The following is a 56,383-nucleotide window of genomic DNA, read 5'->3' as shown; positions in this document are numbered from 1 at the left end:
GCGTGGGGCCTCGGCGTCAATCGCGTCGAGCCGATCGAAATCCTTCTCGATCTTGACGCCCCCCAGCCCGACGGATCGCTCCTCGCCGGGCGCTACACGCTGCTCGATCACGGGCGCGCGCTACAACGCCTGATGCCCAAAATCATCGAGCGCGACCTCGGTATCGTCATTGGCGGACCATACAGTTCGGGGGTTCTCGTCGGTGGCCCTAATTTCGAATATGCGCCGGCCAGTGCGGAGATTCTTGCCAAGGTCGCGTCGATCAAGGCAATCGCCGATCGCTACGGGATCAGCATGAAGGCCGCAGGATTGCATTTCGCGCTCGCCCATCCGGCGGTAGCGGCGGTGATTCCCGGCGCAAGCAGGCCCGCCCGCATCGCGGAGGATCGTGCGGCGCTGTCGGAGACGATTCCCCCGCAATTCTGGGGCGCGCTGCGGGATGCGGGCTTGATCGATCCCGCCGCGCCTTTTGGTTCGGGCGACTGAGGCTGCGAACTCAAAGGATTGGAGAACGCCGTAGCGGATCAGGTTTCGGCCAGGAACGTGCGGAGCAACGCGTTATACTCGTCTGGCTTTTCCACCATGGTCATGTGCGAACAGCCGCGCATCACCGCGAGCCGGGTCTTGCCGGCCAGGCCGTCGCGGAGCGTAGTGTGGCACTCCATCGTCACTTCGTCATACGCGCCGGTGGTGAGCAGCGTCTTCTGGGTGATCTGCTTCAAGTCCTTACGGCGATCCCAGTTCTTGATCTTGCCGACGATGGTGAACTCGTTCGGCCCGTTGAGCACCTGATAGGCGATCGACTTGCCCAGTGCGTCGAAGCTCGCCGCGGCGTCCGGCGTCGGGGGAACCCGCATCAGGAACCGATCATAGAATTGTTGGACGAGCGCCGCATATTCGGGCGTGCCGGTTTTGCCGGCTTCCTCGAGCGCGTGGATCCGCGCGGCGAAGCCATTAGGCATGCCGGCGATCAGCCGTTGCATCCCGGCCACCACCTGCGGCACGCTCGCGAAGGCGCCGCCCAAGATCAATCGTTCGACGCCCGCGCCGCGGCCCTGGCACAGATATTCGATCGCCAGCAGCGTGCCCCAGCTATGGCCGTAGAGCACGACATCGCGCAGACCCAGCGCGGCGCGCACGGCATCGACTTCATCGACCGCGCGCTGGATGGTGTAGATATCCTCGTCCTGGGGTGCGTCCGCTTTGCCGCACCCCAACTGGTCGAAGAAGATCACCGGACGTTCGTCAGCCAGCGCTTGCATCGACAGCAGGTAATTGTGCGCGGCGCCCGGCCCGCCGTGCAACGTCAGCAGCGGGGTCTTGCCGCCGGTGCCGAACCGCCGCCAATAGACCTTGCCGCCAGGCACCGAAGCATAGCCGTCGGTGCTGGGGATGTCGGCGCGACGTGCCCATGCGTTCGCGCCCAACAGGCTCGTCCCCGCCATCGTACCAGCGGCCCGCAACGCCGATCGTCTCGTCCAACCCGCCGGCCCCTGCATCAGATACTCCATTTCGACAGTGCCGCTCGGGCAAGTAGTGACCGGCGGCTGCGCTATATCGCCGGATCATCTTTTGCGACCGATGCGACGCTGTTTTACCGGAATTTACCAAAGTGCGGGCGACAAACGCCAGAGCATTCGCGCCCGAATGCCCGGCCTCGATCAGCGCCATCGAATCGCCGCCTGACGTTGCCCGCGAGCCACCGGGGCATCGCGGGCACGGCAATGCCCGTCATGTCGTGATACTGCGATCGAGGAAATCGCGGATCAGCGGCGCCATCACGTCGAGGCGGTCCTCCAAGGCGAAATGCCCGGAATCAAGGATGTGAATCTCGGCTTTCGGCAGATCCCGGAGATAGGGATGCGCGCCCTCCTCCGGGAAGATCTTGTCGTTCTTTCCCCACACGATCAGCGTCGGCGGTCGGCGCGTGCGGAAGAAATTTTGGAATTGCGGGTATAGCGGCACGTTCGAGCCGTAATCGCCGAGCATGTCGAGCTGCACGTCGCGGTTGCCGGGGCGATCGAGCAACGCCTGATCGTGCACCCAGTTGTCGGGGCTGATGCGGGCGACGTCGCCCATCCCGTCGGTGTACTGGAACTTGGTGATGTCGAGCGTGACCAGGCCGTTCAGCGCGTCGCGGTTCTTCTGCGAGCGATCCCGCCAATAGACTTTGATCGGATCCCAGAACGGTGACTGCAGTCCCTCGTCATACGCGTTGCCGTTCTGCACGATGAGTCCGCTCACCCGCTCCGGGTGCTTGAGCGCGAGCCGGTAGCCAATCGGCGCACCATAATCCATGACATACATCGCGTAGCGCTTGGCGCCGAGCTGCGTGACCAGCTTGTCCATGACGTCCGCTTGGTTGGCGAACGTGTATGAGAATTGCAAGTGGTCCGGCGCGTCGCTCTGGCCGTAGCCGGGATAGTCTGGCGCGATGACGCGGTATTTGTCGGCGAGCAGCGGGATCAGGTTGCGGAACATGTGCGACGAGGTGGGGAAGCCGTGCAGCAGCAGGACAACCGGCCCGTCGGCAGGGCCGGCCTCGCGGTAGAAGATCTTCACCCCATCGATCGCGGCAGTGCGATAGTGGATCACCGGCACGCTGATGGGTGCGGGCGGCTGCGGCGCACTCTTGGCGTACGCGAGCGAAGCAGGAGTGGCGGCGATCATCACCGCAGCGAGCGCTGCGACCCTGAGCATTCGTTTCATATATACTCTCCTTGCGACGTGATTACGTAATGAGACTCCTCTAGAGGTACGCGAGTCTGGCGAAGGCTGGTGTCATTTGGTGTAAAACGCCGTAAAGCTGGATCGCGTGAGATATCTGCGCGACTAGCCGCATCTCGCCTGGAGACTTCAATTTACATCGATTTACTTGTCCCGCACTAATCGCCGGCGGAGAGAAGGGGTGCCCGGCACCGCCATGCCGTTCTGACATGAGGTGCCGATGCAGCGTCTGTCTGAGCCGTTCGAGACATCCGTCCACCGGATCGAGGCGGCGGGCGCATCGATCTTCTACCGCGCGGCGGGCGATCCCGGACTGCCGGTGATTTTGCTGCTGCACGGCTTTCCGAGCTCGTCGCATCAGTTTCGTTCGTTGATGCCGCGTCTGGCCGATCGGTACCACGTGATCGCTCCCGACCTCCCCGGCTTCGGCTTCACCGAAGTCTTCGGTGCCTTCGTGTACAGCTTTGGTCGCCTCGCCGAGACAGTCGGCGCCTTTTGCGACGCGCTCGGCCTAACGCGATACGCGCTGTATCTGTTCGATTACGGCGCGCCGGTCGGCTTCCGCCTCGCGCTGGAGCGTCCGGACGCGATCAGCGCGATCGTCTCGCAGAACGGCAACGCCTATGAAGAGGGCATGAGCGACGGCTGGGCGCCGACCCGCGCGTATTGGGCGGATCCATCATCCGCCAACCGAGAGGCGATGCGCAGCATGCTCACGCTCGAGACAACGCGCTGGCAATATACCCACGGCGCGCCGGACCCGGCCATGATCGCCCCCGAAGGCTATTGGCTTGATGCCGCGCTACTCGCCCGCCTGGGGCAAGATACGATTCAACTCGACCTCATCGCCGATTATGCGAGCAACGTCGCGCTGTACCCGCGCATTCATGCCTATCTGCGTGACCGGCAGCCTCCGCTGTTGGCGGTGTGGGGCGCGAACGACCCGTTCTTCCTTCCGGCGGGCGCGAAAGCCTTTCGGCGCGATGTGCGCGATGCCGAGGTGCACCTCCTCAATGCAGGCCACTTCGCGTTGGAGACGCATGCGGGCGAGATCGCCGACCTCACGCGCGACTTCCTCCAGCGCCATGTGCGCTAGGCGGAGGCGGGCCACGCGCGGGAAATTCCCGCGGAGTTCCTGTCGGCTAATCGATGGGCGTGCGCCCGGACGCGGCAGGCCGTCGTCGCAGACGGGCGCCGAGCAGACGCGCCGCCCGGTTGCGCCACGCCGCCCAGCGCGATGCACCGCGACACGTATAGGCGACGTGTGCGGGGATGGTGAGCAACAACTCGGTGCCGCCTTCCGAGGGAGATCGGATGGTCAGAGTGCCGCGCATTTTCCTCGCCCTTTCCCGCATCCCTTGCAGTCCGTAGTGATGCGCCTTGCGTCCCTCTTCGAGAACGGGTGCCGGAATCCCTAAGCCATCGTCCGAGAACCGGATCGTGAACGGGCGGGCGAAGCGGATTTCAATGCGCAACTGGGTCGCTCTGGCGTGCTGGCGGACGTTGGCGACGGCTTCACCGGCAATGCGAACGATTTCGTCGAGCGCGACCGGTGCAAGCGGGCGAGGGTTGCCATCCGCCTGGATGCGAACGCTCGTTGCGGAACCGAAGCCCTTGTCGGCGACGATGTCGGTTAGGATCTCGACGATCCCCTCGGGGTCTCGGTGCTTCCGCAGGTCGCGTACGCGGTCACGCCCCTCCGATATCGCCCGGTCGGCGCGGGTCAAGGCATTCTCGAGCTGCGCGCGTTCCGGCGTACCCTGCGGCAGATCTTCCACGGCCGCCTGTACGTGCAGGGTGAGGGTCTGGATGGATTGCAGCAACGTGTCGTGCAGTTCGCGGGCGATGCGTTCGCGCTCGGCCGTCCGCTCGGCCGCCCGCGCGCGGATGCGATTGGACATGGCCCGCAGCCTGAGTGTGTAGAGAAACCAGAGCAGCACCAGCACTCCAAAACCGCAGAGGAGGCGGAACGGCCAGCTTTGGACGAAGGTCGGCGGGATCTCGAAGGAGAGCGTCGCGCCTTGGCGGTTCCATACGCCGTCCTCGTTCGCCGCCATCAGCCGGAACCGGTAGTTGCCCGGCGCTAGCCCAGTGTAGAAGGCCTCACGGCGCGTGCCCGCGTCTATCCAATCTTCGTCGATCCCTTCGAGCTGGTACCGGAATTGCACGCGCGAAGGCACCGACAGGCTCGTGGCGGTATAGGCGATCTTGAGGTTGGAGGTGCCCTTGGGCAGGCGGAGCGGCACTTCGTTGGCAAAGGTGCGTCTGCCGGCGATCAGCGATTTGACGATCACCGGCGGGGGCAGCCGATTGGAGAACACCTGCTTGGGATCGATCCAGGCGACGCCGACTCTGGTCAGAAACCAGACTCGGCCGTCCGTCGCTTCGACCGCGGTTTGCGACCACGAATCCTGCTGCGCCACGCCGGGCATGCCGTCGTCCCGGTCGAACACGCGTGCTTTGATCGGCCGTGCGGGGTGTTCGAACGCGTCGTCCAAGGCGGCGCGCGCGATCTTGACCACGCCGCCGGCGGTATTGAGCCAAAGGTCACCCGCAGAGGTTTCGACGATCCCGGCCGTTCGGCTCAGGAAAGGATGGACGTCGGACTTCAGGGTGACGAAACGCCGGCCATCGAAACGCGCCAGGCCGAAGTCGCCGCCAGCATAAACATGCTGCCCCCGAACGGCGATGACCACGATGGTGCCCAGTGCAAGATCGTTGCGTGCGAAGAACACCCGCCGTTTGCGGCCATCGACCATCTCGATGCGATCGCCTTCCGCGATCCACAGGCGCCCGGCCTCGTCGCGCAGTATCTGCGTCGGTACATTGCCCAAGGTCGCGAGCCGCTGTTCCGGGGCCCAGCCTCTGCCTTTCCGGCAAAAGGCGCCTTCCGCCGACCAGACGCAGATCCGACCCAACGCTTCCTCAAGAAGCGCGAACGGCTTTGGTCGCGCCCACGGCAAGGGCACGTCGCGCATGGCCGCGCCCGACCAGATGCCCAACGTCCGATCCGTGCCGATCCAAATGCGTCCCAGCGCATCGGTGTGCAGGATCAGCGGACGTCGGGGAAGCTCAGCCAACTTTCGAGCGGTGTGGGCCGGCCCCGCGAGGAACAGCGCGTCGTTCGTTGTCACATACATCGCGCCTGCGGGGCCCCGCGCGATCCGGAAGCCGTTCCGCGAGTCCGTCGGCAGCCCGGCGGCGACCACCGCGCTGGTTTCTCGGAACTGGTCGAGGCCGAGATTGGTCCCTACCCAGATATTGCCTTCCCGGTCTTCCAGGATGGGGTTGGCGAGGTTGGACGTCAGGCCGCGCTCCACGCCGAACTTCTCTCGCGGACCATTGGCGACGAGGGCACCATCGACCCAGCCGGCGCCGAGACGAAAAACGCCGCCACTTCCATAGGTCCCCCAAAGATTGCCGTGTCGGTCGAACAGCAAGCTCTCTGCGCGCGGATTGGCCGATAGGGGCGGCAGCACCCATGTCGGGGGTGCGCCAGCCGCCCAAGGCGCGATGCGCTGGAGACCGGGACGGGCTCCGGTGCTCAGCCAGATCGCGCCATCGGGCGCCTGTTTCAACTGCGGTCTTTCCGAAGCCGAGGCGGGGACGCGCGCGAAGCGGGTGGCGCCGGGACGCAGCACCTCCAGTTCGCCGCCGACCGCGACCCACACCGATCCATCCACCCCCGCGACGACGCTGGTTGCGGCACCTGCGGGGATACCGTGCGAGCGGCCGAGCATTTCCCATCTGCCCTGACGAAAACGGGCGACTTCGCCTCTGTTATCCTCGCCCAAGACAGCCCAGATCATACCCGCTCGGTCCTCGGCGAGCGCCAGCACGGGCACCGACGGCATGCCAAGGTCGAACGTGGTGAGGTGCCCTGCGCGCAGCCGCGCCACGGCACCCGATGCGAAGCCGATCCATAGGTCGCCGGTGCGACTCGCAAGCAGGGCGTTGACGTTGAGCGACGGTAGATGTTCGCCCTTGGAGGGTCGGAACTTCTCGAAGCGCGCGCCGTCGAACTGGTACAGTCCGCTCCCCGTGCCCAGCCATAGATAGCCGTCGCGCGACTGGGCGAGTGCCCAGATTTCCGGTGGTGCGCCCTCCCGTGCCGTCCAGGCGGTATGCCGCAGTTGTTGGAGGGTGCGCTGCACGGTCGCTCCGAGCGCGTCACACGGGCTTGGCAGCGACGCCAACATCCCGACCACGCAATATTTCGCAGCAGACGACATGCCGCGTATTTCGGCTAAACCGGACCAGGTGTCACGCGGAAGCAAGGATGCTGCGCCTGTCGATCCCCCAAACGGGTGAGACCAGCTAACCCGCCCGTATGATGCGGCAGCGTCAGCAGCGGCATAGTCTTCGCGGCACAACAACATTGCTCTGGCTATGGCGTGGCGGCCGGAACTACACCCGCCGAAGACCGGCCGGAGCAATGCGACGGGGAGATCGTCGGCATGTCGTCTATTACTGTATTGATGCCCGCGCCGCCGCCCTTCTATCAAGGCCCCTTCGTGCGAGCGGTCGAGCAATGCTTCCGCTTCGGTCCGTTTATCCTCAGGCCTGGCCGGCAGTCGCTGCTCAAGCACGACGTTCCCGTCAAGATCGGCGCCCGCGCACTCGACATCCTTACCATATTGGTCGAGCGGCCAGGGGAGGTCGTCAGCAAGCGCGAACTGCGCGCGCGCACCTGGCCCGACACGTTCGTCGGCGATGGTAATCTCAAGGTGCATGTCGCCAGCCTGCGCAGGGTGTTGGGCGAAGTGGTCGAGGCTCCGCGCTACATCGCCACCGTCACCGGGCGCGGCTATCGATTCATCGCGGACGTGCAGAACTGAGCGCCGACGCCGCAGGCCGCGTCAGCGTTGGAAGAAGCCGCGCCGGATCGCAACGGTCACGGCATGGGTGCGATCGTCCACCCCCAGCTTTGCGAAGATGTTCTTGAGGTGCGACTTGATCGTATCCGGAGAGAGGTCGAGATCCCGCGCGATCTGCTTGTTGGGATGCCCTTCGGCGACCATGCCGAGAATCGCCATTTCGCGATCCGTAAGCGGTTCGTCCAGCGCATGTTCGGCCACGGCGTGGCTGATTTCAGCGCTCATCGCGCGGCGGCCGGCATGGACGGTGCGGATCGCGTCCAGCAACTCGGTGCGCAGGCAGCTCTTGAGCAGATAGCCAGCAGCTCCGGCGCGGATCGCCCGCACCGCCTGCGCGTCTCCGGAATAGGTGGTGAGTACAAGGATTCTCGCCCGAGGGCATAGATCCAGAATCGCGCCGATCGCGTCGATGCCGTTCAGGTCCGGCATCTGCAGGTCCATCAGCGTCACGTCGGGCGTGAGCGCGCGGAACATCGCTACCCCTTCGATGCCGTTCGCCGCTTCGCCTGCGATTTCCATGTCCGGTTGCCGCGCGATCAGCGCGGCCACGCCATCGCGGACCGTTGCGTGATCGTCGACCGTCAACACCCGTATCGTCACGCTATCCCGATCCCCGATGGCGCCCTTCCGATGCCCGAAGTCGCCGCCGTCCTTCATATCCGTTATGGCTATCCTAGCGATCCACGAGGAATTTTCCACGGCTCGCCGTGACCCTGCCCTTCAATAAAGGAAGGCGACGTCTGCGCATGGTCATCGGATGCGTGACGCGCGCGTAACGCCCGCACTTAACCGCGCCTTACCATAGCTCACCAGAGCGCGGCACGGATATGGCGTATGACGGTGAGCAGGCACGAGGGGAAGGCCGCAGCATGACTGTCATGCCGTCGTGCTCGCTATCAAATCCCGCATTCGCGCTGCGGGCGTGTTTTTCAACGATCCCGTTCGTGAGGAGGAGTTGAACGATGGCCGAGGGCGCCTTTCGCGTGGTTCCTGAAGAGATTACCCTGTCGGTCGATCGTGCGGCTATTTTCGTCCGCCGTTGGCGCCCCGTATCGTTGCCGCGCGCGGTCGTTGCCATCTGCCACGGGTTCAACGCGCATGGCGGCCTGTATGCGTGGGTGGCCGAGCGACTGGTTGCGGCGGGCTGCGCCGTATACGCCGTCGATCTGCGCGGGCGCGGCCGCTCGACCGGACCGCGCTTCACCGTTGAACGATTCGACGACTATGTGGCGGACATCGCTGCCATGATCGCGCTGGCCAGGCGACGCGACCAAGACCTGCCGCTATACCTGCTGGGACACGGTGCCGGTGGCGTGGCCGCTTGCCTGTACGCAATCGAGCACCCGTTCGGCTTGCAAGGCCTGATTTGCGAAAGCGTCGCCCTCCGGCTGCCTGCGCCCGCCGTTGCGCTGGCGTTGCTGAAGCTGTTCGGTCGCGTCGCACCCCGCGTCCGCGTACTGCGGTTGAAGACCGAAGACTTTTCCCGCGACGGTGCATGGGTCGAGCATCTGAATGCCGATCCCCTTATTGCTGGCGAGGTCCAGCCACTCGTCACCGTAGCGGCGCTGATTCGCGCGGGAGAGCGATTGGATCGCGACTTCTCGCAGTTGACGACCCCGGTCCTCATCCTCCACGGCACGGCCGACCGAGCAACGCGGCCCAGCGGCAGCCAGCACTTTTACGAGGCGACAGGGTCCAAGGATAAGGCGCTGAGACTCTACGAGGGAGCGTATCACGATCTTCTATCGGATATCGGCAGGGAAGCTGTCATCGAAGACATCGTGTCGTGGATTGCCCAACGTTTGCCCGCTGCGCCGCACATTCCGCTGCTATGAAGGGGGTAGCCGAATGCGCCGATGGGAGGGAGAGCCGATAGACTCTCCCGCCGTACGGGCTAGTTGACGCGAGGCTTGAGCAAATCCTGCAGGCCGATGTTCTGAAACATCTCGCGGCGCATGCGATCCCCGACCCGGAACACCTCTTCCGCGCCATCCTGCGAAGGATCGACGTAGACTCGATATGGTCGCTTGCCGAAGGGGGCATCGACGATCGCCGCTATCGCGACCGCCACCTCTCCGGCATCGGCATCGGCTGGCTCAAGGGCAGCTAGCCCATGGAGCGCCTGCTCGGAGACGCCTTTGTAAGGGCCCTCCAGATACTCGGTGGCGCGCTCTTGATCGGCGGGCGCGCCGGAATGGGCGAAGTGGTTCGTGCCCTTCGTGAAAGCGCCCGGCACCACGATCGATGTCTCGATGCCCCAGCGCGCCACTTCGGCCGCGTAGGAGACCGCGAGCGAATCCATGCCCGCTTTCGCTGCGAAGTAGGGGGCGAGGAATGGCGGTGTGCCACCCCGCGCCGAACTCGACGAGACCCAGACAAGCAGCCCGCGACCCTGTTTACGGAGGTGGGGGAGCGCCGCGCGGTTCACGCGTTGCGTGGAGAGCACGTTGATGTCGTAGAGCTCGGCATATTGCTCGGGCGTGAAGGCTTCGGCGGGGCCGAACACCATATGGCCGGCATTGTGCACGACCACGTCGAGGCGACCGTTGTCCGCGATGACTTTATCGATGCCCGCGTTCACCGACGCTTCGGACAGCACGTCGAGTTCCACGGTGCGCAGATCGACGCCGTTGTCTTTCGAGTAGGTTTCGACCTCGGCCACCTTGGTCGCGTTGCGACCCGTGGTTTCACGCATCGACGCATACACGACATGCCCTGCCTTCGCGAGCGCCTGTGCGGAGAGGAGGCCAAACCCGCTCGACGCACCGGTGACCAGAATTACCTGCTTCATGATGATTGTCCTTCGATCGGAGGGAGAGGTCGGCTCAGCACATTCCGCCATTCGCGCGGAGAACCTGGCCGTTGACCCAGGCGCCCTCCGGGCCGGCCACGAACGACACGACACGCGCAATATCCGCCGGCTGACCCAGCCGCTCGAGCGGATTGAGCTTCGCCATATGATCGATCAGCTCGGGGCTTTTGCCATGGAGGAACAACTCGGTGGCGACCGGCCCTGGGGCGACCGCGTTCACGGTGATGTTGCGCCCGCGCATCTCCTGCGTGAGAACCTGTGTCATGGCCTCCACTGCCGCCTTCGTTGCCACGTACAGGCCGTAGGTCGGCAGGCGCATGCCGATGACACTGGTCGAAATGTTGATGATGCGGCCGCCTTCGCGAACGCGGTTCGCGGCCTCGCGGCAGACGTTGAACGTGCCCTTGACGTTGATGGCCATGCTCCGGTCGAACATGTCGTCGGGCAGTTCGGCGATCCTCGCCTGCAGCATCACGCCGGCGGAATTGACGACGACATCGATGCCGCCGAACGTCTTCTCGGTCTGCTCGAATATCGCCGCCACGGCGGCCGGATCGGCAACGTCGGCCTGAACCGCGATCGCGTCGCCGCCTGCCGCCTTGATCTTGTCGACAACCTCCTGTGCCGGACCGACGCCGCCCGCGTAGTTGACGACCACGGCGTAACCGTCGGCCGCGAGGCGAACCGCTATCTCAGCCCCAATCCCGCGCGATGAACCGGTGACCAGGGCAACTTTTCCGTTCTTGCTCATGTCTTTCTCCGTTCTCTCTTGTCGGGCCGAAGAGGTTCGGCTCCGGGGAACAAATCTAGTTTTGCGCCATGAATCAATATAATACATAAATGTTAATGCATGAATGACTGAAAGTATGCCTTATGGTGTTCGATACTAGGTTGCTGAGCGGGATCGGTGCGGTCTCGGCCGTTGTGGAAGCCGGCAGCTTCGCGCGTGCCGGAGAGGCGATGGGGTTGACGCAGCCTGCGGTGAGCCGCGCTGTGGCACGGTTGGAGGAGCGGGTCGGAGTCCGCATATTCAACCGGAGCGCTCGCGCGATATCCCTGACCGACGAGGGGCGAAGCTTCTACGAGGCCGTATCTCCGCTGCTGGCCGGAATCCAGGATGCTGCTGTTCGCGCCGCCGGCAACAGAGCCGTCGTTCGAGGCCGGCTCAGGGTCAACGTCGATGGCACATTCGGGCATCATCTGCTGTCGCCCAGACTCGGAGAGTTTTTGGCGCGGTACCCGGAGCTGGCGGTCGATGTCGGCGTGCGGGATCGGATGGGCGATCTCGTCGGCGACGGCTTCGATGTGGCGGTTCGGTTCGGAGAGCCCGAACCCTCGTCTCTGAAGGCGCGCCTGCTGCTGCGCACTCGCGTCGTAACCTGCGCGGCACCGGCCTATGTCGAGCGCCATGGGCAACCCCGGACGCCCCAGGACCTGTCGCATGGGCAACACCATTGTCTGCTGATCCGCAACGACGCAACCGGTCGCCCCTACGATTGGGAGTTGCATCGGGGAAAGAAGTCGGTGGCCGTGGCCGCAAGCGGGGCACTCCTCGTCACCGATACCGGGATGTTGCTTGGCGCTTGCCTGGGCGGCGCTGGAATCGCGCAACTGCTGGATATCTACGCACGCGATCTCATCACGGCGGGGCGCCTCGTCCATCTGCTACAGGATTGGTCGGATGAGACCTTCCCGCTCTATGCTTTCCATCATGCCTCTCCTATCGTTCCGGCAAAGGTCCAGGCGTTTCTGGACTTCGTGAGCGAGATCGCCGCCTGACCCTTGCCGGACGCGGGCCGGCTCGAAGCCGGTCGAAAATCGGTCAGCGACCGATAGGGTCGCGGATGCCACCCGCGAACTCGCGATACGATGCGGTTTCGACACTAGCGTCGGTCGCGGACACCATTAGCCTGGTAGCTGATCTTCGGGCCATCACGATCCTTGGCCATCAGCGTAATCGCGGCGGTCATGTCGCCGCCGACCGAATTGCCGGCAACCGCTATGCGGGTGCCATCGGTCGCCGATCTCGTCCGAATGGCCGAGACCCTCGGCGTGCGCGAGGCGATAACTCGCCATAATCGGAGCCGATGGCCCTCTGATCGGCATTGATGCGATCGCGTGGACGGCCCCTGCACCGGCGTAGCTGTGCGTTGCGCAAATCCACGTCCAGCGGATCGACATCCAGCGCAGCCTGACGATGGCGCCGGCGGCCGCGAAGTGGATGGCCAAGCGATCATAGCGGGTGGCGAGACGTCAGACATGCTTGAGGCGACCGAAGCATCTACAAAAGCTCTTTCAGACGCCCGGAAGCCGCCGGGGCGTATCGGCCAGTCGTGCGCGTTCGCCGAATGGCGGTGATCACGCCTGCGGGCGGTCGCTTCAATCGAAACCCGACTTCCCAAGTGTGGACGCAAACGACGGCTGCGTCCGAAGACGCGACGGCAGCAGTCGACCACATTGCGTCGTGCCGCGGGCCATTTGAAAACGTCTCGCCTCGCCGAACCCGGCCGTCGGATCTATATGCGTGAGAGGCCTCGATCTCCTGCCGACGCGGATTTCTCCGGAAACGCATCGGCAGGAGAGACGGCGAGATTTGCGCATTAGAACTTGGCGCTGACACGGACATACGCCTGGCGGCCATAGGGGTCCCCCAGCGTCGAGAGATATCCGGTGTACAAGGCCTTGGCAGGTGCGGTGTCGAACGCGTTTATCATGCCGAGCGTGAGTTCGTACTGCTTGTCCGCACCGAATTGCAGGCCGTATTGCACGTCGAACACCGACCATGCGCCGACCCGCGCCACCGTCGGCGCGCCGACGACCTGCTGATAATCGTCGATCACGCTCGATACGTAACGCCAGGTGCCCGACAGGAAATGGTCGCCGAGCGAAACATCGATGCTGGCGAGGTTGCGCCAGCGCGGCGCGGCGGCCGAGGTGAGCGGTGAGGTCTGGTAGTTGTTGCGGTGGCCGACGCCGTCATAGACGATCGTGCCGGTATCGACATCATAGGTCGCTAGGTAACTCAGATTGTCGCGCAGGGTGACATGCGCCGCGCCGACCTCGAAGCGATAGTTCGCCGCGACGTCGATACCCGACGTACCCGTGCCGCTGGGTGCGTTGTAGGAGGACACGATGACGGACTGGGCGACCCTGCTCGCATCCCGGATGACGTTGGGGCCGTTGGGGGCGGCGTTGATGACCGCCTGACCGTTCTGAAGCTGGATCTGGTTCTTGTACTTGTAGTGCCAGTAATCGACGGACAGGCTGAGGTTCTGGATCGGCAGCAGCGTCGCGCCGACGTTGAACACGTCCGCTTTCTGCGGTTGCAGACCTGGGTTGCCATATTGCTGGACCGACCGGAAGGTCGTCGTGCCGTCGCGCGGATCGATGATGTTGGCGACGTTGGTGGAGATCAGCACGGCGGCGGAATTGGCGATGCTCGGCGCCTGGAACGCCTTGCTCGCCGAACCGCGCAGTGACAGTTGCGGCAGGATGCGCCAGTTCACCGCGATCTTGGGCGCGGTCGTGCTGAAGTTGCCGTAATCCTCATAGCGCGCGGCGGCGTTGACGTTGAGGCCGGTGACGACCTCGTAATTCGCCTCCGCGAACACGCTTTTCACCTCACGGCTGAAGGCGGTGTTGCGGTTCGGCCCGAGGAAACCGCCGAACCCGCTCAGCAGCAGGTCCGAATAGGTGTTCGACTGCTTCTCCTTGCGGTATTGCGCGCCGACCGCGACGTCGAGCGAGTGGCCGTTGATCTGCGCGAGCGAACCGTTCACGACCGCTTCGCCGATCATATATTCGATCTTGGACAGCGTGGTGACGTTGCTCTGCAGATTGTAGATCAGCGACGGGTCCATCTTGGACACGTCGGCGGTGAAGGGGCTGAAATAGAGGCAGTTGCCGACGCCGGGTTGCGCGCCGGCGCCCGGCCCGCTGTAACGGATGTTGCAGTTCGGGCCGCCATAGCCGTTGAGCGCGGCCTGGAAGAGATTCATGTCGGTGTCGCGGTCGGTCGAGGAAATGTCGGCGCGCGAGTAGGTCGCGTTGGCGGTGTACTTCCAGTTTCCGCTGATGTTCCCGCGCGCGCCGACGACGAACTGGCCCTGATCGACCTTGTCCTGAATCAGGCGATAGGGATAGCCGGGGAAGCCCTGCGAGCCGATCGCGCGACCGATGAAGGCGACATCGACGCCGAAGGGGTTATAGGGATTGCTCGCCGGCACGATCGGCGGGCGCGCGCCGACGCGGTTCTGCGCATAGGACGGCACGCTGCGGCGGTTCGAATCCTGATGATAGATTCCGATCTCGGCGAACAAGGTCTGCCCCGGCGCGATCTCGAACGAGGTGTCGTTGTGGATGAGGTAGCTCTTCGCCTCGGGCCGGATCGGGTTCTGCGCCTGGAAGCTGAACTGGCACGAGCCGAGGCCGAAGCCGGGACTGTTCGCCGCGGGGACGTAGCGGCTCTGGCTGGCCGCCGAACCGCAATTGGGATCGACGACCGTCAGCGTACCGGCGGAGGATCTGAAGCGATCATAAAGGGTCGAATAATTGTTGCCGTTGAGCACGACATCGCCGCCGCTGGCGGTTTGCGGCCGCGAATAGAGCGTGAACGCGCCCGGATTGGCGCCCGCACCCGAGGAGGGGTTGAAGAAGTTCGTCACTTCGCGCTGGCTGTTCTGAAGCCCGGCCTGATAGCGATACGCGGCGGAGGTGACGGTGTGAAAGCGACCGCTGCCGATGCCCCACATCGCCTGCACGGTGGCGGCGGGGGTATCGTCGATGTGGGTATATTGGGCGGAGACCTTGAGGCCGTTGAAACGCGTGTTGGTGATGACGTTGAACACACCCGCGACCGCGTCCGCGCCATAGGTGGACGATGCGCCATCAAGCACGGTCTCGACCCGGTCGATCGCGATCTCGGGCGTCAGGCTGTTGAGGTTGACGAAGCCGTCGGCCGGTACGACCCGCCGCCCGTTGAGCAACACCAGCGTCGCGCCCGCGCCGAGCCCGCGCAGGTTGGCGGAGCGGGTATCGCGCGAATCTGCGCCGCCGCCCTTGGCGAGATCCTGGATACCACCGGCGCTGCCGACGTTCTGCGGAATGAAGCGGGTGATGTCGCCAAGCGAGGTGACGCCGGTCTTCGCCAGGTTCGCGGCATCGATCGACAGGATCGGCGAGGCGCGATCCTCCTGCCGCACGTTGCGCAGATAGGAGCCGGTCACGACGATGTCGGGCGTGATCTCCGCAGGCGGGGGCGTTTGCGGATCGGCCGCCGGAGGCTGCTGTGGATCAGCGGCCTGTGCACTCGCGGCGGTGGCCAGCATCATCGCAAGCGCGGTGATCGAGAGGCCGCCGAGAAGGCGATGCGAACATGCAAGCGGATTGGTCATCGGCAGTTTCCCCTTTGTGGCCGAAATACCGGACGCGTGAGGGATCATGCCGCCAGTCACGGGCGGTCGTATCAGGTCAGGTCGCGGGCGACTGGCCTTGCATCCTCTCGACGACATCCGGCTTCGGACGTTCTTGTCTGTGTATGAGTGGCCTGTTCCGTTCCAGAACAGAAATATAATCTTCTGATTGATCGATGCGTTGAACTGATCGGTTATCGGCGACTGACGAGGACGTCGCTTTCTACTGCCTGAGCAATGAGCTTTTTCGCGTCGTCGTCGCGTAGCCAGCCGGCCGCCTGCTGGCTGGCGACGACGCTGCGGACCTTCGCCACGAAGCCGTCGTGATCGCGATACCGTTCCTCGAGCGACAGTCGTGGATCGTGCGCCGCCAGCCGTTCGGCGCGCGTGCGCGCGAATGGCACGTAGCCGCCGAAGAAGCCGCAACCGCCCCCTTTGCCCCAGCCGGCCGACTGGATGTTCCAGCCGAGATAGGTGCCGAGCGGAACCTGGAGCTGCACGGAGGGGACGCCCGATGTTTCGTTGCCATCGGCGTTCACGCGCGGCACACGCGACGGAATCACGCCGCGCACGATCGGCGGCTGCCGCGTGATCGCCCCGCTGATGTCGTGATAGGCGAAGCCGCTTCCCATGTCGTAATCGAGGAACACGTTGAGCTTGCCGTCCGGCGAAGGCGCGCCCGGCCAGGTCGGGAAGCCGATCGCGGTGGCATTCGCTTCGACGAGATCGCCGTGCTCGAGCGTCGGGTAGCGGCTCGGCGGCGGGGCCGTGCCGTCGCGAACCCAGGCGATCAGCATCGTCTGCGCCGCGCGCAGGCTTTCGAGCGAGGAATTGGGATTGCCGGGCAGCGCGCAGACCGGCGACTTCGGATCACCCGCGCTCTTGAAGCCGCCGGTCCATGAACCGCCATGCGTGACCGAAGGGAAGTAATAGCGGCGCACGTCCGGCGGGAGCGGAAGATCAGCCTTGGCATCGGTGCCAATCAGGCCGGGCGACATGCGCAGCCCCCAGAATTCGGCCGAGCCGAACGTCTCGATGATCTTCGGGCAGGTATCGGTCGCCCGGCAGCGATCCAGCAGGCTGCTCGTGCCGCGGCCGCGCGCGACGTCATCATAGCGGCCCCACCACAATGTCCCTTCGCTGCCCGGCTCGTAAAGCGTCGCGGCACCGCCGGGCACTGCGAAGCGCAGGTTGAGCGGCACCTGCCGCGCGGCGATGTTCGGGTTGACCCCGTCGAACACGCGCTTGCCAGTCTCATCGGCGTTGAAGCCGAGATTGACGAAGCTCTTGAGGAAATTGCCCGATTGCGAGGTTCCGCTCGCCACCGTCCAGCGGATCGCCCCCGCCGGATTGGCGGTGCCGCGATCGTCGGGCTTGCCGCTGCGCAAATACGCGACGAGATCGCGCGTCGCGGCGAAGCCGATTCCGAGCACCAGCGGGTCTTTGCCCTGGTAGATCAGCGTATAGGCATAGGCCGGATCGAAGCCGCCGCGCACGCACAGCTTGGCCGGATCGGGCGTGCCGGGGAAGGGCGTCGTGCTGCAATCGGCGAAGGCCCAGTCGCGCGGGCTGATATCGACCGGTTCGGCGGTGTCGGCGGTCTGACGGAACAGCCGCGCCTTGGTCGTATCGAGCGACACCGGCGCGGGGCGGAGGGTCGGCTTGCCGATGCTGCCGGTAATCGGCAGCGATTTCGCGCCGGCGGGCATATCGACGAAGCGGGCGAGCACCGGTCCGGTCAGCGGACCGCCATCGCGCGCATGCGCGATCGGTACGGTCGCGGACTGGACATCGGCGCCGGGCGTAAGATCGCCCTGCCAGCCGCTTATCACGCGCACGTTGCCGTCGGGATCGGCGTCGATCGGCCAGCCACCGCGGTTCGGCACATCGTAGAACAGCACGCCGCTCGCCTTGGCGGGATCGACGGGCCGGGCTATCACGAAGGTCGCCGAATAAGCGACACGCCCGCGCGCGTCGCGCGGCGCCCCTTGGATGTCGGTGATGATGCGGTTGTGCGCGTCGGCCGGGTCCAACGTCCCGAAGAAGCGGCCGCGCACGATCTCATAGGCCGTCGGCGTGGCGGCCTTGGCTGGCGTCACGCTGTCGATCTGGATGCGTTCGAGGCGTGCCGACGCCGGCGCCGCGAGCAGGGCCGCCAGCGCGGACCCGGCGAGGAAGATGTGCGATTTTGGCATGATCGAACCTTTCAGTCGCGGTCGATGATGAGATCGAGCAGTTGCGCGCCAAGCGTCTTGCCGTGGGCGTCGAGCGCGAGCGACCGGGTGACGCCGCCGCGCAGCGCGCCTTCCAGCACGAAGTTGAGCGCGCCCAGCGCGGGAAGCTCGTAGCGGTGGATACTGCGGATCGGCAGATCGGCGAAATGGCCGGCGACCCGATCGGCGGTCACATGCTCTGCCAGCAGGGCGAAATCGGCGGCGGAATAGGCGATAACGGCGATCTGCGAAATGTCGCCTTTGTCGCCGGTGCGGATATGCGCCACGTCGCGCAGGATCATGTCAGGCGACCTCGTAATGGACTGTGGGCGAGATCCGCGTGCGGTCGATCAACGTCGAGGCCACCGCGAGCACTTCGCGGACGGCGGTGACGGCGCCACCGCCGCCAAACGGCCCGTTCGTGTAGAGCGCCTCAACTTCGGCGCCGATCCGCTCGGCTCCGGCGCGTGTGGCGGCGCGGCCGGCGACGCGGATGCGGACTTCGCGGGGCTCGGGAGCGGTCCCGCGCCCCGTGCGGTCGATCGCATCGACACCGATCATCTCGAAGCGCAGATCGGTGACGGGGGCGCCCGTCATGTCGAGTCGTTCGCGCACGATGTCGAGCGCGAGACGCCCGCGCGCGACCGCGCCCGGCCCGGCATAGGAGATCTGGCCCTCGCCCAGGAAGCCATCGCCATAACCGATCGAAACCTTCAGCGTGTCGGGTTGCTGTGCCCCGCCGCCACCGCTGACGGCGACCCGGTCCGGCGCGACTTGATCGAAGGCAACGGTACGGAAATCGGCGACGACATCGGCTTGCAGATACGCGCCGGGATCGAGGATTTCGTAAAGCGCCTGCTCCTTGCACGTCGCGACCGACAGGCGACCGCCCGAGCCATCGACCTTGCCGAGCACCGCCGAGCCGTCGGCCGCGACGTCCGCGAAGGGGAAGCCGAGCCGGGCGAGGCCCGGCACGTCCTTGACGCCGGGATCGGCGAAATAGCCGCCGGTGACTTGGCCTGCGCATTCGAGCAGATGCCCGACGACAGTCCCGCGCCCGAGCCTTTCCCAATCGTCCCGCGCCCAGCCGAACGCATGGATCATCGGCCCCAGGAACAGCGCCGGATCGCCCACACGCCCGGTTATCACCACGTCCGCGCCGCCCGCCAGCGCGGCGACGATGCCGTCCGCGCCGAGATAGGCGTTGGCCGAGACGATCGCATCACCGAGATCGCGGCTGGTGCCGGGCCGGTCGGTCAGCGCGAAATCCCCGGCGCGCACGATATCGAGCACATCGTCGCCGCTCACCGCCGCAACGCGAAGCCCATGCAGTCCGAGATCGCGCGCGATTCGTGCGACGAGGCGCGCGGCGCCGGCCGGATTGGCCGCTCCCATATTGGTGACGATCCGCACGCCACGCGCGTGTGCCGCCGGCAGCACCATCCGCATGCGGTCTTCGAGCAGCGGATCGAAACCGGCGTCCGGATCGATCCGGCGCGCGGCCTGCGCGAGCGCGATCGTCCGCTCCGCCAGGCATTCGAATGCAAGGAAATCCAGTTGGCCGTGCTCGACCAGTTCCAGCGCCGGCTCGATGCGGTCGCCGGAGAAGCCCGCCCCCGCACCGATGCGGATCGTCCGCGCGGTCATAGCGAAAATATCCCGAAGAGAACGGCCGCCAGCGTCATCACCACCGATGCCGCGAACAGCCAGGGAATGGCGAAGCGCTGGTGCGCGCCAAGCTCGACGCCGCTGAGACCGGCGACCAGAAACGTTGCCGGGGTGAGTGGACTGACCGGGAAGCCGGTCGTCATCTGCCCCAACAGCGCCGCTTGCGCGACCTGAACGGCGGGTATGTGGAAATGGCCTGCCACCTCCGCGATCACCGGCAGCACGCCGAAGTAGAAGCTGTCGGGATCGAACAGGAGGCTGAGCGGCATCGCGGCGAACCCCAGCAGCACCGGGATGCGCGGGCCGATCGCATCGGGCACATGCGCCACCGATGCCTGCGCCAGCGCCTTTATCATGCCCGATCCCGTCATGATGCCGGTGAAGGCGCCGGCGGCGAACAGGATGCCCGCCATCATCAGCGCCGCGCGCGCGTGCGCGTCGATCCGCTCGCGCTGCTGGCTGGCTGACGGATAGTTGATGATGAGCGCGAGCGCAGTGCCGGCCATGAACACGACCACCGGCTCCATCAGTCCCGTCACCATCGTCAGCACCACGACCAGCGTGATCGCCACGTTTACGGGGTAGAGGGCCGGTCGGCGGAGCGCGCGCTCCGCATCGCTTGGCGCGTGCGAGGGGCTCGTCATCGCCGCGCCGGCCGACGCGGGCGCCTGCCGCACGATCGCGAGGCGGCGTTCCTCACGGATGCCGAGCCACCAGGATACGCCGAACACGAAGACGAGACCGACGATCTGGACGCCGATCATCGGGGTGAAAATGGTTGTGACGGGCAGTTTCAGGGCGGCGCTCGCCCGCAGCGTCGGTCCGGTCCACGGCAGGAAGTTCACCCCCGCCGCCATCGACGCGGTGCAGGCCAGCACGCGCCGGTCCATGCCGAGCCTGTCGTAGAGCGGGCGCAGGGCGGGAATGGTGATGAGGAAGCAGACCGCGCCCGAACCGTCGAGGTGGATGAGCAGCGCGAGCAGCGCGGTGCCGACCGTGATCCGCGACGGTCGTTCGCCGACCAGCCGCAGCACCGCGCCGACCAGCGGCGCGAGCAGGCCCGCATCGGTCATGATCCCGAAGAACAGGATCGCGAAGACGAACATGCCCGCGACCGGCGCGATCTTGGCGAGGCCCGCGACGATATGCTCCGGGATTTCGGGCGCCATCCCCGCCGCGATCGCTCCCGCGATCGGGATGAGGATAAGCGCCGCGAGCGGCGACACGCGATTCGACAGGATCGCGGCGAGCAGCGCCATGATCGTCGCGGCGGCTATGAGCGCGAGCATCCCTTCTCCCCCCGTTCTGTCAGTTGATCTCTGCCCCATGATGCCGACGGATGATCTATCCAGCAATTCGACTTATCTGATGGAGCAATCAGTTTTTAATATCGATTGCAGACCTGCCATCACGGTCCCGAGAAACGCCTCCGCGGCGGGTGACATCGTGCGGTTTTCCAGACAGGCGATACCGATCTCGCGCGAGACGCGCGGCGGCGCCATCCGCCGCCACGCGACATCCCCGCCGACACCCAGCATCGGCAAGGTCGAGAGCGGCAACAATGTGATGCCGAGGCCGGCGGAGACGAGACCGCCAACGGTGGCCAGTTGCGAGCATTCGTACAGCGGACGAACGAGCAGGTCGGTCTTGGCGAAGGCCGCATCGGTCAGCAACCTCACGCTGCTGCGCGGCTCCATCGCGATGAAGGGCCGGCTCGAAAAAATCGTCCAATCGACTGGCGTGGGGATATCGTCGGCGTCCTGCCGCCGGCAGACCAGCACGCATTCGTCATCCATGACCGGATCGAAACGAAAGCCGTCGCCGGACCCGGGCGGAGTCGTGATCGCGAAGTCGATCAGCCGGTCGAGCATCTGCTGGTACAAGGCGCCGGAGAGATTGTCGCGAAGGATGATCTCGACCTGCGGGTGAGTCTGGCGGAACTCGGCGATGATCGCGGGCAGAAAATGGGCGGCAGCGGACGGCAGCGCGCCGACGATCACACGTCCGCGCTGCCCGGCGAACGTCTGCTGCAGCTCCTCGAAGGCCAAGTCGAAATCCCCGGCGAGACGCTCGACGGTTGGGAGCAAGGCTGCGCCCGCCGGCGTCAGCGCGACGTTGCGGGAATTGCGGTCGAACAGGCGAACGCCGAGTTCCTCTTCGAGCAGCTTGATCGTCCGGCTGAGCGCGGGTTGAGACAGATTGGCGAGGCGCGCCGTCTCGCTGAAGCTCCGGGTAATGGCGACCTGCATGAACAGACGAAGGCTCGACAGGCTCGGTGTGCGGCGCATGATCCATCTCCTCGCGCATCAATAGCCTGGGCTGATGGATATATACAAATCCTCTATTTTTATAATCGAACCATATCGGCGATACGGGACGGACGATAATCGGGGAGAGCAGCAATGGTTCGAGCGGGTAGGATTCGGCGCTATCTGGGGTTGGCGATGGGCAGCGCACTTTCGATACCCGCCGTGTCCAACGGGCAGGCGAACAGCCCGAACGATCCCGATGCGCGCGCAGCCGCGGTCGAGCGGCAGATGACCGACGCCGAACGTGTCACGATCACCCACGGCATCATGGCGATTCCCTACGGCGCCACGAAGCTCCCCGAGGGCCTGCTGCTCGGGGCGGGCTATGTCGAAGGCATCCCCCGGCTCGGGGTACCAGCCCTCACCGAAACCGACGCCAGCCTCGGCGTCTCGTATGTCGGCGGCCTGCGGGGTGACGGTGCGACCGCGCTGCCTTCGGGGCTTGCGATGGGCGCGACCTGGAACCAGGATCTCCTCCGGCGCGGTGGCGAGACGATCGCCGGCGAGGCGGGCGCGAAGGGGTTCAACGTTCTGCTCGCTGGCGGCATCAACCTCGTCCGCGATCCGCGTGGCGGCCGCAACTTCGAATATCTTGGCGAAGACCCGCTGCACTCCGGTTTGCTGGGCGGGGCCGCGATCGCGGGTATTCAGTCGCGGCATGTGATCTCGACCGTGAAGCACTTCGCCATCAACGCAGTCGAGACCGGACGCCAGTTTCACAACGCCGTGATTGGCGCTTCGGCGCTTCGGATGAGCGATCTGCTGGCGTTCGAGATAGCGATCGAGCGCGGCAATCCGGGCGCGGTGATGTGCGCGTACAATCGCGTCAACGGCGCCTCGGCCTGCGGGAACGACACGCTGCTGAACGGCGTGCTCAAGCACGACTGGGGCTATAAGGGGTTCGTAATGTCGGACTGGGGCGCCGTCCACGGGCTCGACTTTGCACTTAAGGGGCTCGACCAGCAATCCGGCGCGCAACTCGACGACAAGCTCTATTTCGGCGATGACCTCGCCGCCGCGGCCCGCCGCGACAAACGCTATGGCGCGCGCCTCACCGACATGAACCGCCGCATCCTGCGGTCGATGTACGCGGTCGGCATCGACAGATATCCGCCAGCGAAGGCCTCGATCGACTTCGCCGCGAATGCACGGGTGGCGCAGGATGTCGCCGAGCAGGGCATTGTCCTGCTCCGCAATCGCGATGTCCTGCCGCTGACCGCGAAGGCGCAGCGGATCGCCGTGATCGGTGGGTATGCGGACAGCGGTGTGCTTTCGGGCGGCGGCTCCTCGCAGGTGCAGGGCGTCGGCGGCCCCGTCGTGGCGATCCCCACGGTCGGCGGGCCGTTCGCGGCGGTGCTCGCCCAATCCTATCAACGCTCGTCACCGCTGGGGGCTATCGTGGCGCGCGCGCCCAAGGCGGAGGTCGTGTTCCGAAACGGCCGCTACATCGCCGACGCGGTCGCGGCGGCGAAGAAGGCCGATGTCGCGATCGTTTTCGCGACCCAGTGGATGACCGAAGGCCTCGACGCGCCCGATCTCTCGCTGCCGGACGGCCAGGATGCACTCATCACCGCCGTCGCCGAGGCCAATCCCAACACGATCGTCGTGCTCGAAACCGGCAGCCAGGTCTTGATGCCGTGGCTTGATAAGACCGCTGCGGTGCTGGAGGCGTGGTATCCCGGCGCGCGGGGCGGCGAGGCGATCGCAGCGATCCTGTTCGGCGACGCGAACCCGTCGGGGCGGCTGCCGGTCACGTTCCCGGCATCCGTCGATCAGCTTCCGCGTCCCAAGCTGCCGGGCAGCGACACGATCGAACCGAACTTCCTCGGGTATGGCAAGCCGGGGCAGACGCTCGACATCAACTATAACGTGGAAGGCTCCGATGTCGGCTATCGCTGGTTCGCGAAGCGCCGTGCCGTGCCGCTGTTCCCGTTCGGGTTCGGCCTCAGCTACACGCGCTTCGAACATGGCGCGCTGAACGTCGTGCCGGGTACAGCGCCGGTGGCGCGCTTTGCGGTGACCAATATCGGCAAGCGCAGCGGCGCCGAAGTCGGGCAGGTCTATCTCACGGGTACCCCGGCTGGCGATACGACCCGTCTCGTCGGTTTTGCGAAGGTGACGCTGAAGCCCGGCGAACGGCGCGTTCTTGAAGTTCCGATCGACCCGCGCCTGCTCGCCACTTGGAAATCCGGGCGATGGGATATGGCGGCGGGCACCTACCGTTTCGCCATCGGCAGTTCCGCTGCGGACCTTGAGACTTCGGTCGAAGCCAGCTTCCCCGCGCGTCGATGGTGATGGTGTCGCGGACCTGGAACGCCGGTCGGCCTGTGTTGATCAAATTCGCGGCGGGACGTTTCTCTCCGGCTCGCCGGTGAAGACGGCGGTCGTGATGTTGGGCATGCTATAGGCGTAGCACCGGCCGAACATCTGCGGGTTCATCGAGGCGGGTTGGCCCGCCGCGTCGGCGACACGGTAGCGTCGGCCGATGGCGATGAGCCAGGTGCGCGCGAGGATCGTCGCGGCCTCGAAATCATCCGCGTCGAAAATTTCGCTCGCCCAGGCGGCGAAACCTCTCTCCAACGTGCGCCCTCGCAGCGCGGCCGGCGCGGCGATGCGACCGTCGCGCACCAGCCACCGGTGCACTTGCTCGCCGTTTCGGCGGATCTCCATGGTGGTCTCGCCTGATGTCTCGTCCGGAACCTCGGCGTCATACCGGGTGGTGCCGTACGGCCGACCGCACTGGCGGACCGCGATCACGGCGAGATCGAGGAGATGGGTACAGTGTCGCGCCGCGAGCGTGCCTCGGTAGAATTCGCGTGTTGGCGTTGCGATCGGAAGGCCCACGAACATGCGAAGTTGCCCGACGGCGCCGGGGCAGGCCGAAGTCGGTATCCTGATGGTTTCGCCGCTGATCGCGGTGATGATCTCACCATCGTGGTTCACGGTGCACCGCATTTCGTGGAAAGTATCGGTGAGATACGCCGTGACCTGACCGTCCGCGACGTCCACGGTGATACGCCGACAGCAGGCACCGTCGCCATAGTCCGGATTGACCGGATAATTCAGGGTCGTCGGCCTCACGCGCGGGCCGCCATCACGTTTTCGGGAAATCCGCGGGACGTTTGGCGAGGAACGCTTTCACGCCCTCCCGACCTTCCGAGCCGCCAGCGGTGGCGGCGATCGAATTGGCCTCGGCTTCGAGCTGAGTCGCGAGATCGCTCGTGGCGGAGGCGAGGAGCAGACGTCGGCACCGGCCGATCGCGCGGGTGGGGCCGCTCGCGAGTGCCATGGCAACCTCACGCACGGCTGCGATGAGATCTTCGTCGGGTGTCACGCGCGTGATGAGTCCGATGGCGGCGGCCTCCGATGCATCGATGCGCCGGTTGGTCAGCACGATCTCCTGCGCGCGGCGAAGCCCGACCAGCCGGGGCAGCCACCAGGACGCACCACCGTCCGGGGTGAGGCCGATCGCGCTATACGCCGAGGTGAAATGCGCGGACGCGGCGGCGATCGCGATGTCGCCGAGGATCGCGAGGCTGAGGCCGGCGCCGGCGGCGGGGCCGTTGATCGCGGTGACGAGCGGCTTGTCCATCGTCGCGAGGCGGTGAACACCGGCATGGAAGCTGTGCGCCAGATCGAGCACGATCGCCTCGACATCGCCGCCGGCTTCCGAGAAAACATCGATGTCGCCGCCGACCGAGAAGAAGCGGCCGCTTCCGGTCAGCACGACGCACCGTATCGCGGGATCGTCAGCGCATAGATCCGCCGCCTCGTGGAGCGCGCGGGCGATCTCCGGCCCGATCGCATTGCGCCGGTCCGGCCGCGCAAGCGTCAGCCAGGCGACACCATCGGCCAGTTTGAACGTGATCGCGGGCGCGGTCATTTCGCACGTGCCCGCTGCGCTTGTGCCCAGGCGAGCGCCATCAGTTCGGGCAAGACCGCTACCCGCTCTCTCGCCTCATGCGAGGTCGCGTTGCCGCGGAGAACGCGCCCCTTGATGCCGTGGAAAATGGCGGCGAGACGGAAGAAATTGAATGCCATGTAGAAATCATACCCCGGCATGGCCGCTTGCCCGCGGCGATGATTATAGGCGGCAAGATAGTCGTGTTCGCTAGGAATGCCGAGCGCGGCGACATCGGCGCCCGCGAGCCCCGCCACGATGTGCGGTGGCATCCGGTACATCATCGCATGATAGGCGAAGTCGGCGCCGGGATGCCCCAGCGTCGACAATTCCCAATCAAGCACCGCCAGCACGCGTGGCTCGCTGGGATGGAAGATCATATTGTCGATGCGGAAGTCGCCATGGACGATGCGGGTCTCGTCGTTCGCCGGAATGTTGGTGGGCAGCCATTCGACGAGCCGGTCCATGTTGGCGTCGCGGCCTGCTTCCGTGTCGCCCAGATATTGCTTCGACCAGCGCCCGATCTGTCGCGCGAAATAATTGCCGGGCCGGCCATAGTCGCCCAGGCCGACGCTTTGATAGTCGATGCTATGAAGCTGCGCGATCGTCGCGTTCATGGCGTCGTACAGCGCGGCGCGTTCGGCGGCAGGGATACCGGGCAGCGTGGCATCCCAGAAGATGCGGCCCTCGACCATGTCCATGACGTAGAAGATCGTGCCGAGCACCGTCGGATCGGTGCAGACGCCGCATAGTTTCGCAACCGGAAAGCCTGCCTCGGCGAGGCCGCCGATGACGCGGGCTTCGCGATCGACCGCGTGCGCGCCCTTGAGCAATTGGCCCGGCGGCTGTTTGCGCAGCACATAGCTTTTGGCAGCGGTCACGAGCCGGTAGGTCGGGTTGGACTGGCCGCCCTTGAACTGCTCGATCGTTAGCGGACCGGCATAGCCCTCGACAGTCTCGCGCATCCATGTGTCGAGCGCGTGCGCGTCGAGGGCATAACCCGCACGTACCGGCGTGGTGCCGATGTTGGCGATCGCGGAGGCGGTCAAGGCTGGCGCCTTTCGATGGGGTTGGAGCGGGGCGGGGCGGCGGTCATCGAGCCGTATCGGCCTGAATGGCAGGGGGCAGCCACCCCCCACCGAGCATCGCGGGTTTCGGGCTATAGGCGCGTAAGACGATGAAGAACGGCCCGGCCGGCGCAGGCAGCCAGGTGTCGCGCCTGCTCGGCTCATGCTGGATCTGGATCGTCACCGACCCATCCGCCGCGACCTTCAGCCCCGGTGTGCGGTCGCTCACCAGATAGCGGTTGATCGGGTTGGCGTGGAGCGCGAATGATTTGGCGTCGTACAGCGTGACCGACCAGAAGGCGTTGACTGGCGGCGGCGTTCGCAGGCGTAGCGTGTAATGCGCCGTCGCGCCGTTCAGGGGCTTGCCGCTTGCGTCGACGAAGGTCGTGTAAGAAGCGTTCTCCTCCCGAACGTTCGCGCCTAGGCCGGCGGTGTTGGTGACGGAGCGGCGGAGATAATTGAACCCGTATTCGCCCTTGTTCACCTTCATCCAGCCGGTCCCGGTCGAGACGCCGAGCTGCGATTTCGAGGCTGCGATGACCGCGACCGCGTTTTCGTAACCCTTTTCGATCGCGGCGCGCGATGTCGCGTCGAGCGCCGCTGGATCGGCCGGACGATCGCCGAGCACGCCGAGCGGGCGGAAGCGCGACACCAAAGCGTCCTCGCCTGGCTGGCAGCCATCGGTGCGCAGGATATAATCGAGAACCTGCATGAAAGCCGCCGCCCCCGGTGCCGGCGCGGGCGGTACGGCAGCGGGGCTGGCCTGCATCGCCGAGGCAGCGGGCGGCGTTATCTTTACGCTGTCCTGGAACTGGCGGGCGTAGGCGACCTCCTTGTCGGTCTGCGCGAACACGCGCATCAAAATCCAGAGCTGCACGGTGGCGGCGCGGTAAACGGTGGTGCCGGGTGGTGGCGAGCCGTGCCAGCCCGGCGGCACCAGCAGGGAGCGCCCGCCTTTGAACCCGATCGTGCGGTTGCTGAGGTTGCTCGGGTTCCCGAAGATGTCGAAGATGTTGAGCGTGAAATACTTCAGGCTGGTGGCCGGGATCGTGATCTCGACCGGGCCCTTGGAAAGATCGATCCAGGCAGTCGAATATAGTGTGTCCGAATTGGGCACCTTGAACGTCGCGTAATCCGGACCGGCCAAGGTGCGTTCATGCGCGAAGCGGTTGAAACCGGTGAAGTTCGGCGCGGTGCGGTCGAACACCTGCCGGTACATCTGCTCATATTGCAGATAGGCGGACATGCCGTAGATCGTCGCATCGAACGCCGCCGACCTGAGCACCTCGTCCCGGCTTTTCTCGTCCTTCGGCAGCAGGTCATCACCATAATCGCGCATTGAACGCGGCGCTTCGGGTGCGGCGAAATTGTTCTGCTGCGCGTGGATGGGCGTGGCGGCGAGGCAGGCGGCCTGCACGGCGAGACCATAGCCTATCGACCGCACGCGGATGGTCGTGCTCATGCTTGCGCCGCTTTCCAATCGCGTTTGATCTTCTTGGCGAGGCTCCAGCGATGGACCTCGCTCGGCCCATCGTAGATGCGGAAGGCGCGAATCTCGCGGAAGGCTTGCTCGACGATCGTGTCGCCCGACACGCCGGTCCCGCCCATCACCTGCACGCAGCGATCGGCCACCCGGAACAGCGCTTCCGACACCGCGACTTTGGCCATCGAGCTTTCGGCGGTGCCGAGCGATCCGGTATCGAGCACGCCCGCGCACCAGTCGATCATAAGCTCGGCTTGCTGAAGGTCGATCAGGTTGTCGGCGAGCATGAACCCGACACCTTCATGATCGATGAGCGGCTTGCCGAATGCGTGGCGGCGGTTGGCGTAGCCGCACGCGATCTCCTGCGCGCGCGTCGCCAATCCCAGCCAGCGCATGCAATGCGACAGCCGCGCCGGGCTGAGCCGGATTTGCGCATATTTGAAGCCTTCGCCGCTCGCGCCGAGCATCTGGTCGGCGGGCACGCGCAGGTCGACGATGTCGATCTCGGCGTGGCCACCCGGCATCGAGCTGTCGATCGTATCGATCACGCGCGCCGTGCGGATCGCGGGGTCGGGCAGATCGACGAGGAACATGCAGGCGCCATCGTCCGATTTGGCCATGACGATGCCGACGCTGGCACCCTCCGCGCCGGTGATGAATTTCTTGCGCCCGTTTATCACCCAATGGTTGCCGTCGAGCCGGCAGGTCGTCTGCATCATCGATGGGTCGGAGCCGGCGCCGCCATCCTCGGCGGGTTCGGTCATGAAAAAGGCCGAGCGCACCGTGCCGGCAACCAGCGGATCGAGGAAGCGCACCTTCTGCTCGGCGCTGGCGACCTTGCCGAGCAGGTACATATTGCCTTCGTCCGGCGCGGCGGTGTTGCAGGCGAGCGGCCCCAGCGGCGAGAGCCCGGACCGGCGCAGCACGATCGCCGTCTCGCGCTGCGTGAGGTGCGAGCCATCTGGCAGGATGTGCGGCGTCAACACGCCTGCTGCGCGCGCTTTGTCGCGCAGTTCGCGCACCAGCGCGTCCGCCGGGCCATGACCGCCGCGCCGGTCATCCGCCTCGTACGGGATCACGGTCTCGCGAACGAAGACTTCCACTCTCGCGGCGATCTGCTGGGCGCGTTCGGTCATTGCGCAGTCGTTCCCCCATCGACGACGAGCTCGCCGCCGGTCATGTAGCGCGATTCGTCGCTCGCCAGAAAAAGGATCGCGTCGGCGATCTCGTCTGCCTGCCCAACCCGCCCCAGCGGCACATCCGCGAGCAGTTTCTTCGCGATCTCGGGATCGGCGTATGCGGGTGCGGAAAGCGGCGTCGCGATGTGTCCCGGATGGATCGAGTTCGCGCGCACGCCGTTGCCGGCTTCCGCGCATTCGAGCGCGGTGACTTTGGTGAACATCCGCACACCACCTTTGGCGGCGCAGTACGAGCCCGTGCCGGTGCCGGCGACGATGCCGCGGATCGACGACATATTGACGATCGCGCCGTGGCCGGAGGCGGCGAGCAGCGGCATCATGTGCTTGGTGCCGAGGAACACGCTGTCGAGATTGACCGTGAGGATCGCCCGCCACTGGTCGAGCGTGGTCTCGGCGATCGTCGCGAACTTGCCGAAGCCGGCATTGTTGACGAGGACATCGAGCTTGCCGAAGCGCTGTCGGACACGGTCCGCCAGCGCGATCCAGCCTGCTTCGTCGGTGACGTCGAGCGGGATCGCCTCGTGCGGCGCACCGCCGAGATGCGCGAGCGCCACTCCCAATTTCTCCACGTCGCGATCGGCAAGCAGAACGGTCGCGCCTTCCGACGCGAAACGCCGCACGGTGGCGAGGCCGATGCCCGAGGCCGCGCCCGTGACCAGTGCGACACGATCGCTCAAGCGGCTCATGCCTTCTCCTCGACCACGCCGGCGTCGTTCTTGCTGAGCGACAGCAGGCTCTCGAACGTCGGGTTGGTGCGGGAGAGGATCGCCTCCGCACGCGCGCGGATCGGTTCGTCGAAGCGAGTCGTCGTGAAGACGTACAGGCGGTCTTCCCGAATGCCGTCGAACGCCTGCGCGGCTACCGCCTCGGGTGACGGCGCGTTGCGATACAGCGTATCGGCGATCTCGCGCAGTTCGCGCGCTTCTTCCGGCCGGCCGCGCGCGGTTTGAAGATGATCCGGGCGGGAGCGCTCGGCATCGTAGATGCGGGTGGCGACCAAGCCGGGGCAAAGCATCGTCACGCCGATCGGCGCGCCTTCGTCGCGCAAGCCAGCGTAGAGCGCCTCGGTGACGCGGACCATGGCATGTTTCGACGCGCCATATACCGCCGAACCCGATCCGCTCACGAACCCGGCCACGGAGGCGGTGTTGAGGATATGGCCCGGCCGCCCATCGGCCAGCATGCGCGGCACGAAGCTGCGGATGCCATTGACCACCCCATCGACGTTGACGCCGAACGCCCAGCGCCAGTCTTCGGGCGCGTAATCCCAGACCGGGCGGTGTCGCCCGCCAGGCACGACGCCGGCGTTGTTGCACAGCAGATCGACGCGGCCGAAGCGATCCCAGGCAGCATCCGCCAACGCCTGAACCGCTGCCGGATCCGCGACGTCGGTTTGCTGAAGGAGCACCGCATTCGCCAAGAGGCGCGCGCCGACGGTATCGAGATCGGCGCGGTTGATGTCGGCCAGGACCAGGTTCATGCCCTCTTCAGCGGCGAGCTCGGCGAGCGCCGCGCCAATGCCGCTTCCGGCGCCGGTGATGACGGCGGTCTTACCGGAAAAGTCTTTCATGCCGGCCTCTCTCCCATCGGCTCGCGCGGTCCTGCCTTCGGACTCGCCATACCCCGGCTTTAATCGACCGTCCGGTCGGACGTCAACCTGCGTCGGTCGGTTGACCGACCTGAAAGCACGACATAGCAGTATGTCAGCCGACCGGACGGTCTGGAGTTTCAGGAGGTGTCACGATGTCCGAACCCAATCCTCTCGTCGCGCTCGGTCGCCTGCGCCGCGACGCGCCCAAGACGGTCGCCGGTTTTCGCCGGTGGCGCACCATCATCGACACGGATGGCGCAGTGCCGGCGCGCATCAAGCGGCTGTTCGTGGCCTGCGCGGCGACCGTGAAGGGGTATGAAGAGATGGCGCTCCGCGAATTGCAGGCGGCCCGCGAGGCCGGACTGACCGAGGCGGAAGCCGGCGCGGCGGTCGCGATTCTGTCGAGCGTGAGGGGCGAGGGGGCGGCGCTGCGCTTTCACGGACTGTTCGGCGAGGTTTATCCCGACGGTGCAGAGGTGGAGGCCGGGAACGAGGATATCCTTGTCGAGCCGGGCACGGCGGAGGCCAATTTCCTCCACTATTTCGGCACGATGCCGCCGTCGCTCGGCAAGCTGTTCGAGGTCAAGCCGCTCGGTGCCGATGCGTATTATCTGATGCGCGAGGGCACGCTCTCCGGGACCGCGCTCGGGCCGGTCCATGCGGAACTGCTGCTCGTGACGGTGCTCGCCGCCGATTATAGCGAATGGGCGTCGGTCCACATCAAAGGCGCGCGCAAGGCCGGGGCGAGCGAGGAAGCGATTGCCGAGGCGGTGATCTGCGCGGTGCCGCCCGCCGGGCTGTCCGCCTGGGTGATCGGCGCCACCGCGATGGACGCCTGATCCTCTAAAGCTCGCTGACGAGGTGGCCGCCGTCCACCGCGATCACCGCGCCAGTCATGTAGCGCGACTGATCCGAGCAGAGCATCAGGAACGGCGCGTCGAGATCGTGCATCTGGCCGAGCCGCCCCTGCGGAATGCGGGCGATCAGGCGCTGACCGGCGCTCGATGCGAAGAACGCCCGGTTGAGATCGGTCTCGATATAGCCGGGCGCGAGCGCGTTGACGCGAATGCCGAGCGGTGCCCATTCGAGCGCTAGCGCCTTGGTGAGTTGGATCAATCCGGCCTTGCTGCTGGCATAGGCGGCGAGCCCCTTCGAGACGCGCTCGCCGAGGATCGACGCCACGTTGACGATCGCGCCGCCGCCCTCGCGCATCGCGCGCGCGCCTTGCTGGGCGACGAGGAAGGCGCCCGTGAGGTTCGGCCCAAGCACCGAATGCCACTCATCGTGAGACATATCCATCGCGCGGCGTGTCTGCGCGACGCCGGCGTTGTTGACGAGGATCGACAAGGGTGCGGTCGCGCCCTGCTCAAGCCGCTCGAACGCGGTCGTTACCGATGCGGGATCGGTGACGTCCATGACGACCGGTCGGCACTGGCCGCCGGCACGCGAAACCTCCTTCGCCAGCGCTTCCAGCGCCGATTCACGTCGGGCGGCGGCGAAGACGGTCGCTCCCTGCGCCGCCAGCAACATCGCGAAATGCCGACCCAAACCCGAGCTTGCACCGGTCACCAGCGCGGTCTTGCCGTTCAATTCCATGTCCATCTCCTCCGGGCTTGCGTTGTTGCCCAAACACCGCCAACGATAACCACGCCCGACCGGACGGTCGAGTTGCCATTTGGAGAGGCCATGCGGTTCGCGAACAAGCGTGCGCTCGTCACGGGAGCGGCTGGCGCCCTCGGTGCGGCGATCGCCAAAGCGTTTGCCCTGGAAGGTGCGCGGGTCGTGGTCGCGGATGTTGACGCGCAGGCCGGGGCGAAACTGGTCGATACGATCATCTTGGCGGGCGGCGACGCCTGCGCCGTCGCGCTTGATGTCACGAAGCCGGAAGACTGGGAGCGGGTGGTTCGTGAGGCTCGGCATCGTTGGGGCGGGGTCGATGTCCTCATCAACAATGCGGCGGTCGCATCGGGATTGACGCGGATCGAGGAGCGCATGCCCGAGGATTGGGATCGGAGCATGGCGGTCAACGCCAAGGGTCCGTTTCTCGGCACCCGCGCGCTGCTGCCGGTCTTCCGCGCGCAAGGCGGTGGGGCGATCGTCAACGTATCGTCGGTGGCGGGCAGCGGCCAGTCGCAGATCATGGACGCGGCCTATGCCTGCAGCAAGGCCGCGCTGACGATGTTGACGCGCGTCACCGCCGCCCAGCATTCGGGCGAAGGCATACGCTGCAACTCCGTCCATCCCGGGCCGATCGACAGCGCGCTCGCCCGCGCGGCGTATATCGATCCGGCAGCCTTGAGCGCGCGCCTTTCCCGTGTCCCGGTCGGCCGCCTCGCGACGGCGGACGAGGTCGTCGCCGCGGTTCTGTTTCTGGCTGGCGAGGACGCGTCCTACATCACCGGCGCGGCGCTTGCCGTGGACGGTGGCGCGTTGGTGCAATAGGGTGAAACGCTGGTGGCCCCGTGGCCGCTCGAACACATGAGGATCTGGGTCCGGTATGGCGCGGCAGGCGACAAAGAAACGACAGACGACCGAAGCGCATGACGAGAAGCGCAATGAGATTCTCAGGCATTGCGCCAACCTGTTCGACAAGGTCGGCTATCACAAAGCTTCGATGCAGATGCTCGCCGACGAGGTCGGCTTGGGCAAGCCGACGCTCTACCATTACTTCCCGAGCAAACACGCGATCCTCTACGCGATTCACGAAGCACATATGACGGCGCTGCTCGACGGGTTGGCGGACGAGGGTCTTTCGGACAATCCGCTCGGCAAGCTGCGCGCGGCGTGTATCAACATCTTGCGGCAAATCGCCGAGCATCCCGGTTATGTTCGCGCGTTCATGGACCATTATGAAGATCTGGAAGGCACGATGCGCAACCAGATCCGAGCGCAGCGCAAGGACTATTTCGAGCGTGTTCGCGGCACCGTCATATCCGGCATCAAGGCCGGGCAGTTCCGCGATTGCGATCCCGATCTGACGACCTACGGGTTCCTCGGCATGTGCAACTGGGCTTATAAATGGTATCCGCCGCTGGCGAGAAAACAGTCGCCCGAAGATGTCGCCGACGCATTGTGCCGGCCGTTTTTCGAGGGGCTCAGTCTGGCGAAATCCTAAGCCGTGATACCGTCCGCGCACCAGTATATGCCGTCCCCGCAGGACGTGGCGGCGGTACGTTTCACGGAGCCGCCGGGCATCCGCTCAGGGGCCGAGGCGCTTCGGGACAGGGTCGCGAGCATCTGTGGGCTGCGGACGGCGGTGTCGCACAACATCGCGGTCCGCGAGCCGATGCGCGATGGCGACGGCGCGATCCTGGCCAGTGAGGTGTTCGGGTTCCGGGAGGGCGAGGGGCGCTGGTGGGAGGCCCCGCAACTGGCGCTGTCCTCGCCGCTCGTCCACGCCTGCCGGGTGGAGGCGGAGCCGTTCTGGTGCAATGCGCGCGGCTTTCACACGCGCATCGCCAATCCGCTGCTCGACGCGATCGACCTGTCGGATTTCCGCGCGCGCGCGATGACATCGGCGGCCTTGGTGGTGCCGATCCATTTGCCCTTCGGTCAGATCGGCGCGGCCAGTTTTCTCGCGGCCGACCCGCACGAAGAGGATCTGTCCGGCGCGTATGAGAGCAGCGTCGATGCGCTGGCGGTGCTCGCGCGCGCCTTCATCCAGAGCTATGTCAAGGTCACCGCGCGCGTGCGGCAGGACGTGGCCGGCGTGTCGCTCACCAAGCGCGAGGTCGAGTGCCTGCGCTGGGCGGCGGCCGGCAAGACCAACGACGAGATCGGGCTGATCCTCGGCCTGCAACGCACGACCGTGCGGTTTCACATCCGCGCCGCCTCGCTCAAGCTCGATGCGGTCAACCGCGATCAGACTTTGTTCAAGGCGGCCCAACTCGGCTTTCTCGGGATGATCCGTTAGGCGCTGTCGCATTGGTCAGAAGCCGACCGCACGGTCGGACGCTACAAGGCTGGCAGGAGAGACCAGATGCCCACCCTCGCGCCGATGATCGCCGACAATCTGCTCGTCGAAGTGGACGGCGCCCACCACCTGATCGCATCGCTTCACCGCGCGAGTGGCCGGACGATCTTCCCGGCCAGACCCGACACCGACGACCGCTACGAAGCGGTCCTGCTCCCGTGCGAGGGGCGGCTGTGGTCGTGGACGGTGCAGCGCTTCCGGCCGAAATCCCCGCCCTATGCAGGGGCGGAGGCGTTCGAGCCCTATGCGGTCGGCTATGTGCAACTCGATGGCGCGTTGATCGTCGAATCGCGGTTGGTCGATGTGGCGTTCGATGGCTTGCGCATCGACATGCCGATGCGGCTCGTCCCACTCGAGTTCACGCTGGCAAGCGGCGCGGTGCGCACCAGCTTCGCCTTCGCGCCGGTCGAGGAGGCAGGGCGATGAGCGACGTCTTCATCATCGGCGCCGGCATCCATCCGTTCGGCCGCACACCGGCGCTGAGCGGGCTTCAGCAGGGCGTATATGCGGTGCGCCAGGCGCTGGCGCAAACCGGCCTTGGCTGGAGCGACATCCGCTTCGCGTTCGGCGGTTCGGATTCGGCGGGTAATGCCGATACGATGGTGTCCGAACTCGGCTTGACGGGGCTGCCGTTCATCAACGTCGCCAATGGCTGCGCGACCGGCGGCTCAGCGATGTTCGGGGCATATAGCACGATCAAATCGGGCGAGTTCGATCTCGGCATCGCGGTGGGTTTCGACAAGCACCCGCGTGGCTCGTTCTCGCCGCTGCCGGCGGACTGGGGGCTGCCCGACTGGTATGGCGAGACCGGGCTGATGCTCACCACCCAATTCTTCGCCATGAAGATCCAGCGCTACATGGCGACCTATGGCATCACGCCGCGCACGCTCGGCGCGGTCGCGGAAAAGGCGTTCGCGAACGGAGTGCTGGCGGATCACGCCTGGCGGCGTGAGGCGGTTGATATCGATACGATCCTCTCCTCGCAGATGGTGAGCGACCCGCTGACAAAATTCATGTTCTGCTCGCCCGGCGAGGGTGCGGTGGCGCTGGTCCTAGCGAGTGAGAAGCGGGCTCGGGAGCTTGGTTTGCCGAGCGTGCGGCTGCGTGCGGCGGCGGTACGGACGCGGCCGCCCGGATCGTTCGAGGTGTTCTCGCCGGCGCTCGATCTGGACCGGGGCGGTTCGCCGACCACGGTCGCCTCGCGCGCCGCCTATGAGATGGCGGGGATCGGACCCGAAGACATCGACATCGCCCAGCTTCAGGACACCGAAACGGGTGCCGAGATCATGCACATGGCCGAGAACGGCTTCTGCGCCGACGGCGAGCAGACCGCCTGGATCGCGGAAGGGCGGACCCGGATCGACGGCACGCTCCCGGTCAATACCGATGGCGGCTGCCTCGCCTGTGGCGAGCCGATCGGCGCTTCGGGCTTGCGTCAGGTGTACGAGAATTACGTCCAACTCACCGGGCGCGCCGGCCGGCGGCAGGTGCCGGGCGATCCGAGGCTTGGCTACAGTCACGTCTATGGAGCGCCGGGCGTTTCGGCGGTGGCGATCGTCGAGAGGTGAGGTGATGGATCTGGCATTGACCGACGCCGAGCGGACGTTCCGCGACGAGGTGCGCGCCTTCCTCGGGGACTCGCTGTCGCCCGAACTGCGGCGCGGTGCGGCGCTGACCTCGGGCGTGTTCGCGGAGCCGGATATCGCGCGGGCATGGCAAGCCATTCTCGAGGCGAAAGGCTGGCTGGTCTATCATTGGCCGGCGGCGGCGGGCGGGCCGGGCTGGACTCGTGTTCAGCGTTGGATTTTCGAGAAGGAATGCGCGGAGGCGGGCGCGCCCGTGCTGCCGGGCATGGGGCTGAAGCTGGTCGGGCCGGTGCTCTACACGTTCGGCAGCGACGCGCAGCGCGCGGAGTATCTGCCCGCGCTCCGCAGCGGCGAGCATGTCTGGGCGCAAGGTTTTTCCGAACCGGGTTCGGGGTCAGATCTCGCCAGCCTCCGCACCCGCGCGGTACGCGACGGCGACGACTATATCGTCTCTGGCCACAAGATCTGGACCACACAGGCGCAGTTCGCCAACCGCTTGTTCGCGCTGGTGCGCACCGATCCCGACGTCAAGCCGCAGCAAGGCATCAGCTTCCTGTTGATCGACATGACCGCACCCGGCGTCACGGTGCGGCCGATCCTCAGCGCCTCGGGCGATCACGAGTTGAACGAAGTGTTTCTCGACGACGTGCGTGTGCCCGTTGCGAATCGGGTCGGCGCGGAAGGGCAGGGGTGGTCGATCGCCAAGTTCCTGCTCGAAAACGAGCGCGGCGGCTCGTCGTTCGCGCCGCAACTGCTCGCCGACCTGCGGCGGCTGCGCGAGGCGGCGGGGCCGTTTGTTGGCGAATTCGCCGACCGCGCGTTGCGCTTTCAGTTGGAAGCGCAGGCGCTCGAAATGACCGAGCTCAGGACGCTGATCGAAATCGACGCCGGCGCGGCGCCCGATCCGCGCAGTCTAACGACCAAGCTGATCGCGTCGGAAATTCGCCAGGGCATCGAAGCGCTTGCGGTTGATGCGTTCGGCCTCGCCGGCCTCCAGCTTCCGCTCGAACGGCCCTTTTACGGCGCGGACGCGCCGCCACCGATCCGCTCGGCCGAGGCGCAGGTCGCGGTCGCGCGCTACCTCAACGCACGCGCCTGGTCGATCTTCGGCGGCACCAGCGAGATTCAGCTTTCCATCATCGCCAAGGCCGCGCTCGGCCTGTGAAAGACGAAGGACCACATCATGCCTGAAGCCTATATCGTTGCCGCGCGTCGTACCGCCGGAGGGCGTCGCAACGGCCGTCTCGCCGGCTGGCATCCGGCCGACCTCGGCGCTGCGGTGCTCGACGCGCTCGTCGCCGACGCCGGTGTCGATCCGGCGGCGATCGATGACGTCATCATCGGGTGCGTGAGCCAGATCGGCGAGCAGACCTTCGCGCTTGGCCGCAACGTCGTCCTGGCGTCGTCGCTGCCCGACAGCGTGCCGGCGGTGACGATCGATCGCCAGTGCGGCTCGTCGCAGCAGGCGCTCCACTTCGCGGCCCAGGCGGTGATGTCGGGAATGCAGGACATCGTGATCGCGGGCGGCGTGGAGAGCATGACTCGGGTGCCGATGGGCTCGCCGATCGCGCTCGCCAAGGCCGGCGGCATTGGTGCCAACCCGTTCGCGGAGTCCATCCAGAAGCGCTACGGGGTCGAGGGTTTCAACCAGTTCGTCGGCGCGCAGATGATCGCCGACAAATATGGCTTCAGCCGCGAAGACCATGATCGCTACGCGCTGCAAAGCCACCAGCAGGCCGCTGCCGCCACGGCCGCCGGCGCGTTCGCCGTGGAGATCGTCCCGCTCCCAGTCATGACGCCCGATGGCGAGACGGTCATGCACGATCGCGACGAAGGTATCCGCGCCGATGCCTCGCTGGAGTCGATAGGCTCGGTCAAGCTGCTGAGCGAGGGCGGCACGCTGAGCGCCGCGACCGCCAGCCAGATCTGCGACGGCGCGAGCGGCGTGCTGGTCGCATCGGAAGCCGCGGTCAAGGCACACGGCCTCACGCCGATCGCGCGGATCGTCGATCTCGCGGTGACGGCGGGCGATCCGGTCATCATGCTCGAAGAGCCGATCCCCGCCACGCGCCGCGTGCTGGAGCGGGCAGGGCTGTCGATGGCCGACATCGATCTGTTCGAAGTCAACGAAGCCTTCGCCTCGATCCCGATGGCCTGGGCCAAGGCGCTCGACGCCGATCCGGCCAAGCTCAACGTCAACGGCGGCGCCATCGCGCTCGGCCATCCGCTCGGCGCCACTGGCACCAAGTTGATGGCGACGTTGATCCACGCTTTGAAGGCACGTGGCGGCCGCTACGGGCTGCAGACGATGTGCGAAGGCGGCGGCATCGCCAACGCGTCGATCATCGAGGTGCTTTGACGATGAACATCGCGCCCGGCGACGAGCAGGTGATGGTCCGCGACATGGTGCGGCGCTTCCTCGCCGATCGCTATGACGCGACCAATATGGCCAGCGGGCCGATGCCGGCGGAGGACTGGCGCGCGCTTGGCGAACTCGGGCTGTTCGCCTTCCTGCTTCCCGAGTCCGTCGGTGGAATGGGCGGCGGCGCGATGGAGGTAATGATCGTTGCTGAAGAGCTCGGCCGCGCGCTGGCCGTCACCCCACTCTCAGACAGCGTTGTGCTCTGTGGACACGTGATCGCGCGCGGCGGTGCTGCCGGCGCGCATTGGAGTGAACCGCTCGCGCAGGGTGATGCCGTCCTCGGCTTCGCACGCGGCGGCATCGCCCGAGCGGGCGCGCTTTCCGGCGCCGCCGGTATCGTTCCAGGCGGGATGGCGGCGTCGGCGTTCGTCGTGGCGTGTGAGACCGGCGGTGTCACGCTGGTCGAAGCGGACGCTCCGGGCGTCGCGCGATCGCCGGTGCGACTGGTCGATGGCAGCATTGCAGCCGACCTCCGCTTCGAAGGCGCTCGCTGCGTCCCGCTGGACATATCGGAGGGCGATCTGAGCGCCGCGGTCGAGCTGGCGGAACTGGCCATCGTCGCGGAACTGGCCGGCGCGATGGGTACGTTGCTCGATCTCGCGATCGACTATGTTCGGCAGCGCAAGCAGTTCGGAAAGCCGATCGGTAGCTTCCAGGCGATCCAGCATCGCTGCGCGCGGCTCTATACCCTGCTCGAACAGTCGCGTTCGATGATGCTCCGCGCCGCGCTCGTCCGGGATGACGCGCGAGGTCAGGCCGTTACCGAAGCCAAAGCATATGTCTGCGATGCGGCCCTGCGACTCGCCGAGGATGTCGTGCAGCTTCATGGCGGCATGGGCGTGACCGATGAACTCGCGGTCGGCCGAGGGCTGCGCCGCGTGCTGCTGCTGTCGCGGCTTCATGGCGGCAGCGCGGCAGCGCGGATGGCGCTCGCCGCCTGAGCGTGCGATCTATGGCGCCGAACAGGCGCCGCCGATCACCGAGCTTGTGCCTGCCGGCATGATCGCGGGCGGGTGCCACTGTCCGGCCATTGCGGCTCATGCTTCGCGGATGTCGGACCGATAGAACTGGCTGGCGCGTAGGATGCTGAGCGCGCCGACCAGTGAGAAGATCAGCACGGCGGCCAGCGCATAGCGCAGCGACGTGTCGTGCATGCCGTAGCCCGCGGCCAGTCGATCGCTGATGACGCCGGTGACCGCCGGTCCGAGGCCAAGCCCGAACAGGTTGAAGACGAGCAGCGTCACCGCCGATGTCACCGCCCGCATCTGCGGCGCCACCAGCGACTGCGGCACGCCGACGATCGGGCCGTAATAGAAGAACATCAACATCGACGAGAGGAAGCCGAACGCCAGCGAGACGCCGAGCGAAGGGACGAGGAACTGGACCAGCGCCGCCGGCACCATGAAGAGCATCGCCACCGCGCTGACCCAAACACGCGCCGACGGCTTGGTCTGCGCCATCCTATCGGAGAGCCACCCACCCAGATAGATGCCGGCCCCGCCGCCGATTCCGTTCATCAGCGCCAGCCAGGCGGCGACGTCCGACAGCGGCATGTGATGCACGCGCAGGTAGAAGGGCGCGGTCCAGCTCATCATCGCATATTGCGCGAAGGCGTGAAGCGTCGTTCCCACGAGCATGTAGCGGTAGGTCCGCAGCTTCCAGAGCGTGGCGAGCGCAGCACCGAGCGATATCGGCTCGGTTTCTAGCGGACGCGTGCTGAAAGCGCCGCGCACGGGCTCGCGCACCAGCAGCATGACGAACGGTGCGAGCACGAGGCCGGCTCCGCCGATCACCGCGAACGCGGTGCGCCAGCCGAGCGTGGCGGCGATCCAGCCGCCCGACGCATAACCGAGCATGATCCCCGCCGGTAGCGCCAGACCCCACAGGCCGAGCGCGGTCACGCGTTTGTCGGGCGGGTAATAATCGGCGATGATCGAGTGCGACGCCGGCACCGACCCCGCCTCGCCGAGCGCGACGCCGACCCGGAAGGCGACCAGCGTCGCAAAGCCGGTGGCGAGCCCGCTGAGCGCGGTCATCCCGCTCCAGACCGCGAGCGAGGCGGTCACGATGTTGCGCCGGTTGAGCCGGTCTGCCAACCGCGCGATCGGGAGCGAAAGCGTCGCGTAGAAAAGCGCGAACGCAAGGCCGGTCAACAAACCGAGTTGCGTGTCGCTGAGCTTGAGTTCGCGCTTGATCGGCTCCTGCAGGATCGAAAGCACGGTGCGGTCGATGTAGTTGAACATCGACACCAGCCCCAGCATCAGCAGCACGAGCCGTCGGGTCCGGTGGGTCGGAACGACCGGAGGCGCCGTTTCCGACGTCAGAGACACGGCGCCCTCCATGCCTAACCTCCGACCCGCGCGGTGAAGGTGATGCCGACAACGCGCGGTGGGGCGACCGTCAGCCGCTCAACATCCGCGTTGGCCGGGCCGCCGACGCTGGCAACTTCCGCCGGTGACAGATGGTAGAAGTAATAATTCAAGCCGTTGCTCGCATAGGTCTTGTCGAACAGGTTGGTGCTCCACAGCCGCAGATCCCATGCGCCCGAGGGCGGCGTATAGGTCAGCGACACATTGGCGACGTTGCGCCGCCGCGTATAGGGCACGCCGATCTGCTGCAGGTTGGTGGCGATCAGTTGATACGGGCTGGCGAACTTGTCGTCGGCGTGGAAGGCGAGTTTGGCGCCGCTGTTCATGTCCAGCTTATAGTCGAAGATCGCGGTAAAATCGTGCTTCGAAACGAACGGCACGCGGTTGCCGGTACAATCCAGCCCGCCGGCCGCGCAGCCCTGGAAGCTTCGGTATTTCGCGTCGGTATACGCGTAATTCGCGCCGATCGAGAGCCCCTTCGCGGGATGGATGGATGCCTCGACCTCGACGCCCTTGACGCGTTCCTTGCCGGCGTTGCTGTCGGTCAGCACGCCGTTGATGAGCGAGCGGACCTGAAGGTTGCTCGTATCGGACAGATACGCCGCGACATTCGTCGTCAGGAAATGATCGAAGAAATTGGATTTGGTGCCGATCTCGTAGCTCCAGGTCGTCTCCGCCGCGAGCGGGACGAGCGCCTTGGCCGCGCTGGTCGCGGTCAGCACCCAGCCGCCGCCTTGGAAGCCTTTGGAGACAGACGCGTAGAACGAGATATCGCGGGTCGGTTTGTAATCGACGATGAAGCGCGGCGTGAACGACTGCCACGAATTGGTCGAGCCGTCTTTGCCGAGATCGACGAAATAGGGCGCGCCATAAAAGGGCGATGAGCCGACATGCGACGTATAGCCGTTCTTCCGTTCATAGCTGTAGCGAAGCCCGGCCGTCAGCGAGAGCTGCGGGGTGAGCTTGTACTTGCCTTCCACGAACGGCCCGACGCTGTAGTTCGAAATCCGGCCCGCGACGAACTGCGACGCGACGCGTCCGGGCGAGAGGACCGAAAGATAGGATTGCGGCAGCGTCCCGTTAAAATTGAACTGGATGCCTTTGTAGAGATCCTCGTAGCCGAAATAGACACCCGAGACGAAGTCGAACGGGCCGCCGAATTTCGAGGTGAAGCGGAGCTCCTCGCTGACTTGCTTCTCACGGTTAAGATTGATCGACGGGTAATTGGCCGGCAGCGGGCCACCGTCCGAATCCTCCCGATAGTAAGCGTTGAGCGACCGATAGCCGGTGATCGACGTGATCGTTCCGACGTCGGTATCATAATCGAGCTTGATCGTGCCTGCGAACAGATGCCGGCGCGTCTCGCCGTCGTCGTCGAGCAGCGTCTTGTGGAGGTCGCCGCCATTCGCCGCCCGAACCTGTTTGACGAGGTTGCCTTGGCCGACGATCACGGCGCCATCGCCATAGCCGCCGCGGTGCGTATAGGCGGCGCTGGCGGTGACCCGGAGGCGCTCGGACGCCTGCCAGGTGAGCGAGCCGCGTACGCTCTGCACGCGGTTGTCGTCGAGGTAATTCCCGCTCAGCAGGTTCTTCTGATAGCCGCCGTCGCTCTTCACGCTGTAGGCGACGCGCGCGGCGAGCGAGTCGCCGAGCGCGTAATTGACGTAGCCGTCGCTCTCGATGCCCAACTGGCCCATCGCATTGCCGAGCCCGGTGAGCGTGATCCGGGCGTCGGTCCTGCCCAGTTCGGCGACGTTGTTGGTGATCTGGAGGGCGCCGCCGACCGCATTGCGGCCGAAGGTCGTACCTTGCGGTCCGCGCAGGATCGCGACCTGGCTGACGTCGAAGAGGTTGGCATCGAACGATGCGAGCGAGCCATAATAGAGGTCGTCGATGTACACTCCGACCGGATTTTCGAGACCGGGCGCGTCGTTGTTCGAATATTTCCCGCGGATCTGGACCGAGATGGTCGAGGTGCCCTTCACCGGCACGAACGTCGGCCCCGGTGCGATCTTGGTGATCGAGGCAAAATTGTCGATGCGCTGTGCCTGGATCTGGGCGCCGTCGAGCGCGCTGACCGCGATCGGAACGTCCTGAAGGCGCTCGGCGCGACGCGTTGCGGTTACGACGATGTCGTCGATCGTCGATTGCGCGAGTGCGCCGCCGGGCGCTGGGGCTGCCGGCGGCGTCTGCGCGCGCGCGGGGGTGGCGAACGCGGCGGCGCCTCCACAGAGTAGCATTGCACGGATGTACTGCGCTTTCTTGGACATCTTTTTCTCCCCTACGACTGGCCTTTTAGCGGCCATGATGATCGTTTAGCCTTCGGATGATCCGGGTCAGCTCGCTCCCGCTTCCTGTGCGGCGATCCAGGCCGCGCGGGCGAGCGGTTCGACACGCAAGATGATCTCTTCCGCGTTCGCGCCGGTCTGAACGCCGTCACGCGCCCGCCCCGCGATTCCCTGCAGGATCGCGGCCACGCGAAACAGGTTGAAGGCGCGGTAGAAGGGGTGGGTCGGATCGCCGCCAAAGCCGGTGCGTTCGCAATAGCGCCGCGCATATTCCTCTGCGGTCGGAATGCCCAGCGCGCCAAGATCGGCGCCTTGCAACGTGCCCCGCACATCGACGCCTTCGGGCCGCGACCATTCCATCATGTGATAGGTCAGATCGCCGAGCGGATCGCCCAGCGTCGACAGTTCCCAATCGATCACCGCCGAAACTTTGGGCTCGGTCGGATGCACGAGCAGATTGTGAAAGGAATAATCGCCGTGGATGATCGTGGTGCGATCCCCGGTCTCGGGCACGGCGCCGGGCAACCATGCGATCAGTCGCTCCATCTCGGGGATGTCGCGCGTGCGCGAAGCCTCGTACTGGCGCGTCCAGCGCGAGATCTGGCGCGCGAAGTAATTGCCTGGCCTGCCATAATCGCTGAGCCCGAGCGCGGCGTAATCGACCAGATGCAACCGGGCCAAAGTCTCGTTCGCCGAATCGTAGATCGCCGCGCGCTCGGCAGGATCGAGACCGGGCATGCGCGGATCCCAGAAGCTCCGTCCGGGAACGTGCCGCATCACGTAGAACATGGTGCCGATCACGTCATCGTCCTCGCAGAGCACGAGTGGCTCGGCGATCGGCAGGCCGGCTTCGAACAGCGCGCTTGTGACGCGATACTCGCGGTCGACCGCGTGCGCAGACTTGAGCAGGACGCCCGCCGGCTTGCGCCGCAGCACGTAGCGGGCATCCGGGGTCGAAAGCAGGAAGGTCGGGTTCGACTGACCGCCCTCGAACCTCTGCACCTGCATTGGACCTGAAAATGCGGGGATGCGCCCTGTGAGATAGCCACGAAGCCGTGCCTCGTCGAAGGCGCTGTTGGCGGCGACATCGACGGTGCCGCCGATCATCACCGCAGGCTGCGGCGCGCTCATGCGTGTGCTCCACGCGTCCCGTCGCGATATTTGGCGAGTTCCATCCGCGCCAATTGACGTTCGTGGACCTCGTCGGGGCCATCGGTGAGCCGGACGATGCGTGTGTTCGCCCACAGTTCGGCGAGGCCGAAATCATCGCTGACGCCGCCGCCGCCGTGCGCCTGAATGGCATCGTCGACGATCTGCTGCGCCATCTTCGGCGCGGCGATCTTGATCATCGCGATCTCGGCACGGGCTTCCTTGTTGCCGACCGTGTCCATCATGTGCGCTGCCTTCAAGCACAGCAGGCGCGCCATCTCGATCTCGCAGCGCGCGCGCGCGATCCGCTCTTCCCAGACCGAGTGTTCGGAAATCGCCTTTCCGAAGGCACGGCGCGACAGCAGCCGCCGGCACATCTTCTCGAGCGCGACCTCCATCGTCGCGATGTTGCGCATCGTATGATGGATGCGCCCCGGCCCGAGGCGGCCTTGCGCGATTTCAAAGCCGCGTCCTTCGCCGAGCAGCATGTTCTCGGCCGGCACTCGCACGTCTTCGAGCAGGACTTCGAAATGCCCATGCGGCGCGTGATCGTAGCCGAACACCGGCAGGTGGCGGACAAGCGTGACGCCGGGGGTGTCGCGCGGCACGAGGATCATCGATTGCTGGCTGTACGGCGCGGCATCCGGATCGGTCTTGCCCATCACGATGAAGAAGGCGCAGCGCGGATGGCCTGCGCCCGATGACCACCACTTACGGCCGTTAATGACATACTCGTCGCCTTCGCGGCGCATCTCGGTCTGGATGTTGCGCGCGTCGGACGAGGCGACGGCCGGTTCGGTCATCAGGAAGGCGGACCGGGTCTCGCCGTCGCGCAGCGGCACCATGAAGCGCTCTTTCTGCGTCGGCGTGCCGTAGCGGTGCAGCACTTCGAAGTTGCCGGTGTCGGGCGCCATGCAGTTGAACACCTCGCTCGCGAACGAGATGCGGCCCATCAGCTCGGCGATCGGCGCATATTCTACGTTGGTGAGCCCAACGCTCGTGAAGAAGGCGTCGTCATGCTCCGACGGCGGCATGAAGAGGTTCCACAGCCCCTCGGCGCGAGCTTTCGCCTTGAGCTGATCGAAGATCGGCGGAATCTCGCTCCAGCGGTCGATCGCGGCGAGTTGCTCTTGGTAGACCGGCACCGCTGGGACGATATGCTCGTCCATGAAGGCGCGAACCCGCCCCATCCACTCCCTGGACCGTGCAGACTGCTCGAATATCACTCGTTGTCCTCCCGATGCGTGACACGACTCGCTTCGTCCGCCTTCTTATGACTCGCCCGACCGACCGGTCGACTGTTTCGCTACTCGACCGACCGGTCGGCTGTCAAATAGGTCAGTGTGGATTTTTTCGGTTGACGCCCGACCAGTCGGTCGAGCATCTGTTAGAGCAGGAGAGGGCAGAATGACAAAACGTCCGCTGATGGATATCGCGCTGCTCAAAGGGCATGCGCCCTATACGCTGGCCGGGTTCGCGGCCTTCCGGTCGGTTATCGATACCGATGGAGCAGTGCCTGCGCGGCTGAAGGCGCTGTTCGTTGCCGTCGCCGCGATCGACCGGCGCCATTTGGGGCTGGCGCGACGCGAGATCGCGCGCGGCGTGACCCTCGGGCTGACGCCGCTTGAAGCGACGGCGGGGCTCATCGTGCTGACCAGCCTGCGCGGCGAGGCAGCGGCGATGGACTTCGCCGATATCCTCGACACGGCGTTCGAGGATGTGCAGGCGCCCGCTCCGGCCGAACTTCCGACCGCCGCCGCAGGCGAGGCCGAAGCCAATTTCACCGCCTATTTCGGCACGATACCGCCGCCGCTCCAGCAACTTCTACGCCTGAGCCCCAAAGCCGCCGATGCCTATTATCTGATGCGGCGCGGCAGCATCGACGCAAACCCGCTTTCGCCGAAGCACGGCGAACTGCTGCTGCTGGCGATCCTCGCAGCCGGGTACAGCCCGATGGCGGCGACGCATGTTCGCGGCGCCCGCAACGCCGGCGCGTCCGACGAAGAGATTGCCGAAGCCGTGTTGTGTGCCGTGCCCGCGGCGGGCGTCGCCGCCTGGATGGCGGTCGGCGGCATGCTGGCGCCCCCCGAGGAGGGCGGCATCCCGCGCTGACGCACGGGCCGATCTTTCCAACCGTTCACCAAGGAGACAATCAGTGGAACCCGAAAAGGACGTCATCCAGTACGAGCTGGCCGATAACGGCATCTGCACGATCTGGCTCAATCGGCCGCACAAGCGCAACTGCGTCAGCCCGCAGCTTCTGCGCGAACTGGAAGTCGCGGTCGATCGTGCCGCTGCCGACAAGAAGGCGCTCGCCGTCGTGTTCCGCGGCCGCGGCAACACCTTCTGCTCGGGCGCGGATCTCGACCAGCTTGTCGGCCCTGTGCTGCATGAGACGACCGTATCGCTCCAGCTCGCGATCGACTCGGCGCGGACCTACGACAAGATCTACAACATGAGCAAACCGACGATCGCGGCGGTCGAAGGCTATGCCGTCGCCGGCGGTTTCGAGCTGATGATCTCGTGCGACTTCGCGCTCGCGGCGTCCGAGGCGAAGATCGGCGACTTCCACATCCGCCGCGCGCTGTTCGGCGGCGCCGGGCCGATCTACCGGCTGCCGCGCTACATCGGCATGCGCAAGTCGAAAGAACTGATGCTCACCGGCAAGCTCCTCACCGGCGACGAGTGCGTCGAGTGGAATCTGTGCAACGCCTCCGCCCCGGCCGCCGAGTTCGACAAGCTGATCGAGGATTTCTGCGCGCCGCTGATCGACAAGAGTCCGTTCTGCATGTGGATGACCAAGATGGCGCTCAACCGCGGCATGGACGCGGATACCAACTCGCTCATCACGCTCGAAACGATGACCTGCAACGTCGTTCATCACTCGGCCGATGCGAAGGAGGGCGTCGCCGCGTTCCTCGAAAAGCGCAAACCCGTCTGGACGGGCAACTAAGCGATGTCGGTCAGCATGGTCGTCCTGGCTAGCCGGCCGACCGACTGGACGCACGAGCAGTTCACGATCTGGTGGCGCGGGCCTCACGCCGACGCCGCCAGAGTCCTGCCCGGGCTGACAGCATATCGGCATGGCGCGGTCACCAAGGATTACGACAATCCCGAGGCGCCGGGCTGGGACGGGCATGCCGTGCTGACCTTCGCCGATCAGGCCGCGCTGGATGCGGCCTTCGCCTCTCCCGAATGGAAGGCCGCGACCGCCCAGACCAAGGGCATGGGCGGGCGGCGCATCATCCTGATCACGCAAGAGGTCGATCTGCTGGCGGGGAAAAGCGATGGCTGAGATGGTTCGCGGCTTTTCGACCGGGCAGTTCCGCCTCGACGGCAGGCGTGCGCTGATTACGGGCGGGCGCGGTGCGCTCGCCGAGGCGATGGCGGCGACGCTTGCCGACCTCGGCTGTTCGGTCGCGCTCGCGTCGCGATCGGAGGCGGATTGCAGCGGCGTCGCTGCGGACATCGCCGAGCGGTTCGGTGTTCCCGCGATCGGGCTTGCCTGCAACGTCGCGGACGAGGGTTCTGTCGAGGCCACTGTCGCCGCGGTGGTCGATCGGCTGGGCGGGCTCGACATCCTCATCAACAACGCCGGCGCCTCCTGGTGGGGCTTGCCGCAGGACATCCCGCTCAAGGGCTGGCAGAAGGTGATGGACGTCAACGTGACCGGCACGTTCCTGGCCTGCCGCCACGCCGCCCGCCACATGATCGCTGCGGGCGGCGGCGCGATCGTCAACATCGCCTCGGTCGGCGCGTTCATCTCCTACCAGCCCGATGCCGGTCAGGTCGTGCCGTACACCACCAGCAAGGCGGCAATCGTCCACCTCACCAGCGATCTCGCCGCGCAATGGGCGCAGCATGGCATCCGCGTGAACGCGATCGCGCCCGGCTCGATCGAAACGGGGATGACCGAAACGCTTGACGCCGCGACGCAGGAAAAGACCCGCGCCGGTATCCTGCTGCGCCGCTTCGGCAAGCCCGAGGAAGTGACCGGCACGCTGGCGTTGCTCGCATCCGACGCGGGTAGCTTCATCACCGGACAGACTTTCCTCGTCGATGGGGGACAATCCCTTGCCCGATGAAGCGACCCATCCCGCGTTCGAATGGGGCGAGGCGCGGCTCTGGCCGCAGTTCGAAGCGCTGACCGCCGCCAGTCCCGATGCGCTCGCCATGGCGGATTGTCAGGACCGGCTGTGGAGCCGCCGCGAGCTGCACGATCTGGCCAGCGACATCGCGGTTCAGCTCGCGAACGCGGGGGTCTCCGCCGGCTCACGCGTGCTCGTCGCCGCGCACAAGACCCCCGCGACGATCGCGACCGCGCTGGCGGTATCGTCGCTCGAAGCGGTGTTCTGCCCGGTGTCGCCCAAGCTCGGGCCCGCCGATCTCGCTCTGATCGAGGCGCGGATCGGCCACGTCGCCAAAGTCCTGCCGACCAACGCGAGCCGCATCGAAGTGACCTCGGGTAAGGGCGTTCGATCCGCCGATCCGCGCGATGCGCACACGGTTCTGATCGGTTTCACCTCCGGTAGCACCGGCATTCCGAAGGGCGTGATGCACGGGCCGGGGGCGCTCAACTATGCGACGCGCGCCTGCGCGGCCATCGCCGGCTTGCAGGCCGGTGACGCGATCCTCGGCATCGTGCCGTTGGACAGCGCGCCCGGCTTCACCTTCACCGCGCATTTCGCGCTCTCGCTCGGGCACCCGCTGGTCCTCGTCGATCCGTGGGTGCCAGCCGAAGCGTTGCGACGCGCCGAGCGCTATGGCTGCGGCTGGGCGATCGCCGTGCCGACGCACCTGTTCTCGATGGTCGAGGCGGCGCGGCAGGGCGATTGGCACGGGCGCTTGCCGCTGCGGGCGATGGCGGTCGGCGGCAGCGCGATGACCGCAGACCTGATCGCGGATGCTGACGCGCTGCTCGGCCTCAAGGCGCTCCGCATGTTCGGCATGTCCGAATGTATGGGCCATGCATCGACCCGGCCCGATCATCCGCTCGAGCATCGGCAGATGTTCGACGGCATCCCGTTCCCCGGTACCGAGGAGGAGGCGTTCGATTCGGACCTGCGCGTCTTACCGAGAGGCTCGCGCGGGCAGGCGGGCGTGCGCGGGCCGTCGCTGTTCCTGGGCTATGCCGAGGGACTGGGCGCGGGGCAGGAATGCAAGACCGCCGACGGTTTCTACCTGACCGGCGACGAGATCATCCGCGACGAAGCCGGCTTCGTCCGCGTGGTAGGCCGTATCAAGGATCAGATCATCCGGGGCGGTTTCAACATCGATCCAGCGGAAGTCGAGGCGGCCTTGCTGCGCCACCCGGCTATCGCCGAGGTCGCGGTCGTCGCGGTTCCGGAGCGCAAGCTCGGCGAACAGGCGTGCGCGGTGTGCCGCTTGCGCCCGGGCGAAGGCGAAATCGATCTTTCCGCGTTGCTCGATCACATGGCGACGCAGGGCGTGTCGCGGAAGAAGTGGCCTGAACATCTGGTGATCGTCGACGCCATGCACGTCACCGCCACGGGCAAATTGGACAAGAAGGCGATGGCCGCCGTCGCGATCGACGCGGTCGAGCTGCGGCGCGGGGCTTCCCCGCGGGTTTAGGAGAGAGCACATGACCGAACCGGTAGAGACCGCCGGGGCCGGCGGCATCGCCATCCTCACGCTCGACAATCCCCCGGTGAACGCGCTGTCGGCAGCGCTGCGGGCCAGTCTGCTACGGGCACTGGAGCAGGCCTCGGCCGACGCCGGGATCACGGCGATCGTACTGATCTGCGCAGGGCGGACCTTCATCGCGGGCGCCGACATCACCGAGTTCGGCAAGGCGCCGCAGCCGCCGAGCTTCCCCGATCTTTTCGCTGCGATCGAGCAGGCGCCCAAACCCGTGATCGCGGCGATCCACGGCACCGCGCTCGGCGGCGGGTTCGAACTGGCGCTCGCCTGCCATTACCGGGTCGCGACGGAGAGCGCCAAGGTCGGGCTGCCCGAGGTTCATCTCGGGCTGCTGCCGGGGGCAGGGGGAACGCAGCGGCTGCCCCGTCTCGTCGGCGCCGAAGCCGCACTCGATATCATCACCTCCGGCCGCCAGATCGGCGCGCGCGAGGCGCTTACCCTCGGTCTCGTCGATACGCTCGTTTCCGACGCGGACTTGCGTGAGGCCGCGATCGCCTATGCGCGCGATGTCGTCGCGCAGGGTTCTGCGCTGCCGAAGGCGCGAGACCGGACGGACCGGATCACTGCGGATCGCGAAAATTCCGCATTGTTTTCGGACTTTGCCGCCGCGAACGCCCGCCGCTTCAAGGGGTTCGCCGCACCGCAGGCGATCATCGCGGCCGTCCAAGCTGCCGTCGAACTGCCCTTCGAGGAAGGGCTCGCGCGCGAGACCGCGCTGTTCGAGCAACTCGTTGCAAGCCCGCAATCAGCAGCGCGGCGCCATGTGTTCTTCGCGGAGCGCGCAGCGGCGCGCGTGCCCGACCTGTCCGCCGACGTGCCGGTCCACGAGATCCGGTCGGTCGGCGTGATCGGCGCGGGGACGATGGGCGGCGGCATCACGATGAACTTCCTCAACGCTGGCATCCCCGTGACGCTGGTCGAGACGACGCAAGCGGCGCTCGACCGCGGCGTCGCGGTGATCCGCCGCAATTACGAAGCAACGGTCAGCAAGGGCCGGATGCGTGCCGAGCAGATGGAACAGCGGATCGGTCTGATCTCGCCCACGCTCGACATGGTGGCGCTGTCCGACGCCGATCTCGTCATCGAAGCGGTGTACGAGAATATCGATGTCAAGCGCGAGATTTTCGGCAAGCTCGACACGATCGCCAAGCCCGGTGCGATCCTGGCGTCGAACACATCGTTCCTTGATCTAAACCGGATCGCGGCGGCGACGCGGCGGCCCGAGAGCGTCGTCGGTCTCCACTTCTTCTCGCCCGCCAATGTGATGCGGCTTCTCGAGGTCGTGCGGGGCGCAGAGACGGCGCAATCGGTGATCGCGACCGCGATGCATCTCGCCAAGCGGATCGGCAAGGTGGCCGTGTTGAGCGGTGTCTGCGACGGCTTCATCGCCAATCGCCTGCTCGCGCCGCGCGGCGCGCAGGCCGAGGCGATGATGCTGGAGGGAACGCCGATCGCGGAGATCGACCGCGTTCTCGTCGAGTATGGCTTCGCGATGGGCCATTTCCAGATGATGGATCTGGTCGGCCTCGACGTGATCGGCCGCGATGCGACCGAGCGAACCGTGATGGGCGATCTCGTCGCGGCGGGCCGGCTCGGTCAGAAGCGCGGCGCCGGCTACTATGATTACGACGACAAGCGGCGGCCCAGCGCATCCGAAACGACCGCCGAGATGATCGACGCGGTCGCGAAGGCGCGGAACGTCGCGCCCAGTCCCACCGTCGGCGACGAGGCGTTGCTGGCGCGGCTGCTCTATCCGGTGGTGAACGAGGGTGCGAAGATCCTCGATGAAGGCATAGCGCTCCGCGCGTCCGATATCGATATCGCGGCTGTTCTCGGCTACAATTGGCCGGTGTATCGCGGCGGGCCGCTGTTCTGGGCCGATCAGATCGGGCTCAGCAGGATCGTCGCGGACATGCGCGCGCTGGAAAGCCGCCATGGCGAGGCGTTCCGCCCCTCGGATCTGCTTGTCAGGCTCGCCGAAAAAGGCCTTGGTTTCGGCGACGCGGCGTGATCCGCAACCGCGCCTGGGTTCTGGCGCGGCGACCCGAAGGGCCGGTCGCCGCCTCCGATTTCGCGTATCACGAAAAGGACTGTGTCGCGCCGGAGCTCGACGACGGGGAGCTTCTCGTCCGAACCCGGATTTTCTCCTGCGCGCCCACGATCCGCAATTGGCTCAACCCGCCCGGCCGGAGTTACCGCGGCGCGATCGGCATCGGCGAAGCGATCCGGGGCATGGCGGCATCCGAAATCCTCGCCACGCGTCATCCCCGCTTCGCGGTCGGCGATCTCGTCACCGCGGTGACGCCGTGGCAGGATTATGCCGTGCTCCGACCCGAGACCGCGGCGGTTCCCGTCACCACGGTGCCGCGTGGCATGGATCCCGTCGATGCGATGACGCTCTATTCCCCGAACAGCCTGACCGCCTATTTCGGTCTGTTCGCGGTCGGAGAGCCCGAGCCGGGCATGACCGTCCTTGTTTCTGGCGCCGCCGGCTCGGTCGGCGCGATGGCCTGCCAGATGGCGAGGCTGGCGGGGTGCCGCGTGGTCGCCGTCGCAGGCGGGCAGGAAAAATGCCGGTGGTTGGAAGAGCATTGCGGAGTGGCCACCGCGATCGATTACCGCGTGGGCGACTTGGCCTCGCGGTTGAAGGCCGCCAGCCCTGACGGATTTGATGTTTTCTTCGACAACGTCGGCGGTCAGATCCTGCAGGATGCGATCGATCAGATGGTGCCACATGGCCGAATTGTGCTGTGTGGCCAGATCTCCGCCTACGACACCGGCCGGCCGGCGGCAGGCCCGAGCGATATGATGAAGCTCGTCTATGGTCGCATTCGCATGGAAGGTTTTGTCGTTGGGGATTTCGCAAAACGGTATGACGAGGCAGCGGCGGCGATCCGCGCATGGTCCGCTAGTGGCCAGTTGCAATGCCGGGTCGATCTGCGAAGGGGATTCACGCTGCTGCCGACCGCGTTCGCGGGTTTGTTCTCCGGGCTGAATGCGGGAACACTGCTGGTGACAACGGAAGCGTAGCGCGCACAGCGCGGGTGGTCTGATCGTCGCTGACTCCATCGGCGCGAAGTTGATGATCGGCCGCCCGCCGTTGAGGCGATAGTTAGTCTGCGCATCGATCGCGATGCCCCGGGCGAGGAACGTGTTCGTGTTGAACGGGCTGGTGGTTTGCTGCGTGACGCCCGGTGTATTGCGCAGCGCATCGTCCAATCCGAGCGCTCCCTGATCGGTCAGGAGCGCGCGCGTCACGACGTTGACCGTTGCCGGGGTGTATAGAACATCGCGATCGCGGAACGCGCCGACTTGAACGACATCGACATCATAGTGCGTTTCTCGCCCTCCGTCGCCAGCAGGCCGTTATGATTGACCGGCAGAGCTTCTACACGGGTCACGCCATATTGGCGCAGCGTCCTTTCCTTGAACGCCTTGAAGAAGGGATCGTCGGGATTGTGGCTGTCGCCCGGCTTGTGCAGGTCCGTGCGCCTGGTCTCAGACGGGATCGGGCGTGATTTGAAGATGAACTGGCCGTGCATGCCGCAGGTGAAGCAAAAACCTGCGACCGCAATCAGTCACGGCATGCGGCAAGGCGCCCATCCGGTACGTCACGAGGAAGCAGGAGCGCGCTACCGGCCGCGATCGGAAGAAGCAAAAGGGCGATCCCGAAGAAGGCGGGCGCGTAGCTGCCACTCGAGTCGGCGATGATCCCGGCGATCCATGGGCCGAACGCGGCGAGCCCAGCAAGCGTCCAGACCGCGCCGAGCGCGGCGGCGCCCTGAACCGGCCCAAAATATCGCACCAGCAGCAATGTGACCGCCAGCGTCGCGCCGCCGACACTGACGCCCACCAGTATCGCAAACGCTGTTAGAAGTGCGGTATCGACGCTGCTGGCCAGGATCGCCAGCCCGGCCGCGCCTGCCAACAGCGAGATCGGCAGCAGACGCCGCGCGGAAATAAGCCTGACGCCGAACCCGAGCAAACCGGTCGTCAGCGCGCTGGCAAGCCCCTCGATACTGAGCAGCCGCGCAGCAATCACGGTTCCCTGACCCTGTGCCGCCAGATAAGGCGGTGCGACGCTTGCAACGGTGATGATGCAGATTTGGCTGGCGACGACCGCCGCCGCCAGCGTCAGGAAGATCGGCGAGCGTAGCATCCGGCCCAGCCCCCTCAACGGTGATCGGCTGTCCTCTCGTGGATTATCGAGAGGTGGCTCGCGTAGGCAGGCTGCGCATGTACCGGCCATCGCCGCTGCAACCAGCGCCACGACACCGCAATACCCGCGCCAGCCTAGCGCCGCGATCAGCGCCTGCGCAACGGGCGGACCGACCGCGTTTCCGAGCATACCGATCATCATGTATATGCCGATCCAGCGCGCCGCCCGCGTGCCAGCCCAGCCCGACAGCAGGAACACCGCCGGCGAATTGCCGCTGAGCGAGAACCCGACGCCGCCGAGCAACGCGGCCGCGTAAAGCTCGCCCAAGGCGTGCGCACCCGCCAGAATCAGGAACGCGATGCACAACACCGCCTGACCAAATACGATTGTGCGGCCGCCACCGATCCATCGGATCAGCAGCATTGGCGCCGGCGCGGCGATGCACGCGCCCAGCACCACCACTGTATAGGCGAATCCGCTGTTACTCGCCGATAAGCCGAGCCCCGGAGCAGTTGCGAACAGGACGATCCCGAACGACGCGAATACAACCGACTGCGCGATTATCAGTGCCAGCGACGTTGCGGCCAGTACCGCCAGTGCGCGGCTCCGGCCCCGGCGTTCGTCACTCTGCATCAACGCGGCACGTCGCCGCGGATCTGGACGCGGAAGCCTGAGCGGGTCTGCGGAAAATAATCCCAGATCGCGGAATGTTGCGCGCAGCGATTGTCCCAGAAGGCGATCGCGTGCGGCGTCCAGGTGAAGCGGCACTGGAAGGCCGGATGCTGGAGATGCTGGAACAGATATTGGAGCAGCGCATCGCTTTCGGCGCGCGGAACGCCCTCGATATAGGTGGTGAAGCCCTTGTTGACGAACAGAGCCTTACGCCCGGTCGAGGGGTGGGTGCGGATGACGGGATGGCTGGTACGCGGCAGTTTCATGCCCTCGGGCGTAATGCCGCCGAACCCGACCGCGGCGTCGTGCATCGCGGTAAGCCCTTCGAGATGCGCCTTCATCCGCTCGGACAGGGCGTCGTACGCGGCATACATGCTCGAAAACACGGTATCGCCGCCGACCGGCGGGATGGTGTGCAGGTACAACACCGATCCAAGCGGCGGCTCGGGATCGCAACTCATGTCCGAATGCCAGTCCTCGCCCGCGACGAAGGTGGAATCCTTGTCGGCATGGATGATGGTGACTTCCGGGTGGCCGGGCGCCTGCCACGGCTTGGTGCTCGGCGCGATGTGGATCCCGCCGAAATATTCGGAGAACCGGACATGCGCGGCATGGTCGATCGGTTGGTCGCGAAAGAACAGCACGAGTCGATCGTCGAGCGCGCGGTGCAGGTCATCGACCTCCGCGTCCGACAACGGGCCGTTGAGGTCGATGCCCGACACTTCGCCTCCAATCGCCGGCGTGAGCGGGCGAACCGTGATGGTGTTATATTCCACGTGTCTTCCTCTTGTTCTCAGGACATCGGCCATGCGGTGCGGAGCGGCAGCCCGGCGCGCTCGATCACGG

Annotated in this window: 51 protein-coding genes and 1 pseudogene (2 of these 52 cut by a window edge); 22 read left to right on the top strand and 30 right to left on the bottom strand. The window is 65.9% G+C overall.

Annotated features, from left to right (window positions below; translation table 11 throughout):
- A protein-coding gene (locus tag BLS81_RS04510) for an aldo/keto reductase (protein WP_093221156.1) crosses the window boundary here: on the top strand, positions 1-486 show its final stretch. It extends 525 nt beyond the left edge of the window; the window shows 486 of its 1,011 coding nt (coding positions 526-1,011); the start codon falls outside the window, past its left edge; the stop codon is at positions 484-486.
- 38 nt (positions 487-524) lie between these two features.
- Here BLS81_RS04510 and BLS81_RS04505 read toward each other — a convergent pair whose 3' ends face one another.
- Together BLS81_RS04505 and BLS81_RS04500 are read right to left on the bottom strand one after the other, a co-directional pair.
- Positions 525-1,511 (bottom strand): proline iminopeptidase-family hydrolase, encoded by a 987-nt coding sequence (locus BLS81_RS04505; protein WP_256326060.1) that lies wholly within the window; start codon positions 1,509-1,511, stop codon positions 525-527.
- 220 nt (positions 1,512-1,731) lie between these two features.
- Positions 1,732-2,709: an alpha/beta fold hydrolase gene (locus BLS81_RS04500; RefSeq protein ID WP_093221153.1), complete on the bottom strand. Its 978-nt coding sequence runs from the start codon at positions 2,707-2,709 to the stop codon at positions 1,732-1,734.
- A gap of 238 nt (positions 2,710-2,947) precedes the next feature.
- Here BLS81_RS04500 and BLS81_RS04495 point away from each other — a divergent pair, with 238 nt between their 5' ends.
- Entirely contained in the window at positions 2,948-3,823 is an 876-nt protein-coding gene (locus BLS81_RS04495; RefSeq protein WP_093221151.1) for an alpha/beta fold hydrolase, read from the top strand.
- A gap of 46 nt (positions 3,824-3,869) precedes the next feature.
- On the opposite strand, the gene BLS81_RS04490 is transcribed toward BLS81_RS04495, so the two are convergent.
- Positions 3,870-6,959, bottom strand: a complete 3,090-nt coding sequence (locus tag BLS81_RS04490; RefSeq protein ID WP_176787025.1) for a sensor histidine kinase — start codon at positions 6,957-6,959, stop codon at positions 3,870-3,872.
- Positions 6,960-7,205: 246 nt separating this feature from the next.
- Between BLS81_RS04490 and BLS81_RS04485 the strand changes: the two genes are divergently transcribed.
- Entirely contained in the window at positions 7,206-7,565 is a 360-nt protein-coding gene (locus BLS81_RS04485; protein ID WP_093221145.1) for a winged helix-turn-helix domain-containing protein, read from the top strand.
- 21 nt (positions 7,566-7,586) lie between these two features.
- On the opposite strand, the gene BLS81_RS04480 is transcribed toward BLS81_RS04485, so the two are convergent.
- Positions 7,587-8,261: a response regulator gene (locus BLS81_RS04480; protein ID WP_093221143.1), complete on the bottom strand. Its 675-nt coding sequence runs from the start codon at positions 8,259-8,261 to the stop codon at positions 7,587-7,589.
- A gap of 305 nt (positions 8,262-8,566) precedes the next feature.
- Here BLS81_RS04480 and BLS81_RS04475 point away from each other — a divergent pair, with 305 nt between their 5' ends.
- Positions 8,567-9,439: an alpha/beta hydrolase gene (locus BLS81_RS04475; protein WP_093221142.1), complete on the top strand. Its 873-nt coding sequence runs from the start codon at positions 8,567-8,569 to the stop codon at positions 9,437-9,439.
- Positions 9,440-9,498: 59 nt separating this feature from the next.
- On the opposite strand, the gene BLS81_RS04470 is transcribed toward BLS81_RS04475, so the two are convergent.
- Positions 9,499-10,395, bottom strand: a complete 897-nt coding sequence (locus BLS81_RS04470) for an SDR family oxidoreductase (RefSeq protein ID WP_093221139.1) — start codon at positions 10,393-10,395, stop codon at positions 9,499-9,501.
- 34 nt (positions 10,396-10,429) lie between these two features.
- On the bottom strand, positions 10,430-11,167 hold the full coding sequence (locus tag BLS81_RS04465) for an SDR family oxidoreductase (RefSeq protein ID WP_093221136.1): 738 nt from the start codon (positions 11,165-11,167) through the stop codon (positions 10,430-10,432).
- 122 nt (positions 11,168-11,289) lie between these two features.
- On the opposite strand from BLS81_RS04465, the gene BLS81_RS04460 reads away from it, so the two are divergent.
- On the top strand, positions 11,290-12,195 hold the full coding sequence (locus BLS81_RS04460) for a LysR family transcriptional regulator (protein ID WP_093221133.1): 906 nt from the start codon (positions 11,290-11,292) through the stop codon (positions 12,193-12,195).
- Between the two features lie 104 nt (positions 12,196-12,299).
- Here BLS81_RS04460 and BLS81_RS21265 read toward each other — a convergent pair whose 3' ends face one another.
- From BLS81_RS21265 to BLS81_RS04425, 7 genes are all read right to left on the bottom strand, one after another.
- Complete coding sequence (locus BLS81_RS21265) at positions 12,300-12,386, bottom strand: hypothetical protein (RefSeq protein WP_371128249.1); 87 nt, start codon at positions 12,384-12,386, stop codon at positions 12,300-12,302.
- Positions 12,387-13,016: 630 nt separating this feature from the next.
- Positions 13,017-15,809, bottom strand: a complete 2,793-nt coding sequence (locus BLS81_RS04450) for a TonB-dependent receptor domain-containing protein (RefSeq protein ID WP_176787024.1) — start codon at positions 15,807-15,809, stop codon at positions 13,017-13,019.
- 212 nt (positions 15,810-16,021) lie between these two features.
- On the bottom strand, positions 16,022-18,022 hold the full coding sequence (locus tag BLS81_RS04445) for an alpha/beta hydrolase domain-containing protein (protein ID WP_093221128.1): 2,001 nt from the start codon (positions 18,020-18,022) through the stop codon (positions 16,022-16,024).
- 11 nt (positions 18,023-18,033) lie between these two features.
- Positions 18,034-18,342 carry an AtuA-related protein gene (locus BLS81_RS04440; protein ID WP_093221125.1) on the bottom strand — a complete coding sequence of 103 codons (309 nt, stop codon included), beginning with the start codon at positions 18,340-18,342 and terminating at the stop codon, positions 18,034-18,036.
- A gap of 1 nt (position 18,343) precedes the next feature.
- Positions 18,344-19,687 carry an acyclic terpene utilization AtuA family protein gene (locus BLS81_RS04435; protein WP_093221121.1) on the bottom strand — a complete coding sequence of 448 codons (1,344 nt, stop codon included), beginning with the start codon at positions 19,685-19,687 and terminating at the stop codon, positions 18,344-18,346.
- On the bottom strand, positions 19,684-20,997 hold the full coding sequence (locus BLS81_RS04430; RefSeq protein WP_093221118.1) for a CitMHS family transporter: 1,314 nt from the start codon (positions 20,995-20,997) through the stop codon (positions 19,684-19,686). Before BLS81_RS04430 ends, BLS81_RS04435 begins: the two co-directional genes overlap by 4 nt.
- Positions 20,998-21,069: 72 nt before the next feature.
- Positions 21,070-21,996 carry a LysR family transcriptional regulator gene (locus BLS81_RS04425; protein WP_093221116.1) on the bottom strand — a complete coding sequence of 309 codons (927 nt, stop codon included), beginning with the start codon at positions 21,994-21,996 and terminating at the stop codon, positions 21,070-21,072.
- Positions 21,997-22,152: 156 nt separating this feature from the next.
- Between BLS81_RS04425 and BLS81_RS04420 the strand changes: the two genes are divergently transcribed.
- On the top strand, positions 22,153-24,312 hold the full coding sequence (locus tag BLS81_RS04420) for a beta-glucosidase family protein (RefSeq protein ID WP_093221114.1): 2,160 nt from the start codon (positions 22,153-22,155) through the stop codon (positions 24,310-24,312).
- A gap of 39 nt (positions 24,313-24,351) precedes the next feature.
- Here the strand turns inward: BLS81_RS04420 and BLS81_RS04415 are convergent, their stop codons facing one another.
- The 7 genes from BLS81_RS04415 to BLS81_RS04385 all read right to left on the bottom strand — a co-directional run bounded on the left by BLS81_RS04415 (position 24,352) and on the right by BLS81_RS04385 (position 31,237).
- Positions 24,352-25,026: a DUF2889 domain-containing protein gene (locus BLS81_RS04415; RefSeq protein ID WP_256326059.1), complete on the bottom strand. Its 675-nt coding sequence runs from the start codon at positions 25,024-25,026 to the stop codon at positions 24,352-24,354.
- Positions 25,027-25,111: 85 nt separating this feature from the next.
- On the bottom strand, positions 25,112-25,900 hold the full coding sequence (locus tag BLS81_RS04410; RefSeq protein WP_093221109.1) for an enoyl-CoA hydratase/isomerase family protein: 789 nt from the start codon (positions 25,898-25,900) through the stop codon (positions 25,112-25,114).
- On the bottom strand, positions 25,897-26,967 hold the full coding sequence (locus BLS81_RS04405; RefSeq protein ID WP_256326058.1) for a phosphotransferase: 1,071 nt from the start codon (positions 26,965-26,967) through the stop codon (positions 25,897-25,899). The genes BLS81_RS04410 and BLS81_RS04405 overlap by 4 nt, the downstream gene beginning before the upstream one ends.
- 43 nt (positions 26,968-27,010) lie before the next feature.
- Positions 27,011-28,447 (bottom strand): DUF1254 domain-containing protein, encoded by a 1,437-nt coding sequence (locus BLS81_RS04400; protein WP_093221108.1) that lies wholly within the window; start codon positions 28,445-28,447, stop codon positions 27,011-27,013.
- Positions 28,444-29,604 (bottom strand): acyl-CoA dehydrogenase family protein, encoded by a 1,161-nt coding sequence (locus BLS81_RS04395; RefSeq protein WP_093221106.1) that lies wholly within the window; start codon positions 29,602-29,604, stop codon positions 28,444-28,446. The genes BLS81_RS04400 and BLS81_RS04395 overlap by 4 nt, the downstream gene beginning before the upstream one ends.
- Entirely contained in the window at positions 29,601-30,353 is a 753-nt protein-coding gene (locus tag BLS81_RS04390; protein WP_093221104.1) for an SDR family NAD(P)-dependent oxidoreductase, read from the bottom strand. The genes BLS81_RS04395 and BLS81_RS04390 overlap by 4 nt, the downstream gene beginning before the upstream one ends.
- Complete coding sequence (locus BLS81_RS04385) at positions 30,350-31,237, bottom strand: SDR family NAD(P)-dependent oxidoreductase (RefSeq protein ID WP_093221103.1); 888 nt, start codon at positions 31,235-31,237, stop codon at positions 30,350-30,352. Before BLS81_RS04385 ends, BLS81_RS04390 begins: the two co-directional genes overlap by 4 nt.
- 173 nt (positions 31,238-31,410) lie before the next feature.
- On the opposite strand from BLS81_RS04385, the gene BLS81_RS04380 reads away from it, so the two are divergent.
- A complete protein-coding gene (locus tag BLS81_RS04380) occupies positions 31,411-32,097 on the top strand; it encodes a carboxymuconolactone decarboxylase family protein (RefSeq protein WP_093221101.1) in 687 nt (228 codons plus the stop codon).
- Between the two features lie 4 nt (positions 32,098-32,101).
- Here BLS81_RS04380 and BLS81_RS04375 read toward each other — a convergent pair whose 3' ends face one another.
- The gene (locus BLS81_RS04375; protein WP_093221100.1) at positions 32,102-32,854 is read right to left on the bottom strand and encodes an SDR family NAD(P)-dependent oxidoreductase; all 753 of its coding nucleotides are present in this window, start codon (positions 32,852-32,854) and stop codon (positions 32,102-32,104) included.
- A gap of 90 nt (positions 32,855-32,944) precedes the next feature.
- Between BLS81_RS04375 and BLS81_RS04370 the strand changes: the two genes are divergently transcribed.
- The 8 genes from BLS81_RS04370 (at position 32,945) to BLS81_RS04335 (ending at position 40,180) form a co-directional block, all read left to right on the top strand.
- The gene (locus BLS81_RS04370) at positions 32,945-33,700 is read left to right on the top strand and encodes an SDR family NAD(P)-dependent oxidoreductase (protein WP_093221098.1); all 756 of its coding nucleotides are present in this window, start codon (positions 32,945-32,947) and stop codon (positions 33,698-33,700) included.
- Positions 33,701-33,755: 55 nt separating this feature from the next.
- Positions 33,756-34,373 (top strand): TetR/AcrR family transcriptional regulator, encoded by a 618-nt coding sequence (locus BLS81_RS04365; protein ID WP_093221096.1) that lies wholly within the window; start codon positions 33,756-33,758, stop codon positions 34,371-34,373.
- Between the two features lie 27 nt (positions 34,374-34,400).
- Positions 34,401-35,171 (top strand): helix-turn-helix transcriptional regulator, encoded by a 771-nt coding sequence (locus BLS81_RS04360; RefSeq protein ID WP_093221095.1) that lies wholly within the window; start codon positions 34,401-34,403, stop codon positions 35,169-35,171.
- Between the two features lie 66 nt (positions 35,172-35,237).
- Positions 35,238-35,657 carry a Zn-ribbon domain-containing OB-fold protein gene (locus BLS81_RS04355; protein ID WP_093221093.1) on the top strand — a complete coding sequence of 140 codons (420 nt, stop codon included), beginning with the start codon at positions 35,238-35,240 and terminating at the stop codon, positions 35,655-35,657.
- Positions 35,654-36,799, top strand: coding sequence for a thiolase family protein (locus BLS81_RS04350; RefSeq protein WP_093221092.1), 1,146 nt, complete (start codon positions 35,654-35,656; stop codon positions 36,797-36,799). The genes BLS81_RS04355 and BLS81_RS04350 overlap by 4 nt, the downstream gene beginning before the upstream one ends.
- A 4-nt stretch (positions 36,800-36,803) precedes the next feature.
- Positions 36,804-37,982, top strand: coding sequence for an acyl-CoA dehydrogenase family protein (locus BLS81_RS04345; protein ID WP_093221090.1), 1,179 nt, complete (start codon positions 36,804-36,806; stop codon positions 37,980-37,982).
- A gap of 18 nt (positions 37,983-38,000) precedes the next feature.
- Positions 38,001-39,176 carry an acetyl-CoA C-acetyltransferase gene (locus BLS81_RS04340; RefSeq protein ID WP_093221089.1) on the top strand — a complete coding sequence of 392 codons (1,176 nt, stop codon included), beginning with the start codon at positions 38,001-38,003 and terminating at the stop codon, positions 39,174-39,176.
- A 2-nt stretch (positions 39,177-39,178) separates the two neighbouring features.
- Positions 39,179-40,180, top strand: coding sequence for an acyl-CoA dehydrogenase family protein (locus BLS81_RS04335; RefSeq protein WP_093221088.1), 1,002 nt, complete (start codon positions 39,179-39,181; stop codon positions 40,178-40,180).
- A gap of 96 nt (positions 40,181-40,276) precedes the next feature.
- On the opposite strand, the gene BLS81_RS04330 is transcribed toward BLS81_RS04335, so the two are convergent.
- The 4 genes from BLS81_RS04330 to BLS81_RS04315 all read right to left on the bottom strand — a co-directional run bounded on the left by BLS81_RS04330 (position 40,277) and on the right by BLS81_RS04315 (position 46,235).
- Positions 40,277-41,500 (bottom strand): spinster family MFS transporter, encoded by a 1,224-nt coding sequence (locus BLS81_RS04330; RefSeq protein WP_371128248.1) that lies wholly within the window; start codon positions 41,498-41,500, stop codon positions 40,277-40,279.
- An 83-nt stretch (positions 41,501-41,583) separates the two neighbouring features.
- Positions 41,584-43,878, bottom strand: a complete 2,295-nt coding sequence (locus BLS81_RS04325; RefSeq protein WP_256326055.1) for a TonB-dependent receptor — start codon at positions 43,876-43,878, stop codon at positions 41,584-41,586.
- Between the two features lie 66 nt (positions 43,879-43,944).
- Entirely contained in the window at positions 43,945-45,027 is a 1,083-nt protein-coding gene (locus BLS81_RS04320) for a phosphotransferase family protein (RefSeq protein WP_093221084.1), read from the bottom strand.
- Positions 45,024-46,235, bottom strand: coding sequence for an acyl-CoA dehydrogenase family protein (locus tag BLS81_RS04315; protein ID WP_093221082.1), 1,212 nt, complete (start codon positions 46,233-46,235; stop codon positions 45,024-45,026). Before BLS81_RS04315 ends, BLS81_RS04320 begins: the two co-directional genes overlap by 4 nt.
- A 217-nt stretch (positions 46,236-46,452) precedes the next feature.
- Here BLS81_RS04315 and BLS81_RS04310 point away from each other — a divergent pair, with 217 nt between their 5' ends.
- Genes BLS81_RS04310 through BLS81_RS04280 form a run of 7 tightly spaced genes read left to right on the top strand, consistent with a single transcriptional unit; the run spans position 46,453 to position 53,736 of the window.
- Positions 46,453-47,157, top strand: a complete 705-nt coding sequence (locus BLS81_RS04310) for a carboxymuconolactone decarboxylase family protein (RefSeq protein ID WP_093221080.1) — start codon at positions 46,453-46,455, stop codon at positions 47,155-47,157.
- 43 nt (positions 47,158-47,200) lie between these two features.
- Entirely contained in the window at positions 47,201-47,998 is a 798-nt protein-coding gene (locus BLS81_RS04305) for an enoyl-CoA hydratase/isomerase family protein (protein WP_093221079.1), read from the top strand.
- 3 nt (positions 47,999-48,001) lie between these two features.
- Positions 48,002-48,340, top strand: a complete 339-nt coding sequence (locus BLS81_RS04300) for an EthD family reductase (protein ID WP_093221077.1) — start codon at positions 48,002-48,004, stop codon at positions 48,338-48,340.
- Positions 48,333-49,130 (top strand): SDR family NAD(P)-dependent oxidoreductase, encoded by a 798-nt coding sequence (locus tag BLS81_RS04295; protein WP_093221075.1) that lies wholly within the window; start codon positions 48,333-48,335, stop codon positions 49,128-49,130. Before BLS81_RS04300 ends, BLS81_RS04295 begins: the two co-directional genes overlap by 8 nt.
- On the top strand, positions 49,105-50,637 hold the full coding sequence (locus BLS81_RS04290; protein WP_093221074.1) for a class I adenylate-forming enzyme family protein: 1,533 nt from the start codon (positions 49,105-49,107) through the stop codon (positions 50,635-50,637). Before BLS81_RS04295 ends, BLS81_RS04290 begins: the two co-directional genes overlap by 26 nt.
- Positions 50,638-50,647: 10 nt before the next feature.
- Positions 50,648-52,717, top strand: a complete 2,070-nt coding sequence (locus BLS81_RS04285) for a 3-hydroxyacyl-CoA dehydrogenase NAD-binding domain-containing protein (protein WP_093221072.1) — start codon at positions 50,648-50,650, stop codon at positions 52,715-52,717.
- Complete coding sequence (locus tag BLS81_RS04280) at positions 52,714-53,736, top strand: NADP-dependent oxidoreductase (RefSeq protein ID WP_093221071.1); 1,023 nt, start codon at positions 52,714-52,716, stop codon at positions 53,734-53,736. Before BLS81_RS04285 ends, BLS81_RS04280 begins: the two co-directional genes overlap by 4 nt.
- 120 nt (positions 53,737-53,856) lie before the next feature.
- Here the strand turns inward: BLS81_RS04280 and BLS81_RS21020 are convergent.
- From BLS81_RS21020 to BLS81_RS04255, 5 genes and pseudogenes are all read right to left on the bottom strand, one after another.
- Positions 53,857-53,964, bottom strand: a pseudogene (locus BLS81_RS21020) (hypothetical protein); the annotation flags it as partial.
- Complete coding sequence (locus tag BLS81_RS21260) at positions 53,961-54,248, bottom strand: DUF3526 domain-containing protein (RefSeq protein WP_371128239.1); 288 nt, start codon at positions 54,246-54,248, stop codon at positions 53,961-53,963. The gene BLS81_RS21260 and the pseudogene BLS81_RS21020, both read right to left, overlap by 4 nt.
- A gap of 32 nt (positions 54,249-54,280) precedes the next feature.
- Positions 54,281-55,498, bottom strand: coding sequence for an MFS transporter (locus BLS81_RS04265; protein ID WP_093221069.1), 1,218 nt, complete (start codon positions 55,496-55,498; stop codon positions 54,281-54,283).
- Positions 55,498-56,346: a TauD/TfdA dioxygenase family protein gene (locus BLS81_RS04260; protein ID WP_176787023.1), complete on the bottom strand. Its 849-nt coding sequence runs from the start codon at positions 56,344-56,346 to the stop codon at positions 55,498-55,500. The genes BLS81_RS04265 and BLS81_RS04260 overlap by 1 nt, the downstream gene beginning before the upstream one ends.
- Positions 56,331-56,383, bottom strand: the end of a protein-coding gene (locus BLS81_RS04255; protein ID WP_093221066.1) for an amidohydrolase family protein. Its footprint extends 1,318 nt past the window's final position; 53 of the gene's 1,371 nt are visible here — the last part of the coding sequence; its start codon lies off the right edge, out of view — the gene reads right to left on this strand; it ends in the stop codon at positions 56,331-56,333. Before BLS81_RS04255 ends, BLS81_RS04260 begins: the two co-directional genes overlap by 16 nt.

It is taken from the genome of Sphingomonas sp. NFR15 (genome assembly GCF_900103265.1).
Taxonomy (GTDB): domain Bacteria; phylum Pseudomonadota; class Alphaproteobacteria; order Sphingomonadales; family Sphingomonadaceae; genus Sphingomonas; species Sphingomonas pollutisoli.
This window is presented reverse-complemented; position numbering and strand designations above follow the sequence as displayed.

What these genes read in the sequence shown, in the direction of transcription:
- BLS81_RS04505 (WP_256326060.1), bottom strand. Translation starts at nt 1,511, where the DNA reads ATGGAGTATCTGATGCAGGGGCCGGCGGGTTGGACGAGACGATCGGCG.
- BLS81_RS04500 (WP_093221153.1), bottom strand. Translation starts at nt 2,709, where the DNA reads ATGAAACGAATGCTCAGGGTCGCAGCGCTCGCTGCGGTGATGATCGCC.
- BLS81_RS04495 (WP_093221151.1), top strand. Translation starts at nt 2,948, where the DNA reads ATGCAGCGTCTGTCTGAGCCGTTCGAGACATCCGTCCACCGGATCGAG.
- BLS81_RS04490 (WP_176787025.1), bottom strand. Translation starts at nt 6,959, where the DNA reads ATGTCGTCTGCTGCGAAATATTGCGTGGTCGGGATGTTGGCGTCGCTG.
- BLS81_RS04485 (WP_093221145.1), top strand. Translation starts at nt 7,206, where the DNA reads ATGCCCGCGCCGCCGCCCTTCTATCAAGGCCCCTTCGTGCGAGCGGTC.
- BLS81_RS04480 (WP_093221143.1), bottom strand. Translation starts at nt 8,261, where the DNA reads ATGAAGGACGGCGGCGACTTCGGGCATCGGAAGGGCGCCATCGGGGAT.
- BLS81_RS04475 (WP_093221142.1), top strand. Translation starts at nt 8,567, where the DNA reads ATGGCCGAGGGCGCCTTTCGCGTGGTTCCTGAAGAGATTACCCTGTCG.
- BLS81_RS04470 (WP_093221139.1), bottom strand. Translation starts at nt 10,395, where the DNA reads ATGAAGCAGGTAATTCTGGTCACCGGTGCGTCGAGCGGGTTTGGCCTC.
- BLS81_RS04465 (WP_093221136.1), bottom strand. Translation starts at nt 11,167, where the DNA reads ATGAGCAAGAACGGAAAAGTTGCCCTGGTCACCGGTTCATCGCGCGGG.
- BLS81_RS04460 (WP_093221133.1), top strand. Translation starts at nt 11,290, where the DNA reads ATGGTGTTCGATACTAGGTTGCTGAGCGGGATCGGTGCGGTCTCGGCC.
- BLS81_RS21265 (WP_371128249.1), bottom strand. Translation starts at nt 12,386, where the DNA reads ATGACCGCCGCGATTACGCTGATGGCCAAGGATCGTGATGGCCCGAAG.
- BLS81_RS04450 (WP_176787024.1), bottom strand. Translation starts at nt 15,809, where the DNA reads ATGACCAATCCGCTTGCATGTTCGCATCGCCTTCTCGGCGGCCTCTCG.
- BLS81_RS04445 (WP_093221128.1), bottom strand. Translation starts at nt 18,022, where the DNA reads ATGCCAAAATCGCACATCTTCCTCGCCGGGTCCGCGCTGGCGGCCCTG.
- BLS81_RS04440 (WP_093221125.1), bottom strand. Translation starts at nt 18,342, where the DNA reads ATGATCCTGCGCGACGTGGCGCATATCCGCACCGGCGACAAAGGCGAC.
- BLS81_RS04435 (WP_093221121.1), bottom strand. Translation starts at nt 19,687, where the DNA reads ATGACCGCGCGGACGATCCGCATCGGTGCGGGGGCGGGCTTCTCCGGC.
- BLS81_RS04430 (WP_093221118.1), bottom strand. Translation starts at nt 20,997, where the DNA reads ATGCTCGCGCTCATAGCCGCCGCGACGATCATGGCGCTGCTCGCCGCG.
- BLS81_RS04425 (WP_093221116.1), bottom strand. Translation starts at nt 21,996, where the DNA reads ATGCGCCGCACACCGAGCCTGTCGAGCCTTCGTCTGTTCATGCAGGTC.
- BLS81_RS04420 (WP_093221114.1), top strand. Translation starts at nt 22,153, where the DNA reads ATGGGCAGCGCACTTTCGATACCCGCCGTGTCCAACGGGCAGGCGAAC.
- BLS81_RS04410 (WP_093221109.1), bottom strand. Translation starts at nt 25,900, where the DNA reads ATGACCGCGCCCGCGATCACGTTCAAACTGGCCGATGGTGTCGCCTGG.
- BLS81_RS04400 (WP_093221108.1), bottom strand. Translation starts at nt 28,447, where the DNA reads ATGAGCACGACCATCCGCGTGCGGTCGATAGGCTATGGTCTCGCCGTG.
- BLS81_RS04395 (WP_093221106.1), bottom strand. Translation starts at nt 29,604, where the DNA reads ATGACCGAACGCGCCCAGCAGATCGCCGCGAGAGTGGAAGTCTTCGTT.
- BLS81_RS04390 (WP_093221104.1), bottom strand. Translation starts at nt 30,353, where the DNA reads ATGAGCCGCTTGAGCGATCGTGTCGCACTGGTCACGGGCGCGGCCTCG.
- BLS81_RS04385 (WP_093221103.1), bottom strand. Translation starts at nt 31,237, where the DNA reads ATGAAAGACTTTTCCGGTAAGACCGCCGTCATCACCGGCGCCGGAAGC.
- BLS81_RS04380 (WP_093221101.1), top strand. Translation starts at nt 31,411, where the DNA reads ATGTCCGAACCCAATCCTCTCGTCGCGCTCGGTCGCCTGCGCCGCGAC.
- BLS81_RS04375 (WP_093221100.1), bottom strand. Translation starts at nt 32,854, where the DNA reads ATGGAATTGAACGGCAAGACCGCGCTGGTGACCGGTGCAAGCTCGGGT.
- BLS81_RS04370 (WP_093221098.1), top strand. Translation starts at nt 32,945, where the DNA reads ATGCGGTTCGCGAACAAGCGTGCGCTCGTCACGGGAGCGGCTGGCGCC.
- BLS81_RS04365 (WP_093221096.1), top strand. Translation starts at nt 33,756, where the DNA reads ATGGCGCGGCAGGCGACAAAGAAACGACAGACGACCGAAGCGCATGAC.
- BLS81_RS04360 (WP_093221095.1), top strand. Translation starts at nt 34,401, where the DNA reads ATGCCGTCCCCGCAGGACGTGGCGGCGGTACGTTTCACGGAGCCGCCG.
- BLS81_RS04355 (WP_093221093.1), top strand. Translation starts at nt 35,238, where the DNA reads ATGCCCACCCTCGCGCCGATGATCGCCGACAATCTGCTCGTCGAAGTG.
- BLS81_RS04350 (WP_093221092.1), top strand. Translation starts at nt 35,654, where the DNA reads ATGAGCGACGTCTTCATCATCGGCGCCGGCATCCATCCGTTCGGCCGC.
- BLS81_RS04345 (WP_093221090.1), top strand. Translation starts at nt 36,804, where the DNA reads ATGGATCTGGCATTGACCGACGCCGAGCGGACGTTCCGCGACGAGGTG.
- BLS81_RS04340 (WP_093221089.1), top strand. Translation starts at nt 38,001, where the DNA reads ATGCCTGAAGCCTATATCGTTGCCGCGCGTCGTACCGCCGGAGGGCGT.
- BLS81_RS04335 (WP_093221088.1), top strand. Translation starts at nt 39,179, where the DNA reads ATGAACATCGCGCCCGGCGACGAGCAGGTGATGGTCCGCGACATGGTG.
- BLS81_RS04330 (WP_371128248.1), bottom strand. Translation starts at nt 41,500, where the DNA reads ATGCTGGGGCTGGTGTCGATGTTCAACTACATCGACCGCACCGTGCTT.
- BLS81_RS04325 (WP_256326055.1), bottom strand. Translation starts at nt 43,878, where the DNA reads ATGTCCAAGAAAGCGCAGTACATCCGTGCAATGCTACTCTGTGGAGGC.
- BLS81_RS04320 (WP_093221084.1), bottom strand. Translation starts at nt 45,027, where the DNA reads ATGAGCGCGCCGCAGCCTGCGGTGATGATCGGCGGCACCGTCGATGTC.
- BLS81_RS04315 (WP_093221082.1), bottom strand. Translation starts at nt 46,235, where the DNA reads ATGGGGCGGGTTCGCGCCTTCATGGACGAGCATATCGTCCCAGCGGTG.
- BLS81_RS04310 (WP_093221080.1), top strand. Translation starts at nt 46,453, where the DNA reads ATGACAAAACGTCCGCTGATGGATATCGCGCTGCTCAAAGGGCATGCG.
- BLS81_RS04300 (WP_093221077.1), top strand. Translation starts at nt 48,002, where the DNA reads ATGTCGGTCAGCATGGTCGTCCTGGCTAGCCGGCCGACCGACTGGACG.
- BLS81_RS04295 (WP_093221075.1), top strand. Translation starts at nt 48,333, where the DNA reads ATGGCTGAGATGGTTCGCGGCTTTTCGACCGGGCAGTTCCGCCTCGAC.
- BLS81_RS04290 (WP_093221074.1), top strand. Translation starts at nt 49,105, where the DNA reads ATGGGGGACAATCCCTTGCCCGATGAAGCGACCCATCCCGCGTTCGAA.
- BLS81_RS04285 (WP_093221072.1), top strand. Translation starts at nt 50,648, where the DNA reads ATGACCGAACCGGTAGAGACCGCCGGGGCCGGCGGCATCGCCATCCTC.
- BLS81_RS21260 (WP_371128239.1), bottom strand. Translation starts at nt 54,248, where the DNA reads ATGCACGGCCAGTTCATCTTCAAATCACGCCCGATCCCGTCTGAGACC.
- BLS81_RS04265 (WP_093221069.1), bottom strand. Translation starts at nt 55,498, where the DNA reads ATGCAGAGTGACGAACGCCGGGGCCGGAGCCGCGCACTGGCGGTACTG.
- BLS81_RS04260 (WP_176787023.1), bottom strand. Translation starts at nt 56,346, where the DNA reads ATGGCCGATGTCCTGAGAACAAGAGGAAGACACGTGGAATATAACACC.